Genomic DNA, 44,765 nt, shown 5'->3' with positions numbered 1-44,765 from the left:
GGACAACCTTGCGCACGTGCAGAGCTTCGCGACCGAATGGATGTGGCAATACAATCACGAGCGCCCTAACATGGGCCTTGGCGGCATGACGCCGAAACAGCGGCTCATGGCCGCGGCATAGTCTCTACTTCTGACTCGCGTTAAAAGCGGGGGGATTACCTGATGACTGCGCTCGTCGCATCATGCTTGTTTTGCTCCCCGGCCTACGCCCAGTTTCGCGGATTCGACGACTGGAATCGATCCGGCGACAGGCGAGCCTTGTGCCGCCAATCAATTAAATTGGCAGGTGTAGAAGATGATATGGACCAACGCATCCGCGAAATTGTCATAAACTCGTATGATGCTATTCAACGCAGACCAGGAATGAGAAGTTCGACGGATGCCAATGTCTACAGCGAAGTGCTCGGCGAAACACTTAATGATGCCAAGGATCCCATACTCAGACAGCTGCTGGAGAGCTGCGCAAGGAACTTCACGATCAGCGAGCTGCGCGGCATCAACGATTTCTACATGAGCCCGGCGGGACAAGCATGGCTCCGCAAAGGTCGAGGTTTGATCATGCCCGAGATGGAAAGAGCCATTTCCAACATTCAACCTCGTATCAACGAGACCATTGAACGTCGGTACCGCGAACGCATCATGAACTGACTCGGTCGTTACCAGTATGAAGCGGTGCCGAAGACGAGGAATTGGTCTACAGTCCCCATCAAATCGGTAGACAAATATCGCTATGACGAGATTACTGCAGTTGGATTCAAGGCAATCCAGGCGCATCCAGTCGAGTGGCGTCGACTTGCACGGCTCGACGCTGACGCAGCCACCCCGCACAGTCTCGCGGTACGCCAGCTCGCCCTTCCCGAACATCCTCACCGTCTGCTCGCGTGAGTAAACTGACACGGGTGAGGCCTGCACGGCACGGCTCTGCGTCCACGCTGCGTGCCCACCGAACAGCCGCTCGTCAGAGAACAGCACCTGCTCGGCGTATGCAAGGTACGCGGACAGGTGTTGCGCCTCGGCCCATTCCTTCGCAAAGTGGGTCCTGGAGGTGTCGATGAAGCCCTTCGCAAACGCCGAGCCGCGGGCGTAGTACATTCTCATCTCCTGCGTGATGTGCTGCAACTGACGCTTGAGCGTTGGCAACGTCACGACTCCGCTCCGATGGGCGTACAGCGCCAGCGTCCGGCGAAGCTGATGGCGCGTAAACGGCCACTGCTGCCCGAGTGCGTACTTCGACTCCTCCTCCCACGAGCGGTGCATGTCGATACGCTTCAGTTCAGCGATATCCTCGACCGTGATAGTCGGAAAGACGCGCTTACGAAAGGCTTCGATAGCTTCCTGTATGTTACCTGCCCGATTTGCCACGTATCGATAACGCAGGCCCATCTGGCAGAACAGCAGGTGTGACCCGTCCGTCGACTCAGCGTAGCCTCGCGCGCCGTGCGCACGGTGTGCCTCGCCCGATAGCCGTTGTGCGAGCCTGATGGCGCGGGCAGCGAGCGGACTGGTCACCCAGCATGCGCGCCTGGGTCGACCCCCAGCCAGTTTGGTCGTGATGCCCTCGATGGTGTAGTGCGTCACGCCATCCAGCCGTGTCTCGCTCAGGCAGTCGTATGGGAGGGTCTCTGCTTCCGTCGCGCGCATGCCGGTGAACGTCGGGATGACGAGTGCACTAATCGATGACACGAGCGACGACACGACGCCAGGCGAATCGTCGCACTGGAAGTGCGCAGCAGTCGCTTTCAGCGCTGCAGAGACGCCCGGCCTCTCTCCAGCGTATCTGCGAGCGAGGTGGCTCGAGAGCATGTCGGCGGCGCCCTCTGCGATACTGAGGTCCTGCTCACAGACCGACAGAAAGTGCTGATAGATCCGCGTCGGGATGACCGGGTGTTGTGAATATATAGCGCGTTGCGCGATGCGTTCACGTAGAGGTATGTCCAGTTCAGCGATGTGGGTCAGGACGAATTCCAGATAGGCGCGCGGGTTGATGCCATTGAGTTTGCACGTCCCAATCAAGCTGTACATTGCGGCAGCCCGCTCACCTCCGCTATCGGATCCAGCGAACAAGAAGTTCTTTCTCCCGAGGCTCACGCAGCGCAGGGCATTTTCTGCCAACGCGTTGCTGATCTCGGCTTGCCCGTCGTCGCAGAACAGCGTCAGCGCAGTCCAGTGATTCAGCGAGTACTGGATCGCGCCGGCCAGCTCCGACTTGCGCGACAGCGTCGCGAGCTTGGCCCGGATTCTCGCTTCGAAGGCGTCCAGCAGCGGCTTGCTTTTCTCATGCCGCACGCGCTGCCGTTCATCGGGCGGCTTGCCGCGGATATCGGCTTCGATGCCGTAGAACTCGCCGATCATCTCGAGCAGTTTCTGGGTCTCGTCCGTCGGTGCGCTCGCGTGGATCTCGTAGTATTTTCTCCGCGCGTGGTCCCAACACGCAGCCTCGCGTATCTTGCCAGTTACGTACAGCTCGTCGAAGCCGCCGTAGGCATCGGCCTGCAGGATCCCTTCGAATCCGGCGAGATGAGTCTGAGGATGGATACCTTTGCGATCGGACGAGTACGCGAACCACACCGCGGCCGGCTCCGTCGAGCCCGAACGGCTGTCGTCGCGCACGTACACCCAGAGTCGCCCGGTCTTCGTCTTCTTGTTGCCCGGCGCGAGCACGGGGATCGGCGTGTCGTCCGCGTGCAACTTCGTGCCCGCCATCGTGTACCGGCGCAGCGCGTCGGTCAGCGGGCGGCAGAGCGTCTCGCACTGCCCGACCCAGCGCCCCATGCTGGCGCGGTCAAGCGTCACCCCGTCGCGCGCCGCGATTTCCGATTGTCGGTACAGCGGCGCATGATCCGCGTACTTCGACACCAGAATGTCGGCAAGCAAGCTCGGATGCGCGATACTGCGCTCGATCGGCAGTCCCGGCATCGGCGGTTGCGCGATGTGACCGCAGTCCGGACAGACCGTCTTGTGCCGGATCGTGCGGACCACCTTGAACATCGCCGCAACACGGGCGAGCTGTTCGGACACGTCCTCGCCCAGGCACTGCATTGCACCGGCGCACTTGGGGCAGATCGAATCCGGTTTGAGCACGCGATCTTCTCGCGACAGGTGCGGCGGCAGCGGCTCTCGTGCGGCCGGATCGCTGCCAGTCGTGGATTTTTCTCTTGGGACCCTTGCGTGCTGAACGTCGGCGACACCGCTGCCTGCGGCCAGGTCCTCAAGTCGGAGTTCAAGCTTCTCGATCTCTCGGGCAAGCTGTTCCGACTTGCGGCCGAAGTGCATTCGCTTGAGCTTGTCGATCAGCAGCTTCAACCGTGTGATCTCGAGATCGCTTTCAGCGATGTCGCGGCGCAATTGCTCGATCTCGAGTTCCCGTTCGATGGCCGACGCGCGAGCCTCAGCCAGCATGGCCTTCAGCGCAGCGACATCGTCGGGCAGATCGTCGAGATTCGGCATGTGCCGGAGTTTACGAGCCTCCCGAGCGGTTTACAACACCTACAGCATCGACAGAGGTGCCGTACGGCGGGGCTGTCGCCAATCGATGCCTTCGAGAAGCATCGACAACTGCGCGACCGTGAGCGAGATCTTGCCGCCATCGGCTTGCGGCCAGATGAAGCGGCCGCGCTCCAATCGCTTAGACAGCAGCCAGAGCCCGTCGTCGGTGGCCCAAAGCAGCTTCACGAGATCGCCTCGACGGCCGCGGAAGATGAACACGTGGCCGCCCAACGGATTCTCCTCGAGCGTCGTCTGCACCTTTGCGGCCAGCCCCTGGAAGCCACATCGCATATCGGTCACGCCCGCCGCAAGCCAGATACGAGTACCAGTGGGCAGAGAGATCATGATCGCAGACTCTCCAACACCGTCCGAAGCATCTCGGTGTCGACAACGCCGCCGACCTTGATCACCGCTCGGCCGATTCGAACCTCAATCGTGCCGGCGGGCATAACCGGTTTCACGATCTCGGATTCGACGACGGGCATGGGCCGAGTTTCTGAAGGCGCCTCATCCACAACCGTCACCGGCAAGAGCGCCGCCACAGCAGCCTGCTGTTCCGCGAGATACTGGCGGCGCCACGTGAACACAAGATTCGCGTTCAGGCCGTGCTCACGAGCCAATTTGGCAACCGAAACGCCAGGCTCGCAAGCAGCCTTCGCCAGACGACGCCGGAATTCGGGACTATGGTTTGGGCGTCCTTTACGACTGCCCGGTTTCTCCATCAGCTCTGGCAAAGTGGTGTCCATCACTTCGAAAATGATGGGCACCACTTTGATGCCGATCCCCGCTGCCGTCTACGACGGCTCTCGCGGGCCGCTTACAGTTGGGCCAGCGGTACGCGCACCCCTGTGGCGTCAACGCCCAGACGGTGAAGCTTTACCAGAATCGAGTAAAGAGGCTGCGCCTTCGTCTCCATCCCGGCTTGCGCCGCATAATCCAGAACAACCGCGGCAGTGGACAGGCCCTCATAGAGCGTAAGCTGACGTGCCGAGGTAAAGAGCGTGAACGCCCTCAGGTGCGTTGAAAGGATTTTTAGCGTCCCAGTTGCCGGTGTCGTATCGGTCGCTTCATGCATCAGAAAATACATCGCCTGCTTCCACTGACGTGTAATCGCCTCTGAAAGGGTTCGACTCGCACCGTCAGGCAGGTGCCCCCTGAAATGGATGTGGGTGCGATGCAGTCCGAACGTATATGCCTGGATATCCCAGGCGTCTTGACCGAACAGCAAAACAGCGTTCCCATCTGTATCCCGCGTGACAACCGTATCATCCTCGACACGATACCAGTCGGGCCGCTCAGCGATCGGCGCGATCAGCGTGTTATTCATGCCACTCCCAATTCGTAAAGCTGGTCGAGCCTGGCCGACCAGAAAGCGTCCAGATTCCCTTCGACATCAACGTCATGCTCAATCTGATCGACCAGCGCGGCGTCGCGCCTGCGCAGTTCATCCAGCAGGAAGTCAATGCGCTGCAGTACAGCGCCAAACGCACTGCTGTACTGCTCGATCGAATCGGCGCGTCCGCTCACGAGCCTGACGCAATGACGACAGCTCAGCAGCTCATGGATGTCGGCAGCGTCAGCGTGCACGCGATATTGATCGCAGAAGAGACATCCTTCGGTCGAGCGGCAATCCGGCCTCACGGTAACTGATGCGGCGATCGGCCCAGGTTTGCGGAAATCGATGCAGACGCCCACTGCGCTCCTGATGCTGCCAGTCGGGTCTTCACCGATCTTTAAAACGGTCTTCTCGACCGACGCGAGGAATGCGCCCATCTCAGCCTTGTGCGCGGCGTCCGTGCCGTTCGAGTACGAGCGCAGCGCCGTTTCTACCGAGTGCCCCATCAGTCTGGCTGCGACGCCAGGACCGTGTTTGCTCACCGCCCAATCCTGCTTCGCCACACGCCATTGGCCCGCGGTAATGCGCGGCAGCACGATCCCGAGCGTGTCGAGTCGATCGTAAAGCTGAACCAGAAACTCAGGTGGGAGACACACTAGCTGTCCTCGCTGCGCAGAACGCCCGACTGTCATGAACAGCGCGTCGCAGTCTGCGTCCTGCACCAGATACTCACGCAACGCCAGATAAGCCTTGAGCTTCGGCATGAAGCCCAGCGAGACGGTGAATGTAACGTCCCGCCCGCCTGCCCGGTACTTGACCTCACGAAACGTCTGACGTGCAACCGACGCATCCCGCAGGCTCGAGCTGATCATGGCCAGCAGCTGGGCGAGGTTGACTCCCGTTTCGGCCAGAAACAGCGCGGCAAAGCAAAGGATCGCCATCGAAGCGTGCGAGCGGCGGATCGGTGCCCGCGCGTCCCCGTTTGCCAGCGCGAGTTGTTTAGCCGTTAATCTGACGATGGTCCCCGAGCCGTCACGATAACTGTTAGCCCCTGCCTCGATCATCCGTGAATTGGTTCTGATCGTGATCGGGGTTGCCATTTTTGATGCCACTCCCGACGGTCTCGCATCCGTTCGCCATCAGTTCGAAGGCGACAGCGACATTGAGATCGCCTGGGAATCGGACAACGAAGCGACATTACTTTCCGATCCGGGTGCGGCTGACTCACAGGTACTTGTCGTCAGCACGATCGGATTCAGCAGGCTGCACTCCCAATTCGTCAGCCTAGTCAAGCAACAGTACCCCGAATTGAGCATTCTGGTCGTCAGCGCCACCGCCAGCGAAGAACAGGCGGCCTATGCCTTTTCCGCCGGCGTTTCCGGATTCGTCGGCGGATTCGGCCGCAGATCGGATTTTGTCGAGGCGCTGAGGATTGTCGCCGACGGCGGAAAATACGTCAGCTTGCCCCAGACGACAACGCCGGATCAGCAGGGCGACGCACCGTCTGAAAATTAGGACCTGCGCTTGTCGACCACGTATCTGACTACGTCGTCGAGCGTGCGCAGCCGGCCGTAGTCGGACTCGGGAATATCGACCTTGAGCCTTGTGTGGAGCCCCGCCAGGAAATTGAGCCAATCCATCGAGTCAAGGTCGACATGGCTGCGCAACGGGCGATCGGTGCGCAGCGTCGACGTGTCGACTTCCGGTGCGATCGCCTTGAGCGTCGCCAATACGGCGGCGCGTACGTCGGTATCGTTCATCGGCTCAACTCCTCGGGGTCCTGCAATGCGTCGCTCAGCTCGACGAGGAACAGCGCGCCGCGATGGCCGTCGGATACGCGATGATCAGCGGATAGACTGGCGGTCACGACCGGCATGATCCTGAGTCCGCCGCCTTCGGCCCACGGCCGCTCGACGACCCGCCCGAACCCCACGAGCGCGACCTGCGGCGGATAGATGACACCGAACACTTCCGCAGCGCCCCGCTCGCCGAGATTCGTCACGGTGATCGTCGATTGCGACAACTCGGAGCTCCGCAACGAGCCGGCCCGGCAGCGTTGTGTCATGTCCAGCAGCTCGCGCATCAATTGGATCAGCGGCTTCGAGTGTGCATCGAGCAGTGCAGGTGCAATCAGGCCGCCCTGGCGCAGCGAGATCGCCACGCCGAGGTGCACCTCGCCGGCAGCCTGAAAAACGCCTTGACGGTAAAAGCCGTTGAGTTCGGGGAACCGGCTAAGCGTCACGGCCACGGCCTTGAGCAGCAGCGCTGCCGGAAGCAGCCGGTCTACGACGGAACGTTTCGCGTTCTCCGCGGCAAGCCACGCGAGCGCCTTGCCCAACGGGATCGTTTCGGACACGTAGTAGTGCGGGATCTCGCGCTTCGAGCGCTCCATCGCGGCGGCGATCACGCGCCTCATTTCTTGAAGGCGCTCGCCTGTCGCGGCGGCCGCGGTCGGAGCCGCGACGGCGGCGACGGTCCGCTCGACATCCGCCAGCGTCACCGAGCCGCCGGGACCGGTGCCGGGCGCGGCGTCGAGATCGACGCCATGTCGTTGCGCAAGTTGTCGGGCGGCGGGCGAGATCTTGCGTCGCACGCCGGCGCGGACGGTCGCGGGCAGCCGCACCTGCCGGCGCGCAAGCCTGACGGCTGGCGGCGTTTCGCCGGGCTCGAGCAGCGTCGCGATCGGCGTGCCGACCGGAATCTTCTCGCCCGGCTCGGCGATCAGTTCGTCGACCGTGCCTTCCTGCCAGCTTTCGATATCGACGGCGGCCTTGCTCGTGTCGACGATTGCGATCACCTGGCCTTTTTTCACGACGTCACCGGGCTTCACCTTCCATTCGAGCAGCGTGCCCTCGTCCATGTCGGCGCCCATCGAAGGTAATGTGAATTCGATCATGCTTCCTCCTCCCGGAGCGCGTGAGCATTCACGAAAGCAATTGTTTCACCGCGGCGACAATCTTGTCGACTTGCGGCAAGGCCGCCTCTTCCATGTGCCGGGCATACGGAATCGGTACGTCCTCGGCGCACACGCGCGCGAGCGGCGCATCGAGTTCGTAGAAAGCCTGTTCGACGATGCGCGCGATGATTTCTGCGGCGACGCTCGCGCTGCGCCAGCATTCGTCGACGATTACCGCCCGCCGACACTTGATCACCGAAGCCATGATCGTCGCGTCGTCGAGCGGGCGCAGCACGCGCAGATCGAGCACTTCGGCCGAAATGCCGTCGTTTGCGAGCGCATCGGCCGCCTGGAGCGCTTTCGGCAATGAGCCGCCATACGCAATGATCGCGACGTCCCGACCGTCGCGCCTCACCTTCGCCGACCGGATGTCGACGGCATCGGCATCGGGCAAATCGCCCTCCATGTTGTAGAGGCCGGCATGCTCGAAGATCAGCACGGGGTCCGGATCGGCCAGCGCCGGCGCCAGCATGTGGCGCGCGTCTTCGATGGTCGCGGGCGCGAGGACCTTGATTCCCGGAATGCCGGCATACCAGCCTTCGAAGCTGTGCGAATGCTGCGCCGCAACCTGTCGGCCGGCGCCCGTGGCCATTCGGACGACGAGCGGCACGGAGAATTGCCCGCCGGACATGTGGTGATAAAGCGCGGCGGTGTTGACGATCTGATCGAGCGCCAGCAGGCTGAAGTTGACCGTCATGACCTCGACGATCGGGCGCATGCCGCCCAGTGCCGCGCCGATGCCCGCGCCGGTGAAGGCGAGTTCCGACAGTGGTGTGTCGCGGATGCGTTCGGGACCAAACGCATCCAGCAATCCGGCCGACACGGCATAGGTGCCGCCGTATCGGCCCACGTCCTCGCCCATCAGAAACACGCGCGGGTCGTTCGACAGCGCGTCGCGCAACGCGTCGCGCAGCGCTTCGCGGTAGGTGAGCCGCTTGGTCACGATGGGCCTCCCGTTATCGTGTACACGTCTTTCGCGAGGTCTTCGACGCACTCCCACTCGCCGGCCTCGGCAAACGCGACGGCGCGCGCTACTTCAGCGTTCGCGTCGGCGTCGAGCGCGACGAATTCGTCCTCCGTCAGCTTGCCTTCGGCCTTGAGCCGAGCGGTGAACGTGTGGATCGGCCCGCGCGTCTTCCATTCGTCGACTTCCGCCTTCTGGCGATAGAGTTCGGCGTCGTACATCGAATGCGCGCGGAAGCGGTAAGTGCGAAGTTCCAGGAACATCGGCCCCTCGCCACCTCTCACGTATTCGACGGCGTCCATGGCCGCCTCGTGCGCGGCGACGACGTCCATTCCGTCGGCCGACGACACACGCATGTCGTACGATGCGGCTTTCACGCAGAGGTCCGTCTGGGACTCGCTGCGCTCGACGGCCGTGCCCATCGCGTACAGGTTGTTCTCGCAGCAGAACAATACCGGCAGCTTCCAGAGCGCCGCGAGATTCATCGATTCGTGGAACACGCCCTCGGCGACTGCGCCGTCGCCGAAAAAACACGCGGTGACGCGCTTGCCGGACTGCATCTTCTCGGCGAGTGCGAGCCCGGCCGCGAGCGGCAAGCCGCCGCCCACGATAGCGTTCCCGCCGAATAGTCGGATGCGCCGGTCGAACAGATGCATCGAGCCGCCACGACCGCGTGCGCAACCCTCGCGCTTGCCGTACATTTCCGCCATCAGGACGCCCATGTCCATGCCGCGCACCAGTGCGTGAGCGTGTTCCCGGTAGGTCGCGACGACGTTGTCGTCGGGATCGAGGGCGTGCAACGCGCCAATGCCGGTGGCCTCCTCGCCGATGTACAGATGGAGGAAGCCCCGTATCTTGCCCGCGCCGTACAGCTCGGCGCATTTCTCTTCGAGACGGCGCACGCGCAGCATGTCGCGCAGCAGGACGAGCGCAAGGTCCTTGCCGTAGGGCACGGGGCCCGACGGCGGCGGCGGAGCGGGGTGCTCGACGGTCGTCATGCGCCTGCCTCCAGTGTCGAGATGTCCCCTTCGGCCAGCCCCAGCTCACGGGCTTTCAGCAGGCGGCGCATAATCTTGCCGCTGCGCGTATGCGGTAGTTGCTCGACAAACGCGATTTCCTTCGGAGCGACTGCCGCCCCTAGACGCATTCTGGCGTGAGCGAGCAATTCCATGCGGAGCGCCTCGTCGGGCTGGTGGCCCGCATTCAGCGAGACGAACGCCTTGACCGCCTCGCCGACCACCGGATCGGGCTTACCGATCACCGCGGCTTCGGCGACGGCCGGATGCGCCATCAGCGCGCTTTCCACTTCGAACGGGCCGATCAGATGCCCCGCCGATTTGATCACGTCGTCGGCGCGCCCGACGAACCAGTAGTAACCGTCCGCGTCGCGCTGCGCCAGATCGCCCGTCAGATACCAGCCGCCCGCGAAACACTTCCCGTAGCGCGCGTCTTCATTCAGGTAGCCGCGAAACATTGAGGGCCATCCTTGCCTGAGCGCCAGCTCGCCCTCGACGCCTGGCTCGTCGACGAGCTGCACGCCGCCTGCCGCGTCGCGGCGCAAGATCGCCGCATCGACGCCGGGCAGCGGCCTGCCCATCGAACCGGGCTTGATGTCGAAGGCGGGAGTGTTCGCGATCATGATCCCGCCCGTTTCCGTCTGCCACCAGTTGTCGTGGATCGGCAGCCCCAACACTTCCTTTCCCCACCAGACGGCTTCCGGATTCAACGGCTCGCCGACGCTCGCGATGAAGCGCAGGCATGGGAACGCATGGCGCTTCGCGACTTCGGCGCCGGCTCGCATGAGCATGCGCACGGCAGTCGGCGCGGTGTACCAGACGGACACGCGCTCGTCCTCCAGGATGCCGTACCACCGTTCGGCGTCGAATTCCTCGCGATCGACAACGGACGTCACGCCATGCAGCAGCGGCGCAATGATCCCGTACGAGGTGCCCGTGACCCATCCGGGATCGGCGGTACACCAGTAGGTATCGTCGGCGTGCAGGTCGAGCGCGTATCGGCCGGTGGCCCAATGCGTGATCGCCGCGTCATGCACGTGCACCGCGCCCTTCGGCGTGCCCGTGGTGCCGCTCGTGAAATGCAGCAGTGCCATGTCTTGCGCGGAGGTCGCTTCGTAGCGGCAAGAATCGGATGCGCTCGCCATCAGTGCGGCGAGGTCCTGCGTGCTGGGGATCAGTGTTGCGCCGGACTCTTCGGCGATGAGCAGGACGTGCTTCAGTCCCGGCATGCGATCGCGCCATCGCGCGATCTTACGCTCGAAGAGCGCGTCGGTCGTGACGAGCACCGTTCCCGCGCCCAGGTTGATTCGCGTGGCGATGGGCTCCGGCCCGAACGCGGAGAACAGCGGCGAGACGACCGTACCGTTTTTCAGGCTGCCGAGCACCGCGATGTAGAGCTCGAGGATGCGACCGGCGACGATGAAGAGACGGTCGCCCTTGCCGACTCCCAAGCTGCGCAGCACGTTGCAGAAGCGGTTGCTCAGCGCCGCGAGTTCGCCGTAGCTGACGGCTCGGGGCGCCGCATCGCGTGCGAGAAAGCGCAGCGCGGTCTTGTCTCTGCCGGGGCCAGTGCAATGGCGATCGACGGCCTGCCACGCGATATTCAGGCCGCCGCCCGGCTCGACAGCGAGTTCCCGTGCGGCGGCGGCCCACGAGAATCGGCGTCGTTCGTCGTCGTAGTCGAGCAGATTCGGGGTGACCCGCAGGTCGGCGGGCGTTTTGGCGATTACCGCAGGCGCGTTCATACAAACATGATCCGGTCGACCTCGAGCTTTCACTCTAGATAGCGAATGCCGACGCACAGTTGACATGCGTCAAGGGCGATTCGGCGCGATGTCGAGGGCGTAGCATTGGCGCAGTGCGTCAATGCGTCGGCCCGATCCGCACGAGACGAGCGCGAGCGCAGCAACAGAGCCAAAGGTTTCGCGCCCTTGTTGCCGGATGTGCTCGTATCGCATCGCCGCATCCGCGCGTCGACGGCCGCCACGCGCGAGGGCGAATCTTCGAACGTCGCACCAGGCCCGATTTGTGCGGTGAGCTCTCGCGGCGCACCGATCGAGGTGACACGACCGCGACTCATGATCGCGACGCGGTCGCACAGCCGTTCGGCTTCCTCGAGGTAGTGCGTCGTCAGCAAGATTGCACTGCGGTACTCCGCCTTGAGTCGTTCGACCTGCTCCCAGACAGTTGTTCGCGCGATTGGATCGAGTCCTACGGTTGGCTCGTCCAGAAACAGCACCTTCGGACGATGCAGGGTCGATTGCGCGATCTCGAGGCGCCGAATCATCCCGCCCGAGTAGGTCTTGACGAGCTTGTCGCCGAATTCGGCGAGTTCCATGAAAGCCAGAGCGCTGCGAATTCGGGCGGCGCGTTCCGCGCGCGGAATGTCATACAGCTTCGCAAACACAAGCAGGTTCTCGTAGCCAGTCAGATCGCCGTCCGCTGACAATGCCTGCGGCACGTACCCGATCTCGCGTCGCACCGAGCTCGCCGCCTCGACGATATCAAAACCGGCGACGGTCGCGCGACCAGATGTCGGCGGAAGCAGCGTCGTCAGCATCTTGATCACCGTCGTCTTGCCGGCGCCGTTGCGTCCGAGCAAGCCTAACGCCTCCCCGGGATTCAGGGACAAGGTCATTTCGTCGACAGCGCAGAGCTCGCCGAAACGGCGGGTGAGACGGTCAGTCGCAACGACCGGCTTGAGTGACGCTTTGTTCATGCAAGCACCGATCCTGAAAGGGAGCCGCAGCACGAAAGGAAGACAGTACGACGTTTGATACGAATTTTTGCAGTCGTGGATTCCACGCGCTTGACGCACGTCAATCGAGTCTGCAACGCGCCCGGTGACGCGCAAAAGCTCGAGAAAAGCGACTACCCCGTCCACCGGATCGGACACGCGATCCGCGTCGACCTGTTCACGTGGTACACAAAGCCGCCTCAAACATGGCATGGCGGCGGCGACAAATCTGCAGCAGTCACGGCATAAGCGGAGGGATCTACATGAATCCGACGCAACGCTCCAACAAACTGCCCAGCAGAAGCTGTTTCAAGAACCTTCGCCGACGCGCGCCAGACCAATGTCGACCTCCACGATCGGATCGTCGCGCGGCGCGGCATGATGATGAGTCGTGAGCCGGGCGTGGAATTTTCGCTGCCTAGCGATCCGCTTTTGCCCAACTGGTCATGCGTCCAGGCACGCGAATTCGAATGTCCGATTTCAGGTTTCAGCCGAAGCAGTCGCTTCTTTTCGATCAAACTGCTTGTAGCCCGGTCAGCAAATTCGCGGTAACTGTTCCCCGCTTAGCATGTCCAGATTGCGCGCTCCGCCTATCGTGTGCAGACGCACATCAGGCTGTCGGGCGCGCTCGACACGCCCGATGACGGCGGCGTCGCGACTGAAGCACCTGAGGCACGCCAGCGCTGATTCTGTGTGCGCGGCCGGCACGAGTGCAACGAATCGGCCCTCGTTTGCCACGTACAGAGGATCCAGCCCGAGAATTTCACAGGCTCCCCGTACCGCGTCGCTAATGGGGATCGCGGTCTCGTCGAGTTCGATCAGGAGATTCGCGGCCTCCGCAATCTCGATCAGGGCGGTCGCGAGCCCGCCTCGTGTCAGGTCGCGCATGCAATGAATCTCGATCCCCGCCGCGATCAATGAGCGCACGGAGTCCGCAAGCGGCGCGCAATCGCTCGTGATTGCCGTCTCGAACTCCAGCCCTTCTCGCACTGCGAGGACTGCGATGCCATGCCGTCCTATATCGCCGCACACGATCACCGCGTCCCCAGGCTGGACATGCCGCGGTGCAATCGGGGTGCGGGAACGAATCACACCCACGCCCGATGTGTTGATGTAAAGTCCATCGCCCTTGCCGCGCTCGACGACCTTCGTGTCCCCCGTCACGATTCGCACCCCTGCCCTCGCCGCTGCATTGCGCATCGATTCGACGATTCTGCGCAGCTCGTCCATGCCGAAACCTTCTTCGATGACGAATCCCGCACTCAGATAGCATGGCTCGGCACCGCACATCGCCAGATCATTGACCGTCCCGTTGACAGCCAGTGATCCAATATCGCCGCCGGGGAAGAACAGAGGACGCACGACGTACGAATCAGTCGTGAACGCCAAATGCCCGACGTTGCGCCCGAACTCTAGCGTCGCGCCGTCGTGCGTGAAGTCGAGCGGGCCCGAGGCAAACGCTGGGCGAAACACGTCGTCGATGAGGCGATGCATGAGCCGCCCGCCGCCGCCATGTCCGATCTCGACGATGTCACGGGCACCGACGGGCGCCGGGCAGGCCGGCGAGAAACCGGAGGGCTCGTTCATGTCGATTTCCTCTCGTCACGATGCATATCGCCGATCGTGCCTGCGACAGGCGTCGGCGCTGCGCACCGGTAGCGATAATAGGCGGCACAGACCCCTTCCGACGACACCATGGTTGCGCCAAGCGGATGTTCCGGCGTACAGCGCGTGCCGAACGCGGGACACTCTCCCGGCTTCTTGCGGCCGCGCAGGAGTTCGGCCGAAATGCATTCCCCGTTGCGCTCTGGAAGCGGCGCGCCGTCGCCGAATCGCTCGAGCGCGTCGTAGCGCCGATACGCAGGTGCAAGCCCAAGTCCGCTCGCGGGGATGCTGCCCATGCCGCGCCAGCATTGCGACTGCGGCACGAACACCGTCGAGATGGCGTCGCGGGCCACGCGATTGCCGTCGCGGCGCACCGCGCGGCTGTATTGGTTCTCGACCTCGGCCCTGCCGGCTTCGAGCTGGCGAATGCACAGGTAAAGGCCCTGCAGCAGATCGACGGGCTCGAAGCCGGTTACGACGATCGGGACGTGATGACGTCGCGCAATGGACTCGTATTCCGTATATCCCATGACGGTACAAACATGCCCGGCCGCGAGAAAGCCCTGCACGCCGTTCGCCGGGTCGCCGAGAATCGCTTCGATCGCCGGCGGCACGAGGACGTGCGACGTCAGCAAGAAGAAATTTCCGATGTCTTCTCGCTCGGCCTGCAGCACGGCCATCGCGGTAGCAGGTGCCGTTGTCTCGAATCCGATCGCGAAGAACACCACGTCGCGCTCAGGCTCCCTTCGCGCAACGTTCAGCGCATCCAGCGGCGAATAGACGATCCTGACGTCCGCGCCGAGTGCACGGGCGCTCTGCAGGCTGCCACGCCCGCCCGGCACGCGCACCATGTCGCCGAACGAGCACAACGTGACGCCGGGCCGGCTCGCGATGACGATGGCGGCATCGATGACGCTCGCCGGCGTGACGCAGACGGGGCATCCCGGTCCGTGCAACAGCGATACGCCATCGGGAAGCATGCGGTCGATTCCGTAGCGCACGATCGCGTGTGTCTGGCCGCCGCAGATCTCCATGATGGTCCATGGACGTGTCGCGATTCGCGCGATTGCCGCCGCCCAGCGGCGTGCCGCGGGGGCGCTGCGCCATTCGTCGATGTGCTTCACGGGCGCGGCTCCTCGGAATCGAGGGCGCCGAGCGCGTCAAGCATCCTTGATGCCTCGTTTTCATCGATCACGGCGATCGCGAAACCTGCGTGAACTAGCACATAGTCTCCCGGGCGAGCGTCCGGAACGTAGGCAAGGTTCACCTGCTTGACAATGCCGCCGAACGCAACACGTCCGTGACGCGTCAGCGCATCGGCATTGTCGATGCCGAGAAGTTCTCCCGGAACGGCAAGACACATCAGCATTTCTCCTCGATCATGCGCCGCGCTGCGAACGCCGCCTGTCCAACGGCCAATCCGCCATCATTGGGCGGCACGCGGCGATGACACCTTGCGTCGAATCCGGCGGCCCGAAGCCGCGAAAGGGTGCTGCCCGCGAGCACCGCATTCTGGAAGCACCCGCCGGTCAGCAATACGCAACGAATACCGATCCGGTGCGCGACAGCGACGACAACGCATGCGAGGGCATCGTGGAATGCGCGCGCGAGCGCTTCCGCGGGAACACGTTCCCCGACGGCGTCCGTGAGCGCCGCAAGCATCGGACGCCAGTCCGCGATCCATGCGCCCTCCTCCTCGCGCAGCAAGGGCGCGTCGAGCGGGTGCGTACGCGCCGCGCGTATCGCGGCCCCTTCCAGTGCGATGGCGGCCTCTCCTTCAAAGCTCGAATGCGCGCATAGCCCGATGATGGCTGCGGCGGCATCGAACAGTCGCCCGGCGCTCGATGTCCAGGGCGAATGGATGCCTTGTCCGAGCATGGCCGCGAACAACCGGCGTTCGCGGGCCGCAAAAGCGGCAACCGGGCGAACGTTTGTCATCGACAACGCCGCTCCGCCATATATCGCGTGCAACGCGCCGAGTGCAGACCGGTTCGGCTCCCGTGCGGCAGCGTCACCGCCTGGCAAGCGAAACGGTTGCAAATGTGCCACGCGACGATATCGGCAATGGTCGATCACGAGAAATTCGCCGCCCCAGACGGTCCCGTCGCCGCCGTCTCCACTGCCGTCCCACGCTACGCCGAGCACGGGCTCGTCAAGACCGTTATCGACCATTCCGGCGAGCACGTGCGCAACGTGATGGGGAACGTGCAGCACTCGAGTCGGACCACGCTCGGCGAAGCGCGTACTGTGGTAGTCGGGATGCGTGTCGCAAGCGGCGATCATAGGCGCGACGCCGTACAGCGCCGCCATTGCGTCAAGCGATCGCGCGAAGGCCGCGCGCGCAGCGCTTGCGGCGAGGTCGCCGATGTAAGGGCCGAGCGCGACCTGGCCCGCCGACGAGACAGCGACGGCACTCTTCCCGTGTCCGCCGAGCGCGATGCAAGCGGCGGCGTCGCTTCCTTCCGGATCGCCCGATGCAAGGTCGAGCGGCGCATAGCCTCGTGCATGCCGCAACACAACCGGCTCGCCTGCGATCACGCGGACGACCGAATCGTCCACGGGGTGCGCGATCGGCCGGTCATGCACGAGAAAGCAGTCAGCCAGGCCGCCGAGGCGTTCGAGTGCTTCGTGCTCGCCAGCGACGATCGGTTCGCCGCCGCGGTTGCCGCTCGTCGCAACGATCGGAAAGCCCAGTTCGCCCATCAGAAGATGATGCAAAGGTGTGTAAGGCAGCATGACGCCGAGCCACGCGTTGCCGGGCGCGACGCTTGGCGCGACCAGTCCGGCGTGCGCATGCGAGCGCAGCAGAACGATCGGAGCAGCGGCGCAGGACAGCAACCGTTGCTCCACGGCGTCCATGTCGGCGAGTGCCATGACTGCGTCGCACGACGGCGCCATGATCGCGAACGGCTTCGTCGGCCGGTTTTTGCGCATGCGCAGACGGCGCACCGCCGGTTCGCCGCGCGCGTCGACAAGCAACTGAAAGCCACCGAGGCCTTTCATCGCGACGATTTCACCTTTACGCAGCGCGTTTGCCGCTTCGTGCAGCGCCTGTTGCCCGGTTGCCCTCTGCCGCCCGTCGGCGTCCCACAGCGTCAGCCCGGGACCGCATCGCGGGCACGCATTGGTCTCGGCATGAAAGCGCCGCGAGCGGGGATCGTCGTACTCGGCCCGGCACGCGTCGCACATCGCGTATTGCCGCATCGTGGTGCGTCCCCGATCGTACGGAACCCCTTCGATGATCGAAAAGCGCGGGCCGCAGTGCATGCAGGTCGTGAACGCATAGCGGTAACGACGGTCGTCCGGATTGGCCATCTCGGCAAGACAATCCGCGCAGACGGCAAGGTCAGGCAGGATGACCGGCAGACGTCCGGCCTCTCGCGTACTGGGTGCGATTTCGAAGACGTCTCCGCCTTGCGATGCAATCTCGCGGATCTGCCGGTCGCGAATGTGCATGGGGGCCGCGGCTTCCGAATCGAGTCGCTCGACGAAGCGCGCGAGCGCGGGCCGCGAGCCTTCGACCTCGAGCAACACGCCGTCGCAGGTATTGCGCACGAAGCCCGCGAGCCCTTCGCCTGTTGCGAGCCGATAGACAAACGGCCGGAATCCGACGCCCTGCACCTCACCGGTGGCCATTATGCGCAAACGCCGGGGAACGCCGGCCTCACCGGCCGCGCGCAGGAAGTCCGCCATCATGGCGCGTCTTGTCCGTCAGACGGTACGCGCAGACCGACCCGCTTCAGCATCACGTGCTGAGCATTCGCGTCTCCGACATCATCGGACGATTCGATATGGAGCGCGGCACCCTCGACGGGCGTCCCGCGTACTTCCTCTTCGAAATGCTCGCGGAAATGCTCCTGGGAAAACGGCACCAGTGCGCCTATCCACACATGGACGTCGCTCACGCCGTCCGCGCCCACTTCGTGGGCCGCGTGGGCGATTCTTCGCACGAGATCGCGAACCAATCCTGTTTCATGCATCGCTCGAGCCCTCCTTCATGCGTCGCCTGAGCCTGTCCACCTCTGCGACGACCCGATCAGCCACATCGTCCGCAGCGGCGGCGACTTCAGGCGTGATTGCCGCGCCGTGCACGAACGATGCACCTTCGATCGCATAGATCACGATGTCCCGCGACGCGGTACCCAACGCTTCGGCCAGCGCGATCGCCTCCGCAAGGCCAAGCCCGTGACTGGACGAGAACGACGCGTCCTGCTCGAGCGCCTGCTCTGCCAGATCGATCCGGCTGACCCGGCCTGGCGAGCCCGCCGGCGCGGCAGCGTCGATGCAGACCAATGCGTCGATATCGGCCATGTCGTCGCCGATATCCATCACGTCGCCGCCGCGCGTCAGCAGCGAGACGTCGGCCGGCAAGCGGCCGGCGAGCCGCTTCACGACGAGACAACCGATGCCGTCGTCGCCGCGGTCCGGATTGCCAACCCCGATGACCCGCACGCTGCGGATCGCGGGTCGCCCGACCTGCCGTTCGATCGTGCCCGTCATGTTCGCTTCACCGTGAAGTTGAGGAAATGGGCGGAACACGAGATGCACGGATCGTGATTTCGAATCCCGCGCTCGCACCGATCGCGGATGACGTCGTCGGGCGCGTCGACGAGCGGCGCCGCCAGCGCGGCGAGATCCGCTTCGATGCTAGGCTGGTTTTGCGACGTCGGCGGGACGATGCGTGCTTCGCGAATCGTGCCGTCAGCGTCGAACGCATACCGGTGCCAGCAGATGCCGCGTGGCGCCTCGGTGCACCCGCAACCGACGCCTGCGACCGGCTCGACAGGCAGCGCGGCTTGCTCGGGCGGCTCGTATGCGGCGATCAGCCTGAGCGCCTCCTCGCACGAAAAGACGATTTCGAGCGCCCGCACGACGATGCTGCGGAATGGATTGCGACACACCGGGCCGAGCCCGGCGTCGCGCGCGAGCTCGCGCACCCAATCGGGCAGACGGTTGAAGTTCAGCGCGTAGCGCGCGAGCGGCCCGACCAGATATGCGCCGCGTCGCTTGACGTGCGCGTGCAGTGCCGTCGAATGGGCGACGTGCCGTTCCTCGAATTCGGTTTCGAACGCGCTGGCGTCGATGTCGATGTCGCGGCTCGACATCAGACGGCCTTCATTGAGCGGGTATTCGTCCGGGTGGCGCAGCGCGACAAACTCGTAGTCGCGCTCGAAATCGGGGAACGGGAACGTCGCGACCCACCGAACGAGCTCGACGGCCGTTTCGCGTGCCTCCTCGAGGGTCGCCGCGAGCGGCGCGAGGTCGGAGCGCCCGGGCACCCAGTGAAAACCGCCGACCCTGACGTTGACGGGATGAATCTCGCGGCCGCCCAGCACGCGCAACATTGCATTGCCGGCCTTTTTCAACGCGAGGCCGCGCCGCACCGCGTCGCCGTGTGCGCGGGCCATCGTAATCGCGTCCGGGAAGCCGAGAAAATCCGGCGCGTGCAGCATGACGACATGCAGTGCATGGCTCTCGATCCACTCGCCGCAATAGATCAGCCGTCGCAGCGCGCGCAACTGCCCGCCGACCTCGACGCCGAATGCGCGCTCGATCGCGTGAACGGCGCTCATCTGATACGCAATCGGACAGATTCCGCAAATTCGCGCGACGATATCGGGCACTTCGGCATAGCCGCGCCCTCTGAGCAGCGCCTCGAACAGACGGGGCGGCTCGAAGATTCGCAACCGGGCTGACGTGACGCGATCGCCGCGAATGCGCAGGTCGAGCGCGCCTTCCCCTTCGACGCGCGCGAGATAATCGACGTGTATCGTCCGCGTCTTATTCGGCATGACGCTCGCTCTCGCTCGTGAACGGCTCCACCGCCGCATAGAATGTTCGAAACGCCCGGCGAATGTCGCGCGGCGCAGCGCCGCGCGCCTGCCATTCGTTCGCCAGCGCGGGCGTGTTGGGCGTCTCCATCGGGCCGTAGCAGCCATAGCAGCCCCGCCGGAACGACGGACAAAGCGCGCCGCAGCCGGCGTGCGTGACGGGGCCGAGGCAAGGGGTGCCCTGCACCAGAACGCAGACGGCGCCGCGCGTCTTGCATTCGATGCAGACGCTGTGAGCGGGGATCGCGGGCTTGCGGCCCACGATGAACGCGGCAATCACGTCGAGAAGTTGTCCCTTGTCGATCGGGCAGCCTTGCAGTTCGTAATCAACCGGAACGTGTTCGGAAATCGGCGTGGATGTCGCCAGCGTCTCGATGTATTGCGGCGACGCATAGACCATGGAGACGAACTCGTTCACGTCGGCGAAATTGCGCAAAGCCTGAATCCCGCCCGCCGTGGCGCACGCGCCGATCGTGACGAGATACCTCGATTGCCGACGCACCTGCCGAATGCGTTTCGCGTCGTGCGCGGTCGTGATCGAACCCTCGACGAGCGAAAGGTCATAGGGGCCGCCGGCAACGGTACTCGATGCCTCGAGGAAGCTCGCGATATCGACGGAATCAGCCAGAGCCAGAAGCTCGTCCTCGCAGTCGAGCAGCGACAGCTGACAGCCGTCGCATGACGCGAATTTCCAGACAGCAAGCCGCGGACGACGTCGCTCACGCACGTCAGATCTCCCGAACCGCGAAGATGCGGGCAATCGCGTCGTACCGCATGACCGGGCCATCCTTGCAGACGAACGTCGGGCCGAACTGGCAGTGGCCGCAGTGGCCGACCGCGCACTTCATGTTGCGCTCCATCGACAGGTAGATGCGATCGTCGGACACGCCTCTTTCCTTCAGCGCGGCGACCGCAAAGCGCATCATCACCTCCGGTCCGCAGACCAATGCCGTTGCCTCGCGCGGATCGAACGCCGCGCGCGCGATCAAGGCGGGCACGACGCCGACGTTGCCGCGCCAGCCGGCATCCGCATGATCCACGGTCACGTCGACTTCGATGTCCAGATACCGGCTCCATCGTTCGAGCTCGCGACGATAGAGGATTTCGCGAGGATGGCGGCAACCGAACAGAATCGCGACCCGGCCGAACCGCCTGCGGCTCGCCATGATTTCGTAAATCGCCGGCCGCAGCGGGGCGAGTCCGAGCCCGCCCGCCACGATCACGACGTCCGTGCCGGCTGCGGCGTCGATCGGCCAGCCGACGCCGAACGGCCCGCGCACGCCGAGGGTTGCGCCCGGCGAGAGCCCGGCGAGTGCGCGGCTGACCGCGCCGACCTCGCGGATCGTGTGCATGAACGTTGCATCGTTCGCCGGGTCGCCACTCGTGCTGATCGGCACCTCGCCAATTCCGAACACGTACAGCATGTTGAACTGCCCGGATGCGATCGGCGCCCGCGTGCCCGACAACGGCACGATCTCGAGCGTGGCGGTATCCCGAAGCTCCCGATGCCGCCGCGCGACACGGTAAATACTTGGCACGAGCGGATCGTCGGGCGGCGCGCCGGCTGCATCAGTGCTTTCCATAGACGTCCAGGATCTGCATACGGGTGGCATGTAATCGCTGCGCGAGGATCGGCAAGAAGCGCTTCATCATCTGATAGCCGAAATCGTGATCGCGCTCGCACTTTTCGCGCAGGCATGCGGCGTCGATGCCGATCAACCGGGTCAAGTCCAATGCCCGCGCATCGAACATCCATCGATAGGGAGGAATGAGCCAGGAGGCGCCCACGATCTCGCCTACGCCGATGGTCTCGACTATGACAGGCTTGCGTCCGGGAGAGGAAATCTCCAGTGCAATGCGGCCGTGACGGATCAGGAAGAACTCGTCCGCGGGCTCGCCCTCGCGAAAGACATACTGGCCTGCTTCGAAACGGCGATTGCGCGCGCAGCCCTGAACGATTTCAAGATGCCGCGCGTCGAAGCCGGCAAAGAACGGATGCTCTGCAAGAATGTGCTCAAGCCCTTCCATCCGGCTCCTCCCGCGCGGCCCTGGATGAGCCCCGGATTGCCGCAACCTCTTCCGTGATATCGATACCGACCGGACACCAGGTGATGCAACGTCCGCAACCGACACAACCCGACGTGCCGAACTGGTCGATCCAGCTCGCAAGCTTGTGCGTCAGCCATTGGCGGTAGCGGGCCGCCGCCGTGTGACGCACGCTGCCGCCGTGCAGATGAGAGAAATCCAGCGTGAAGCACGAGTCCCATTTGCGCACGCGCTCGGCCTGCGTTCCCGCGAGATCGCCATGGTCCTCGACGGTCGTGCAGAAGCAGGTCGGGCATACCATCGTGCAATTGCCGCAGCTCAGGCATCGATCCGCGACGTCATCCCAACGCGGATGATTCGGGTTGTCCTGAAGAAGCGACTTGATACCGTCGGTTTGCATCGCGCGTCCCATCTGGCCGGACGCTTGCTCGACCACCGCCCGCGCCGCGTCGAGGTGCGCGGCGGTCGCGGGGCGGTGCGGAATGCCCTCGACAAGCGCTGCCCCCGCGTCGCTGCCGACCTCGACGACAAAGTCCTCGCCGGCGGCGGGCGGCAACTCCGTCAACGCCAGGTCAAAACCGGAATCGACCGCCGGTCCGGTTCCCATGGACGCGCAAAAGCACGTCCCGCCCGCCTGGCTGCAGTTGACCGCGACGATGAACACATCACGCCGGCGCTGAGCGTAGCGCCGATCGATGTAGCGGCCTTCACAAAAAACGCGATCCTGAATGGCGATGGCGTGCAATTCGCACGCTCGTACGCCGATGAACGCGAGCTTGCGCGATTCGTCCGCGCCGGGCACGATGCTGACGCCGATATCGGTATCGACGGCCGCAAACAGGCGCTCGATCGGAGGATGCAGAAAGCGCTTCCACGAATGCGGCCCGACCGCGAATCCGAACAGGGCTTCGTCATCGCGCCGCTCGATGCGATAGTGCCCCGCATCCTGTCGGTCGGTCCAGCCAACGGGAAAATCGTCGACGGAAGCCACGTCGTCATAAATGATCGCCCCGTCACGAACGGTCGGCCCCATTATCCGGTAGCCGGTTCCGGCGAGCACGTCAATCAGCGTCTGAACCCCTGCCCGGTCGACCGCAACCGGATGCACTTGCGTAGACGAATGCGCTTTCATTGTGGCACGCCGAGAATGAAGCGGTGCGGGTAACCGAGTGGCTCGCGGCGGCACCCGGTTCCAGCCATCTGCCGGGAGTGGCCTTCATCCTTGAACTCGCGAGTTCCAACAAGAAGGTGCCGAACACCTTTCTCGTATCAAGGCTAAGTAGAAAGTGCCTGAACTTTTTGACCTGCATCAACCACTCCACGTGGAGCAGGCCAGCCTCGTCGACCATCGCGATTTCCCAACCGAAACCGGGACGGAATCCGGCCGGCCTCACCTCGCCAGACCCCGTCGGGATGGCTGGCACGCATGGTGCGGCCGGTCGCTCCCGGTCGGATGCAGGTCGACTTTCCGACGATGTACGGCCGGGGTACTTCCCTCATTGAGGAAGCCCGCAAGGTTGATCCCGGCATGAAAAACCGACAAACGCGGTTCCCGGCCCCGAGCCTGCATCCGTTCTCAACGCGCCGGACGCCATCGCGCGCTTTTCGTTTCTCTACCGCAACCCTGCGAGATCCGGGCGGCTCTATCGTGTATTCCCGGCATTTGACAAGCAACCGTACTCGTCATGGCGTCGAATCGATATCCCACCGTCCCGGATCGGCGCCGCCGGCCGGGACATCGCGCATGTGGCGGAAAGCGCTGCGCCGCACTGCGGGTTCGAGTTCGCCGGCGCCCGCGTCGCGATCCATGGATACGGCGCAGTAGGCCGCCACGCGGCGCGCTTCCTCGCACGGAGAGGAGCGACCGTCGTCGGCGCGGCCGATTCGGCCGGCACGCTGGCGGACGCCAGCGGCATCGATCTCGCGTGACGCGACACGCCGAAGGCACAGGGAAAGTTGGCGCTCGACCATCCGCGTGGAGAAAAACTCGGGCGCGACGCGATCGTCGATATCGAATGCGAAACCCGGCTCCCCGTCACGTGCCCGGACGTCGTGCATGAGGACAACGTCGCTCGGCTCAAGACTCGCCTCGCGATTCAGGGCGCGCCGCCGCCGACAAGCGCCGCGGCCCGGCCTATTTACCGGTTCGCGCGGGACCGACACGGGCCGCGCCGGCTTCGGGCGCGTGCCCAGCCTGTTCGTCCTCTACGTCTCGTTCCGCGGCAGCCACACGCCGCTTGACCGCGATGAAGCTGTCGGGGCTCACCGAGATCGAGTCGATCCCGCATGCAACGAGAAACGCCGCGAACTCGGGATGATCGCTCGGCGCCTGTCCGCACAGGCCGACTTTGGCGCCCGCCTCGTGTGCCGCCTCGATCACACTGGCGATCATCCATTTCACGGCGTCATCCTGCTCGTCGAAGAGCTCCGCAAGCTCCGCCGAATCGCGATCGACGCCGAGCGTGAGCTGCGTCAGGTCGTTGCTGCCGATCGAAAACCCATCGAAGCGCTTCGCGAATGCCTTCGCGAGAATCACGTTCGACGGGATCTCGCACATCACGTAAACCTCCAGACCTGCGTCGCCGCGTTTCAGTCCGTTCTCGCTCAACGCCTCCAGCACGCGATCGGCCTCCTTAGTGGAGCGGCAAAACGGAATCATCACGATCACGTTCCCGAAACCCATTTCGTTGCGCAGACGCACGATCGCGCGGCATTCGAGCGCGAAACCGTCCCGGTAGCGCGGCGAGTAATAGCGCGACGCGCCCCGGAACCCAAGCATCGGGTTTTCCTCTTGCGGCTCGAACTGGGCGCCGCCGATCAGGTGCGCATACTCACTGGTCTTGAAGTCGCTCATGCGCACGATGACCGGATCGGGATGACACGCCGCCGCGATGCGCGCCAAGCCGCGCGCGAGCCGGTCGACGAAGTACGCGGTCTTGTCTTCGTAGCCTGCCGTCAACGCCGCGATCGCCTGCCTGGCTTCCTCGTCCTTCAGTCCTTCATAGCGCGCGAGCGCCATCGGGTGGACCTTGATGTGGTTGCTGATGACGAATTCCATCCGCGCCAGCCCGATGCCGTCAGCGGGAATTCGCCACCAGCGGAATGCCGCAGCGGGGTTCGCCAGATTCAGCATCACCTGAGTGCGCGTGGCGGGAATGCCGTTGAAATCGATCTCCTCGATTTCGTATTCCGCGATACCTTCGTAGACGAATCCCTCCCCGCCTTCCGCACACGACACCGTCACCTCCTGCTGGTCGTGAAGCACGTGACTCGCGTTTCCTGTGCCCACGATGGCCGGCAACCCGAGCTCGCGGCTCACGATCGCCGCATGCGAAGTACGGCCGCCGTGATCGGTGATGATGGCCGCGGCGCGACGCATGATCGGCACCCAGTCGGGGTCGGTCGTCTGCGTGACGAGAATCGCGCCGTCGACGAAACGCGCGATGTCGCGCGCACTGTCGATCACGCACACGCTGCCGGTCGCGACGGCCTCGCCGACGCTCGTGCCCGACAGCAGCCTGCGGCCGGTCTTGCCGATGCGATAGGTCTTCACGGCGCTCGCCTCACGCCGCGACTGTACCGTCTCGGGGCGCGCCTGCACGACGAACAGCTCGCCGCTCGCGCCGTCCTTTGCCCACTCGATATCCATCGGCTGGCCGTAGTGCGCCTCGATCACGCAGGCCCAGCGCGCGAGCGTCAGAATCTCGGGGTCCGACAGCACGAAGGCGACGCGCTCGGCCTTCGACGTCGGTACGTTACGGGTCGGCGCGTCGCCATCGCGCGCATAGATCATCTTGTACGCCTTCTCGCCGAGGGTCTTGCCGATGATCGGTGTCAACGACGGCTCGCCGAGCAGCGGCTTGAACACCTCGTACTCGTCGGAGTCGACTGTGCCTTGCACGACATTCTCACCAAGGCCCCACGCCGCACTGATCAGCACCACCTTGTCGAAGCCGGTCTCGGTGTCCAGCGAAAACATCACGCCCGCGCCGCCGAGATCGGATCGCACCATGCGCTGCACGCCGATCGACAGCGCGACTTGCAGATGATCGAAGCCCTTCTCCGCCCGATAGCTGATTGCCCGGTCGGTAAAGAGCGACGCGTAGCAACGACGACAGGCATCGAGCAACGCGCGCTCGCCGCGCACGTTGAGATAGGTTTCCTGCTGGCCCGCGAAGCTGGCATCCGCGAGATCCTCGGCCGTGGCGCTCGAGCGTACGGCTACATCCACGTTCTCTTGCGCGGCAAGCCGGCACAGTGCGCCATACGCGCTTCGAATCGCGTCGGCGATGTCCGCCGGCCATTCGCCGCGCAGGATTGCACGACGGATGGACGCGCCCGCTTCCGCCAGAGATACCTTGTGCGCGTCGAATTCGTCGAGTGCACCCCGAATGATCTGCAGCAATCCGTTCGCGTCGATGAAGCGCCGATACGCATCGGCCGTCGTCGCGAATCCGGGTGGCACCCTCACGCCTTGCGCGGACAGGTTGCCGACCATCTCGCCCAAGGACGCGTTCTTGCCGCCGACACGCGGCACGTCCCCACGCCGCAGGTCATCGAACCAGACAATATGCTTGATCTCGTCAGTCATCACGATTCTCCCTGGCGCGTTGACGGAAATGGAAACGGCTACGCGGCGTTAAATGCTGAGATGGACTTGGAATACCCACGGTAGGCCATGCGGTCCCCAGCGGCCGGATCTTTCGGCAGCTTCAGGTACGCGGGCCGAAAACCCAGGCACGCCGTGCGGCGAAGACACCGGCAGGAGAGGTATATCGCCGCCAATCGCCACGAGGAAATCGGGATTGAAGGACGACGGTGCGTAGCTCGCGATTCCACGGAAAAACGCCGCAGCCTCGCCGCTCACCCCAGGCCCGCCAGTGTGCGTCTCGAGCGGGCCTGCCGTGTCGGAGCGGGCCGGCAAGTCACCGGTTCGCTCGCCGCGCGTGATTCGTTCGGCTGGCGTGTAGATCGCGCTGACACCCGGAGATGGCGGCCAATAGGCCGACATGGCGATTGGGCCTTCCGGGCCGAGCACGAACGATGGACACGCCCGACGCGAGAGCGATAGGGGACGCGTGCATTGCGCAAATTCAGGCCGCCAGTTCATGGCCAATCCCCTGTCGAACTGTCTCACGACGAGGGCGTTGCACCGCACGCTGAAGCAGCGCGTTCATCGTGCGGCACGGATAGTCCTCGATGAAGGCAAGCGTGACATCGCCATACTGCGGCGAATTGATGAAGATCAATCATGGGTGGGCGGGAAGAAGCGAACGGGTCGAGGCTTGTTTGCACAATCCGCCCACGCGGCGGCTGTGAGCGTGATGCTGGCCGCATACATGCTGACCGGGAAGTTTCTCGTCGCGACGCGATCCGCAAAAGTCGGATGCGGATCACATGAAAGCACGCCCTCCGCAGCTTCGATCTGACCTAGCGACGTTCGATGGATTCCGGGCGGCCGTACGGCCGCCCAAGCGATGGCCTGGCCTGGCGGCTGCATGCGCATGCGTTGCGGCAAGGGGCGACGATGGCATCCGCGATGCATCAATACCGCAGATACGTTGCACGCTCGCGCGCGAATGCGGCGTTCTGCGTACCCACGGCCTTCTCGATCTCCTCGAGCGGATGCCCGTCGTTCAGCATCTCGGCGATGACGCGCGAACCGACCGACGCGCGAATCGCGTCGATCCGGAAGTGGTCCGGATAGCGTCGATGCAGCGCGAACGCCAGCGCGAGCCCAAGCGCCCCTGGCTGCGAGCGCCCCGGCGTTCGCGCGATCCGAACACCCTCGCACAGCGCGCCGCGATGGGGGACCTCCGTCGGCACGAACCGGGCCGGCGCGAAAGTCGCATTCAAGTGCATCGTGCTGAGGTCATCGGCAAGCGCGCGGCCGTCGATCCAAGGCGCGCCGACCACGCCGAACGGGGTCGCGGTGCCGCGCCCGACGCTGACGTCCGCGCCTTCGACTAGGCCGACGTCCGGATACAGCGACAGCGCGTCAAGATCGCGCAGGTTCGGCGATGGCGGCACCCAACCGAGCCCGGTGTCGTCGAAGCGCATCGCGCGCCGGTAGTTCTGCATAGGCACGACGACGAGTTTCGCGCCGATCCGGCGCCGCTCATTGAACAGTTGCGCCAGTTCGCCGACTGTCATGCCGTGCACCAGCGGCAGCGAATAATAGTTCGTGAAGGTTTCGGCATCGGGGTCCGATACCGGTCCGCCGGCAAGGTCCGCGCCAAGCGGATTCGGTCGGTCAAGCACCACGACCGGGATGTGCGCGGCCGCGGCGGCTTCGAGGGCGTAGCCGAGTGTCGCGATGTAGGTAAAGAATCGCACGCCGGCATCCTGGAGGTCGAAGACGAGCACGTCCACGTCCTTCAACGCCGCCGGCGCAATCCTCCGGCGTTCGCCGTAAAGACTGCGGACCGCCACGTTCGTGCGCGCGTCAACGGTATCGCCGAACGTCGTGTCGACATCGGTATCGATGCCGTGCTCCGGCGCGAAGATCGCCGTGAGCCGTGCCCCGGGCGCCTGCGCAAGCAGGTCGATCGTCCGTCGGCCTTCGCGATCGAAGCCGCTGCGGTTCGTGACGACGCCGATGCGTTTGCCGGCCACGGCCGCGAATCCGGTCGCCGCGAGCACGTCGATGCCGACCAGCACCTTGCCCGTCGACGCCGGCAGGCGCGCCGCCTGCGCGACGGCCGCCGCCATCGCGGGCACGCGCATGGCGATCTGCGCGCCCGATACCGGCGGTGTGCGGCTCGACACGATGCCCAGCACCTGTGCGCGCAACGGCTGCGCATCGCCCGTCGCGTCCGGATACAGGCGGCTCGTCAGCACGATGACGAAGCGGCGGGTGACGAAGTCGATCCACAGACCGGTGCCCGTATAGCCGAGATGAGCGATCGCGCCCGCCGCTGGCAACCGGTAGCGGTTGGCGACGAGCGGCGGCTGCAGCGCCCAGCCCGCGGTGCGCGCGTCGCCTTCGGCATCGAGCGTCGCCGGCGTTTGCAGCACGGAGACGCTGTCGCGCCGTAGGATGCGCCGGCCGTCGAGTGCGCCGTCATGCAGCAGCATGCGCGCGAAGCGCGCGAGATCGTCCGCGGTGGAGAACAGCCCCGCGTTGCCCGACACGCCGCCCATTGCCGCCGCGATCGGGTCGTTCACGCGCGCGTGCGCGCTACCCTCCTGCCGCGCGCTCGTGGGCGCGATGCGCGGGCGTGCAAGGATACCGGGCCTGAACCGCGTATCGTGCATGTCGAGCGGTGCGAAGACGTGGGCCATGCACCATGCGTCCAGCGGCTCGCCGCTTGTGCGCGCGACGATTTCGCCGAGCGCGACGTAATTGATGTCGCTGTAGACCACGCGCGCGCCCGGCGGCGTGATCGGCGACATCGCCTCGACGTCGGCCAGGACCGCCGCGCGGGAGCGCAGCGCCCGCGCCGACGACACGCCGGCCGGCAGGCCCGACGTATGCGCGAGCAGCTGCCGGACCGTGATGCCGTCCTTGCCGTGCGCGGCGAATGCCGGCCAGTAGCGGGCGGCAGGCGCGTCGAGCGCCAGCCTGCCGCGCTCGGCGAGCTGAAGGATCGCCGTCGCGGTGGCGACGGCCTTCGTCAGCGACGCGAGATCGAAGATCGTGTCGGCCGTCATCGCTTCCGGCACGGGCGCTGTCGTACGCATGCCGCTTACGAGCCGATAGCGGACGCCTTCGGCGTCGCCGACGAGGACCACCACGCCGGCGACATGGCGATCCGCGATCTCCGACGCCATCGCGGCGGCGACCGTGACCGCCGCCTGCCGGTCCGCGTCGCGAAGCGCCGCCGCGTGTTCGGCCGCACCGGCATCGGCGGCCGGCGACGCCAGCACCAGCGCCAGCAGCATTCCGGTCAGCGCGGCAGCGCGTCCGGCTCGTAGCGATTGCGCGGATTCCATAGCATCCACCCGTCTGTGCCCGCGGCGTCGGCCGCATCCGCTTGCGCACGGATTTCGTCGGCATCGAACACCCGATGATCGAACGCATAGTCGCGAAACGCCTGCAGCCATGGCCGAAAACGCACGCCATCGGGGCCAGTGCGACGCTTCGCCTCCTCCAGCGACCGAGAAATGATCTCGCCGGGATGGTCGGTGGGCTTTCGGCAGCCCGGCAATCCCCACGTGAACCCGGACGGATACAGCATCGGCGAAATGTAGTCGACGACCTGCCCGAACGTCTCGAGCCGCTGCCCGATCGCGGTGTCGTTGAAATTCCAGCAGACGTAGCCGAAGATGTCCGCCGACACGTAGAGGTTGTAGGGCTGCAGGCGCTCGCGCGCCCCCGCCAGGAAACCCGTGATTGCCGCCACGCGGTTGACTTCGGTGTTGGCCTCGCCGAACCGCAGGCCGTTGGCGTCCGGAAACCGCAGGTAGTCGAACTGGATCTCGTCGAAACCCATTCGGGCGGCCTCTTCCGCGACGTCGTAGATGTGTTCCCATGCGGCGCGCTCGGTCGGATTGATCCAGCGCTGCTGTTCGCGGTCGCGCCAGACCTCGCCGGCGGCATCGTGCACGGCCCATTGGGGATGCGCGCGAGCGAGCGAGTCGTCCTTGAACACGACGATGCGCGCGATCAGGTAGAGGCCGCGCGCATGAAAGGTCTTGAGCAATGCCGGCAGGTCGGCTGCCGGGCGCCGCTCGCCGCCGGGAACCGGGTCGGCCGCGCCGGCGATTTGACGCGCGAGGCTGCGGTAAGGCGTCATCCCGCTGTCGTCCTTCACGTCGATCACGAGCGCGTTGATGGCCGTCTTGCCCCGCAGCGCCAGCGCCGCATCGCGCAGCGCGCGGTCGTTTACGCCGTAAGCAGACAGATAGACGGCCTTCGGGCGCAGCGCCGTCATGCGGACCGTGCGCGCGACGTCGTGTCCGTCCAGCGTGATCTCCGCGCGCGCGTAGCCCGGCGTCCGCACGCTGACGTTCGCCCCGCTGCCGTCCGCCGACACCGTGAACTTGCCGGCGGCGTCGGCGATCCGGCCCTCGCCCGCCGCGTAGCCGATCGCGCCGGCCAGCGGGCGGCCGCTCGCGGCGTCGACGACCGTGATCGTCACCGTCGCCGCATGCGCGGCGAGCCCGGTCAGCCCGGTCAGCCCAGCGAAAAGCAGCACGAGCCACACGATCGCGCGATTAGCCATGCGCGCCTCCGGCGGTGCACAGCAGGCCGTCCATGCAACGCGCGCCCCATGCATCGGTCATCAGGACGCGCGGCAACGCCATCGGCGGGTTGGTCTCGCGCACCGGCCACGCATCGACCATGAACGCGGCGGCGCAGCCTTCGCGAGCGGCAAGCTGCTCCGTTTCCACGTCGTGGATGCCGAACGGCCAGGCCAGCAGCCGGACCGGCTTGCCGGTTTCGGTCTCGAGCCGATCGCGGGAGCAGCTCAATTGCCAGGACACGAAGCGCCGGAAATCGTCCGGCATGCACCGAGCGCGCTCGGTCGCAAGATTCGGATGCCGGTACGTATGGGACTCGATGTCGAATTCGCCCGATCCGGCGAGCTTGCGCAGTCGATCCCACGCCATCGCGCAGCTTGCGTTGGAAATCGCCGTCGGATAGATGAAGTGCGTGACGGACACCGGATGTCGCGCGAGGTTCGGGCGCAGCACGTCATGGACGGAGCGATGGCCGTCGTCGACCGTGATCGCGGCAGCGCGTGCCGGAACCGCGCCAGCTTCGCCCGCATGCCAGCGCACGACGTCGGCGAGCAGCGCGATGCGGTAGCCGGCCGCGTCGATTGCTTGCAGCTGATCGCGGAACGTGCTCGTACGCACCGTCATCGAATCTGCCCGTTCGCTCGCGAACCGGTGATAAACGAGGATCAGCACGCGCCGCGGCAGCGGCGTGACGTCACCGCCGAGCACAGGCGACGGCACAAACGATAGCAGGAACTGGCAGACGATCGACCGGACGGTCACGATGCACCTCACGCAATACTACTTGATCATCCTTGCAGAGTGCGCCGGACGCGCGTTGAGTCAGATCATTCGATCCCGAGGCGCGCGGCGCCGTGGTCACACAACGGCCCCGAAGAGCGCGCCGACCAGGCCCGTGCCCGCCATCGCGAGCACGCCCCACGCGACGACGCGCAGCGCACCGCGCCACGCCGGCGCACCGCCCAGTCTGGCGGACACGGCGCCGACCACCGCGAGCGCGATCAGCGCGACGCCCGCAACGCTCTCGATGACTCGCGGCTGCGGCGCGACAAAGCCGGCGGCGAGCGGGCCGGCCGCGCCCGCCGCAAAGCTCGCGCATGACGTCAGCGCCGCCCTGACGGGGCGCGCGGACAACGCGTCCGAAATGCCGACGTCATCGCGCAGATGCGCGGCGAGCGCATCGTGATCCATCAACTGCCGAGCCACCTGCCGGGCGAGCGCGGGTTCCAGCCCGCGCTGCGCGTAGATACGCGCGAGTTCGGCGAGCTCTTCTTCATAGTCTTCCCGCAGCGCGCGACGTTCGACATCGATGTCGGCACGCTCGATGTCCGCCTGCGCGCTCACCGACACGTATTCGCCGGCACCCATCGACAACGCGCCGGCCACGAGCCCGGCCACGCCTGCGGTGACGATCTCGCGCGGATGCGATCGGGCCGCGGCGACGCCGACCATCAGGCTCGACATCGACAGCAGGCCGTCGTTCGCGCCGAGCACGGCCGCCCTCAACCATCCCGAGCGATGCGTGCGATGCGTATGTGAGGTCATGTCCTTGCCTCACTGCGGTCAGCGGCCGAAGGTCCGCGTGTGGTCGTCGTAGTCGAACAGCCCCGCATAGCGTCCCCAGTCGATCACGACGCGCAGCGCCTGGTCCGCGTTGCGCTGATCGAGATGGTCCTCCAGTTCCAGCTCGAAGCGCTCGCGCGGCGCGCGGCGGCCCTCGCGCTCGTCCAGCACTTCGCCGACATGCGCGGCAAGCGGCACGAACTGGACGAGATGCTCGCGAAACAGACGCCGGCGTTCGTCGTCGCCGCTGCGCGCGAACACGTGGCCCGCTGCAGTCAGCCGGATCGTGCGCTCGCGCCATTCGGCGAATTCCAGGATGTGTAGCGCCGCCGCAAGCGGAAACAGCGCGTCGATCCGCAGCGCGAGCGTCGACGCCAGTTTGCCGAGTTCCGCGTGACCGTCGTGCGGCCCGGCGGCAAGCGCTTCGATGAAGCCCACGAGATGGTGGCTCGACACGTCGGGAAGGTGCATCGCCAGGCCGCCGCGGGTTGCGCCCTGGCCGTCGTGCGCGTCGGCGATGCGCGCGGTCAGCGCCGCGTAGATGTCACCGACGATCGCCTGAAAGGCCGGGTCGCGCCGGTTGCGCGGATGCGGCAGGCCGACCCGCAGCGTCGCCTCGACATGCCCCGGACCGGTGCCCAGCACCTGGATGCGGTCGCACATCAGGACGGCTTCCTCGATGTTGTGCGTGACCATCATCACAGCCTTGATCGGCAGCTGGCGCGCGCCCCACAGATCGAGGAAATCGGTGCGCAGCGTCTCCGCCGTCAGCACGTCGAGCGCCGAAAACGGCTCGTCCATCAGCAGCAGCGTCGGTTCGCTGACGAGCGCGCGCGCGAAGCCGACCCGCTGGCGCATGCCGCCCGACAGCTCGCGCGGAAACGCCGACTCGAAACCGTCGAGGCCGATCAGCTCGATCGCGGCGATCGCGCGCTCACGCGCCGTGTCCGGCGCGACGCTCAACGCATCGAGGCCGAGCTCGACGTTCTCGAGCACGGTGAGCCACGGGTACAGCGCAAACGTCTGGAAGACGACGGCGATGCCGTCCGTCGGGCCGGCGAGCGGCCGGCCCCGATACCGCACCGTACCCGACGTCGGCTTGACGAGGCCTGCGGCGATGCGCAGCAACGTGGACTTGCCTGACCCCGAGCGGCCGAGCAGGCCGAGAATCTCGCCCTCGCGCAGCGTCAGGTCGATGTCCGCAAGCACGCGCAGCGGCTCTCCGGACGGCTTCGCGAAGGATTTGCACACGGCCTCCAGTTCGAGCACGGTCGCGCCCACGTCCACGGCGGGCGCGGCCTCGGTCGATGCTTCATGCCCGGCAAGGTTCGACATGAATGCCTCCGGTAGTCGGTCGTCAATCCAGCCGCGTGCGGCGTTCCGCGAACGCATACATCGGGCGCCACACCAGCCGGTTCATCGCGATCACGAGCATCGACATGACCGCGACGCCGAGCGCGATGCGCGGATAGTCACCGGCATCGGTCATCCGCGCGATGTACGCGCCGAGGCCGCCGGCAGTGAGGCGCGTGCCCCCCCAACTGACCGCCTCCGCGACGATGCTCGCGTTCCATGCGCCGCCGGACGCCGTGATCGCACCCGTCACGAAATACGGAAAGACGCCAGGCAGCATCACCTGACGCCACCATGCGCGCGGCCGGACCCGGAAGCTTTCCGCCGCTTCGCGCATGTCGGCCGGAAACACACTCGCGCCGGCAATCACGTTGAACAGGATGTACCACTGCGTGCCGAGAATCATCAGCGGACACAGCCAAATACGCGGATCGAGCCCGAAGCGCACGATGCAGAACACCGCGACCGGAAACAGCAGGTTAGCCGGGAACGCAGCCAGGAACTGCGTGACGGGCTGCACGCGCTCGGTCAGCGTCGGGCGCAGGCCGACCGCGATGCCGATCGGCACCCAGATCAGCGACGCCAGCACGATCAGCACCGTCACGCGTGCCAGCGTGAGCAATCCTGCGTGCGCGACGACGGCCAGGTCCGTCCATGACAGCGTCGCGCGGCCGAACCGGACGAGCGAGATCGCCGCATAGGCCATTGCCGCGCCGCATAGCGCGAGCCGAAGCAAGTCGCCCGCGCGCCGCGGCATCGCGATGCGGGGCCGCCATGGGAACCCGCCGGGCGTCAGCCGCGCGCGCGCCGCCCGGTGCAGCACGGCGCCGATCGGCGCACGCACGCGCCCGACCCACGGCGAACGCTGGAACAGTTCGAGCACCCAACTACGGGGCGCGACCTGGACGGCCGTGTCGCCGTAGCGGAACCTGTCCGCCCAAGCCACCATTGGCCGGAACAGCAATTGATCGTACAGCACAATCGCGACGCTCATCGCGACGATCGCCCAACCCACCGCGACCAGGTCGCGATGCGCGATCGCTTGCGCGACATAGGAGCCCACCCCCGGTAGGTTCACCTGCAAGCTGCCGACCGCGATCGCTTCAGACGCGACCACGAAGAACCATCCGCCCGACATCGACATCATCGTGTTCCAGATGAGCCCGGGCATCGCGAACGGCACCTCGAGTCGCCAAAAGCGCTGCCATGCGGACAGCCGGAAGCTGCGGCTCGCCTCGTCCAGGTCAAGCGGGACCGTGCGCAGCGCCTGGTAGAAGCTGAACGCCATGTTCCACGCCTGGCTCGTGAAAATCGCGAAGATCGCCGCGCATTCCGCGCCGAGCATGTTGCCCGGAAACAGCGACAGGAAGAACACGACGGTAAACGACAGGTAGCCGAGGATCGGCACCGATTGCAGCACGTCGAGCAACGGGATCAGCACCATTTCCGCACGGCGGCTCTTGGCTGCGGCCGTCGCGTAGGTGAACGTGAACGCGAACGACGCGACGAGCGCCGCGAACATCCGCGCCACGGTGCGCAGCGTATAGCCGGGCAGCGCTGCGGGCGACAGCGAGATCGCAGGCTGGTGCTCGATCGTCAGCGGGCCGGTCATCTGGCGCGCGGCCGCGCCGAGCAGCATCAGGAAGCCGAACACGAGCAGCGTCGCGACGACATCCCGCCAGCCTGGCGCCGACAGCGTCCATCGCCCGCCCCGCAACACTTCCGCATGATGCTCCACGCCGCGTCTCCTGCCGGTTACGGCGATTCATCTTCGCGGAGCGCCGGGCCGTGGCGCTTGACGTGCGTCAAGCACGCCGTCGGTCTCGTGCGTCGGTATCGTTTTCGCCGACTGCTAGCCGGACCGAGCCGCCATGCTGCGTGCCCCTTCCGCGCGGAATTGATGTCCGTCAACGCATCGTCGCGGCCACGGTCCTAGATTCGCAATGGGAACCGCCCGCGCACGGCTCCGCGCACGCCGGAACGACAGGTGCATGCGCGCCAGCGGGCGTCCGCCAGCCCGGTCGCGGGCGTATCGCAATCGCCGCTTGCCCCGACGCATAGGCGAGCACACGACGTGACAGCCGGAATCGCCCTAACGGCACCCGCCCATTTGTGCTCAAGACCTATCTGCCCAACTACCTGGCGCTCTGCGAGACGCGGCAATTAGCGTCCGGAAGCGCCCTGGCATAGGAGCCGGTTGATTTGCCGACCCTGGCCGGCATTCCTTGCCGCAGCCGTCTGCCGGTCAAGGTACCCCGCCCAACCGATCGCGGCGATCCATGTCCATATCTGCGAGGACTTGCTGGTACCGGTTTCTTCGTCGTACGCGGCTCTCGCGGGCGCAACGGTGCGAGTTAACCTCTCCCCGCATCGAATGCGATCCGTCGCAGAGGCGGCGTACCGGCGCGGGCGCGTCGGCAACCAGCCCGCCCGTTGCCCGGCCGAGTACGCATACAGTCGCGCGGTCGAATCGACGACCGGTCACCCCGGTACGGTCATGCCGACTTGCTTGAGAAAGGCGTGTTGCTTGCGGACACGTCCGCCCTATCTCACTTTCGTGAAAGCCGCGCCACTCGGCTGCCGCATCACTCGGCTTTCATCGAATAATCGCCGCGAATCGGGCGTGGAGATCGAGGATGGCCGGGCGCCGACTCGTCGCGCGACGCTTCAATCTGATGCGCCGTCGACAGGATCAGCATGAATTTCCGCGCAACTGCAATGTTGCGCGATATCGGTCGCCCGATGCACTTTGCGCCCGTTGATTCAGGTCAACTCACATGAGCAGCCGTTCGATCAAATATCAGCATCCGTGGTCGGTCGTCTTCCCGTCCGCACTTCGACGCAGCCGAAATCCCGACCCCGTTGTTTCCCGCATCTTCGAATGGGAGGCGTATCGTGCTTGCCAAATCACTGGTTTTTCATCAGGCTGCGCGTCAGCGGCTGCTAAAGGGCGTTAACGCCATGGCCGAAGCAGTCAGGGTTACGCTCGGACCGGGCGGGCGCAATGTGATCGTCGAGCTGCCCGGCACAGCGCCGCCGCTCGTCGCCAATTCAGGTGCCGTCGTCGCGACTTCCATTGATTTGCCCGATCCGTTCGAAGCAATGGGCGCGCGCTTGCTGCGCGAAGTCGCGACACGCACAAGCGAAGTGGCGGGAGACGGAACGACCACAGCTACGACGCTCGCCCAGGCGATCGTGGTCGAGGGCATCAAATGCGTGACGGCCGGGCACGATCCCATGGCGCTCAAGCGTGCGATCGAGGCGGCCGGGAAAAATGTGATCGCCGAATTGCACCGCATCGCCCGTCCGTGCGCGAGCGCCGACGAAATGCGCCAGATAGCGACGATATCCGCGAGTGGTGACATCACGATCGGTGCCATCGTCGCGCAAGCCGTGGAGCGCGTTGGGAAGGAGGGCGCGATCAGCATAGAAGACGGCACGACGCTCGATGACGAACTCGAAACCGTGGATGGCTCGCTAGTCGAACGCGGCTATCTGTCGCCGCTGTTCGTCGAACCGGACAGCCACCACGTCGTGCTCGAAGAACCACGCATTCTACTTTGCGACATGAACGTCAGCGGGATCGGGCAGTTGTTGCCGCTGCTCGACGCCCTCAGTAGCACCGGCAAGCCGCTACTCGTCGTCGCGAACGAAGTGGAAGGCGAAGCGCTGGCCACCCTCGTCGTCAATCATCTCCGCGGCACTCTGAAATCCTGCGCGATTCGCTCCCCCGGATTCGGCGAGGCGCGCACCGAGCAGTTAGCCGATCTCGCGGCGCTCACGGGCGCGACAGTCATTTCCCCTCAGACAGGACGCACGCTCGAGCGCACGACGCTCGACGAGCTCGGTGCCGCACGCCGTGTCGAAATCTCCCGTGATACGACGACGATCATCGCCGGACGGGGTGAGCGCAAGCACATCGACGATAGAATTCGCGTGCTGCGTACTCGGCTCGATGCGATGCCGCCGGGCTACGAACGCGACGCGGTGGCCCGCCGCCTGACTAAGCTCGCGGGCGGCGTCGCGGTGATTCGGGTTGGAGCTGCGACGGAAACCGCGCTGCGTGAACGCAAGAATCGCTTCGAGGACGCGCTGCATGCGACACGCGCCGCGATGGAGGAAGGCATCGTGCCGGGCGGCGGCGTCGCATTGCTACGCGCACGCCGCACGCTCGAGCAAGGCGGTGCTGGCTTCACGGACGCGCAGCGCACGGGCGCTCGCATCGTCCACGATGCCCTTGCTTCGCCGCTGCGCCAAATCGCCGAGAACGCCGGCGCCGATGCGCAGGCTGTCGTGCATACGGTAGACGCAGCGTCCGGGGCGTTCGGCTATGACGCCGCCAATGCCGTATATGGCGACATGATTGCGGCCGGCATCGTCGATCCTGTCAAAGTTGCGCGCTCGGCGCTGCAGAATGCGATCTCCATCGCCTCGTTGCTGCTGACGACCGACTGCATGATCGCGCGCCGCTGGCCCTTCGCTCAGGCAATGGGTGCGGCAAGCACGGGACTGTTGGACGGTTGAGACCATCTCGCAGTGACGCTCGACGCCATGCGGCCCACTCGCGGAAAAGATTGGCGACAAACAGCGATTGTCGGAACTCCACACCAATGCAGTCGCGAACCGCGTTGCGATCAGCTCCGACTGTACGCACAGCTGCGCCACGAATGTAGTCGCAGATTTTGCACGAATCGGACAATTACCCCATCCCAGCCGACACGTTCCATCACACGCGCCCCGATGTTGAAATCGACGAGATGAGCGCGGCTCCGCACGATGTTTTGTGCCCGTCGCATGCAACGGCGCGACCATCGATGCGAACGCTCTCGTCCCCTTCGATGATCACGCAATGATCGTGACCTTCCATCGGGCAGATACAGCGGTCGCCGACGCAGGCCACCGCCCGCCCCATCACTGTCGAGCCTTCGCGGCCCGTTTCGACGCGACCGCCGTGCGAGGTCGAATCACCGATGCGAATCACGCCGCGCATACCGGCTCCTTATCGGAAAGGATTCACGTCCGGTTGCTTCTGCGTCGGCGGGCTCACCATCACGATCGTCGCCGTACCGTTCGGCCGCCGATTGATCGTGGCGCTGGCTCCGCCTTCGTTGTAACCGGCGATCAGGCCGAGTCCGATCTGCACCAACGGCGAGCTAATGCCCGTGTTCCCGATCCGGCGGCCGATGTCGTAGCCTTCCTTCACGTCATCGAGACTCGGCGCGGACGGCCCGCTTTGCGCGAGCGCCTGGTTGATCGGCGCGACCCACGCGCGATCGCCCGTCGTATCATAGAAGATCCGCTTCGGCGTTTCGCCGGTGGGCAGCGTATCGACGGCTTGCTGCCACCCCGCCTTGAGCGCTTGCGCCTGCTGCGCGGTCTTCAGCGGCTTGCCGTGCGCATCGGCGAGCTTCACGTCGATGGGCCGATGCAGGTAGCCGAGCAGCGGCGCGTTGTCGAATTGCTTCACCTGCCAAGTCGTCCAGCGCACCGGGATGTACGGCGTCGGATTGAACTCGCCCGGGCCTTTGTTGCTGATCGTTTTCCAGAAATCGGGGAGTTGTGTCTGCCACCATTGCGCCGACATGAAGCCGAGAAAAGCGCGCGGATGGATGCCCGCCGCCTTCTGCTGCTCTTGATAGTACGCTTCAAAGCTGCCCGGCCCTTCTCCGTTGTTCCTCTCCCAGAAGAAATTCCACAGCTTGGTAATATCGTATTCGGTCGTGTTCTTGTCGACGTTTTCCGTCTGCTCGACGGCGTAGGGACGAATCAGTTGGTCGACGCGATCCGAGCGGGACACGAGCATCGCGACCATGCTGTCCGGCATCGTAGGAAGGTTGGACTGCTTGAACGTGTCCACGTAGCCGGGTGTCTGATTGAGTTTGCGGGTCGCCGCTCCATCAAACGTGACGATAACCGCCTCGGGCACGTCCGGATGTGCGTCGAAGAATGCGAACAGCTTCTCGATGATGGTTGCACCGTCGTCCGTGTTCGCGTCTTCTTGCCACAGCAAGAGCGTGACGCCTAGGCTTGCCTCCTGTCGAATACCAGAAAGCTCATTAGCTGGCCGACTAACGTGCGGTGCTTTCGGCGGCTCCCAAATGAACACCGGGACCGGCCAATAGTCAACGGAATGATGGGCCGCCAGTTGGAAGCTCAGGCCTGTCCCGACGCCTAGATCAGTCATACGCTCATCTTCATTGGCAGGATAGTCGGCGGAATTTTGCGACATGTATGTGGAGTGATTGTCTGCCTTGGCTTCAATAGCCTTCCAAATCTCTTCATTTGTCTCATTTCCCGTGACGAGCCCCAGGCCACGCACTTCCAACACGAATTTTCCGCCTGACTGAGCGAGCAGTTCCGGGGCACCGTTGTTCCCAGGTAGGACCATAGCCGACATTGTCGGCGCAGTCGATGCCGTGCTTGTGACCGCCGATGCGGGTTCAGCGGAGCCAATATGCAGCCAGACGTAGCTCACGGCGAAGATCGCCGCAACGACACCGAGTGCAACCAATACACCGTTTCGAATGCTACCCACCATGCCTGGCATCTCCTGTCCCGTTGCTTGCCAATAGTGATAATGCCGCGTCATCACGATGATTGTCCAACCCAGCGCGATCAAGATAAACCCAAGTATGTACGGCCAGATACGAGGTTTCATAACACCTCTTCGTCAATCTCACGTTTTCTTCTCAAATTTCACTTCGCTAGCGACCAGCGGCGGTAGAGTGAGCAACACAAACTTCTCAGACGGGAATAAGCCCTTCTGATAGTACTTTGCGCAGGCGTCAATAAAGTCCCGCGTATGACCGTCTAGCCGTGAAAAGCATTTGCAATCTGTGATCTGCTTCTGTGCGCTCGACGTCATCTTCCAATCCGCCATTAAAAGCAACAACTGCCGCCAGTCCGGATCATCCAACGTCACTGCCTGGCCGATCGCGACATCCATCGCCGTGACCCAGCGATGGTTCTCGGAGCTGAGCAGAACCCCCGAATGATAGTTGTTCGCTTCCAATTGATCGGCATCCGTGCCCATCCGCTTGCGGACTTCGTCCGGCGTTTCCTCGCGTTGGATCACGTACGTCTGATACCGTCCGCCCGTGGCGGCCGCCGAGAGAATCGAGCCGAGCGACTGACTCGGCACGATGCGCCAGTTATGCGACTGCTCGTCGATCGGACGGCCTCGATTGAACGTCTGCCTGTGCGGCTCGATGCTGGCGCCCGGGTCATCCGTCGTCGCGACGTCCTTCCATTGGAACTTCGCGTACTGGTTGCCGAGCGCGACGTTTTTCGTCACGTCATCCGGGCGCATCAGCCCGGCGACATCGGCGTGCCCGGGTCGCTGCCCGCCTTTCTTGACCTCGCCACCGTACAGGTCAGGCTCGTACGGCGGGTTTAGTTGCTCGCCGTTGATGAAGCGAATGTCGTTGCGCTTGAACGACGCCTGTAGCGCCATGTTCTTGCTGGACTCGACCACTGAGCCCAACATCGTGCCGTCCGTGTCGGGCCCCGGGGTCAATCGCTGAACCTGGTCCCGGACCGGTACGCGCGCGGGGGGCGTACCGACAGCGACCTTCGACCGCTTCCCTCTGCCGTCCTGGTCGCGTTCCAGTCGCGTCCACATGCGCTGGAAAAAGCGTTTCGGCGCGAGCGTCGTCATTGCCGGCATCGTTTTGCCCTGCTTGGCTGCCGCGCCATCGGCCGGAACGTCGTCGGGCACGCCGAACGTCCCGATCCCGCGTACCTTATCGAGGCCGACCACGGTGTCTTCGGGGCAGAAGTAAAGATAGACCTTGCCCCGGTTATCGCGCTCGTCGAACGTGATCCAGTTCTTGCCACGCTTGTCCAGGCGCTTTCCCTGCGTCTGGCTCCAGTTCCGTCCAGCTCGTCCGCCCGAGCAAACCGAATCGATCATCAGGTCAGCCAAGTCCGGAAGCGTATGCGGCTCGCTCGTCACCGCGTTGACGATGTCGACCAGCGTCTTGAGTTTCGCGTGCCCGGTTTGCTGGCTGCCGTCCTTCGTGAACTGCAGGCTGTACGGCGTGTCGACCATGACGATGCAGTCGACGCAGCGTTGTCCTTGCTGCTTGAGCATCGCCTGCGCGAGCAGCGTGATGATCGTGCCTTGGCTGTGCCCCATCACCGTGATCGTTTCGTGCTTCGGATCGATTCCGTGCTCCAGCGCGAGCGCGGAGGGCTGGATGGCGCGCATTGTCTTGATGAGGTTCGCCAGGCGAGCCGCGGCAAGCACGAAGTAACGGCGGTCAGGCGAGTTGCCGGCGAATATCGTGTTGCCGGCAAGCGCATTTTGCATCACCACGCGCTCGAGCTTGTCCGGTTCGAAGCCGCGGCTGTACATCTGAGGGATGTTGTTGGTCGCGTTGGCGAAGAACCCGCCCCCCTTGCCGAAATGGGCATCGAGCCGGTTCGCGTGGATGTCCTGATACTGGCCGCGCGTCAGCAGATTGCCGTCGCTGTCCGCCACGCGGCTCTTGACCTCGCCCGGCCTGTTCACCTTCGCGATCTCGTTGTCCGCCGCCCGATAGCCCCAGTAAAACGGGAGAAACATGCTGTGGGTGCCGCTAGTTTCTGAGCGTTCGTAAAGGTACATGTCCGGATCACGCAGTATTTTTGCGTACTTTAGCTTTTCCCCTTTCTGTTGCGCCGCCGACGCACTCGCATACCGCTGACCGTATTCACCCGGCCGCAGATCGCTTCGCGACAGGCGCTCATTGAGCCCTTGGCAGAGCCCGCGCTCAACGGTCGCATAGGCCGCACCCGGATCGTTGACGCCATGAATGAAGATCACCACGCCCGGAAGATCGGCCGGAACCTGAACGGGCCGATCGCCCGGCCGATTCGCCATCGTAACGCCCGCCCCGTGGGCGGCGGTGAAACACTGATCGTTGATACCGTTCATCGTTCGCTCGGGTTCAAAGCTTCGGCTTCAGATAGTCGATCTTCGCGATACGCATCGCGTCGTCCTTGACCAGATCCGTCAGGCCGCTCGCATCGGTCTTGCCCTCGATGACGCGCCCGTCGTCCAGCGTGATCCGGAATGGCTTGTTCGCCGCCGCCGGCAAATCGCCGTCCTCGCCCGGGTAGTGCAGCTTGAAACGCTGATCCGTCGGCTGATTGCTGAACGCGGTCTTCGTCGCCTGCGCCGTCGACGGCCCGCCCCACTGGTGCGACGCCGATAGCAGCTTGATGTCGCCGTTCGTGCCGAGCGTGATGCCGCCGCCGATCTCGATGTAGCTGCCGTCCTCGGCAACGAGCCGAATCTTCGGCGCGCTCACGAACACCTCGTTCTCGTTCGTCGTGATCTTGACGCCCTTCTGCGCGTTCGCCGTCAACGTGTCGGATTGCGCCTGCAGCAGCACTGGTCCTTCGCCGGCCACCGCCTGCACGCCCGTGCCGCGAGCGAACAGCTGCATCCCCTGTCCCGCCGTCGCGTTGAACCGCTGACCGCTCATCAACTGCAGGTGCTGCTGCGCGACTTGATCGATGTTCTCGCCGGCATACGTCACGTGCGTCTTCGGGGTGACATTTACCGACCCAGCCTGTGCGCCGAACGCCATCAGCGCCTGTTCGCCGGTAGCGGCCGCCGTGCCGGCGTCGGCCGTTCCCGCGCCCGTGCCCGGCGCCCAGCTCTTGAAGGCCGCGGCCACCGCATGCTGGCCGGCCGTATCCGCGGCCTGCCCGCCGTGCTGCCCCGCGTAGTCGCCCAACGCCTTGAACAGCTCCGAGCATTCGCCGAGCAACCGAATCAGTTCGTCGCGGTCCAGTTGCCCGCCGCTCGCCTGCGTGCGCGCGTAGGTCGTCAACAGAATGCCTTGCGCCGCCCGCAGCGCCGCCGCCGCGTCAGTACGCAGCTCCGCGCCCTCGCCACGGTCGTTCCCGTGGCCGTTCTCGCGCGGTTGGGTCAGGTACCCGAGATTGAGCTGCGAATGCGCATGTTCGCTCGCCAGCTGCGCGCTGATCTGATTCGGCGTGTCGTCGAGGCGCAGCTGGTTGTACCGCTGCCCCTTGATTTCCCTCGTCTTGATGCCGGACAGGTAACGGTTGCCCGGCAGCCGGCCCGTGTGGCTGAACGTCGCTGGCGGATGCGCGCCGTTGCTCAGCACCCCGATGATCACTAACCGGTCCGGATCGCCGCCGACACAACCGAGAAGGACTTCCATGCCGACGCGCGGCAGAAACGATGCCCCAAAATTCGCTCCCGCGAGACTCGTCGCGACGCGAATCGGCGCGCTATCGCCCGCATTGTCGTTGGTGCCCGCACCCTGCGCGTGCGCGTGGTCCGCCGGATCGAGGCCGTGAATCCGCACGCGCACGCGGCCGTCCTCGTCGCAGAACACTTCTTCGTCCTCCGTGCCGACGATCGTGCCCGTCAGCAGATGCACTGGCGGCAAGTCCGTTCGCGGATCGTACGCGGGCGCAAGCGGCACGCCGCGGCGCACGCAACTGAACGTGTTCTCGTAACGCGTATCGGCATCCTCCGCGAGCGCGGCCGGTAACGCAGGAGCTGCCTGCGCGAGATTGCGGCTCGCCGCGAATAGCGCCTGCACGCGTTCGTTGAGTCCTTTCGGCAGGTTGTTCCAGACGGCGTGGTCGATCGACGTGATCACGAACTGGCGCTTGTCGGCGAGTTGCTTGTCCCATTCCGGTGCGCCCGTCAGCGTGATCCAC

General features: G+C 64.9%; 38 protein-coding genes and 1 pseudogene. 6 read left to right on the top strand and 33 right to left on the bottom strand.

Features of this window, described 5'->3' with window-relative positions; all coding sequences use genetic code 11:
• Nucleotides 1–16 precede the first annotated feature (16 nt).
• Both WS91_RS34370 and WS91_RS38250 read left to right on the top strand, forming a co-directional pair.
• Nucleotides 17–121, top strand: coding sequence for a hypothetical protein (locus WS91_RS34370; protein ID WP_442854981.1), 105 nt, complete (start codon nt 17–19; stop codon nt 119–121).
• 41 nt (nt 122–162) lie between these two features.
• Nucleotides 163–648, top strand: coding sequence for a DUF2059 domain-containing protein (locus WS91_RS38250; RefSeq protein ID WP_082758312.1), 486 nt, complete (start codon nt 163–165; stop codon nt 646–648).
• A 1,281-nt stretch (nt 649–1,929) separates the two neighbouring features.
• Here the strand turns inward: WS91_RS38250 and tnpC are convergent.
• From tnpC to WS91_RS23865, 5 genes and pseudogenes are all read right to left on the bottom strand, one after another.
• A pseudogene (tnpC, locus tag WS91_RS23885) lies at nt 1,930–3,447 on the bottom strand (IS66 family transposase); the annotation flags it as partial.
• A gap of 39 nt (nt 3,448–3,486) precedes the next feature.
• The gene (gene tnpB / locus WS91_RS23880; RefSeq protein WP_059671169.1) at nt 3,487–3,831 is read right to left on the bottom strand and encodes an IS66 family insertion sequence element accessory protein TnpB; all 345 of its coding nucleotides are present in this window, start codon (nt 3,829–3,831) and stop codon (nt 3,487–3,489) included.
• On the bottom strand, nt 3,828–4,232 hold the full coding sequence (gene tnpA / locus WS91_RS23875) for an IS66-like element accessory protein TnpA (RefSeq protein ID WP_197422272.1): 405 nt from the start codon (nt 4,230–4,232) through the stop codon (nt 3,828–3,830). The genes tnpB and tnpA overlap by 4 nt, the downstream gene beginning before the upstream one ends.
• 71 nt (nt 4,233–4,303) lie before the next feature.
• Nucleotides 4,304–4,813 carry a hypothetical protein gene (locus WS91_RS23870; protein ID WP_059671168.1) on the bottom strand — a complete coding sequence of 170 codons (510 nt, stop codon included), beginning with the start codon at nt 4,811–4,813 and terminating at the stop codon, nt 4,304–4,306.
• Nucleotides 4,810–5,922, bottom strand: coding sequence for a hypothetical protein (locus tag WS91_RS23865; RefSeq protein ID WP_231752080.1), 1,113 nt, complete (start codon nt 5,920–5,922; stop codon nt 4,810–4,812). The genes WS91_RS23870 and WS91_RS23865 overlap by 4 nt, the downstream gene beginning before the upstream one ends.
• Here WS91_RS23865 and WS91_RS23860 point away from each other — a divergent pair.
• Complete coding sequence (locus tag WS91_RS23860) at nt 5,894–6,337, top strand: DNA-binding response regulator (protein ID WP_226377350.1); 444 nt, start codon at nt 5,894–5,896, stop codon at nt 6,335–6,337. The two genes, WS91_RS23865 and WS91_RS23860, sit on opposite strands and share 29 nt — an antisense overlap.
• Here WS91_RS23860 and WS91_RS23855 read toward each other — a convergent pair.
• The 17 genes from WS91_RS23855 to WS91_RS23775 form a co-directional block, all read right to left on the bottom strand.
• Nucleotides 6,334–6,582 (bottom strand): acyl carrier protein, encoded by a 249-nt coding sequence (locus tag WS91_RS23855; protein WP_059583979.1) that lies wholly within the window; start codon nt 6,580–6,582, stop codon nt 6,334–6,336. The genes WS91_RS23860 and WS91_RS23855 overlap by 4 nt on opposite strands.
• On the bottom strand, nt 6,579–7,718 hold the full coding sequence (locus WS91_RS23850; protein WP_059583977.1) for a dihydrolipoamide acetyltransferase family protein: 1,140 nt from the start codon (nt 7,716–7,718) through the stop codon (nt 6,579–6,581). Before WS91_RS23850 ends, WS91_RS23855 begins: the two co-directional genes overlap by 4 nt.
• A gap of 28 nt (nt 7,719–7,746) precedes the next feature.
• Nucleotides 7,747–8,721 (bottom strand): alpha-ketoacid dehydrogenase subunit beta, encoded by a 975-nt coding sequence (locus tag WS91_RS23845; RefSeq protein WP_059583974.1) that lies wholly within the window; start codon nt 8,719–8,721, stop codon nt 7,747–7,749.
• The gene (pdhA, locus tag WS91_RS23840) at nt 8,718–9,740 is read right to left on the bottom strand and encodes a pyruvate dehydrogenase (acetyl-transferring) E1 component subunit alpha (protein ID WP_059583971.1); all 1,023 of its coding nucleotides are present in this window, start codon (nt 9,738–9,740) and stop codon (nt 8,718–8,720) included. Before pdhA ends, WS91_RS23845 begins: the two co-directional genes overlap by 4 nt.
• Nucleotides 9,737–11,503 carry an acetate--CoA ligase gene (gene acsA, locus WS91_RS23835; protein ID WP_059583969.1) on the bottom strand — a complete coding sequence of 589 codons (1,767 nt, stop codon included), beginning with the start codon at nt 11,501–11,503 and terminating at the stop codon, nt 9,737–9,739. Before acsA ends, pdhA begins: the two co-directional genes overlap by 4 nt.
• Nucleotides 11,504–11,532: 29 nt before the next feature.
• Nucleotides 11,533–12,654, bottom strand: a complete 1,122-nt coding sequence (locus WS91_RS23830; RefSeq protein WP_231752077.1) for an ATP-binding cassette domain-containing protein — start codon at nt 12,652–12,654, stop codon at nt 11,533–11,535.
• A 375-nt stretch (nt 12,655–13,029) separates the two neighbouring features.
• Entirely contained in the window at nt 13,030–14,082 is a 1,053-nt protein-coding gene (hypE, locus tag WS91_RS23825; RefSeq protein ID WP_059583956.1) for a hydrogenase expression/formation protein HypE, read from the bottom strand.
• On the bottom strand, nt 14,079–15,224 hold the full coding sequence (hypD, locus tag WS91_RS23820) for a hydrogenase formation protein HypD (RefSeq protein WP_059583954.1): 1,146 nt from the start codon (nt 15,222–15,224) through the stop codon (nt 14,079–14,081). Before hypD ends, hypE begins: the two co-directional genes overlap by 4 nt.
• Complete coding sequence (locus WS91_RS23815) at nt 15,221–15,469, bottom strand: HypC/HybG/HupF family hydrogenase formation chaperone (protein WP_231752076.1); 249 nt, start codon at nt 15,467–15,469, stop codon at nt 15,221–15,223. Before WS91_RS23815 ends, hypD begins: the two co-directional genes overlap by 4 nt.
• Entirely contained in the window at nt 15,463–17,796 is a 2,334-nt protein-coding gene (gene hypF, locus WS91_RS23810) for a carbamoyltransferase HypF (RefSeq protein WP_197422271.1), read from the bottom strand. Before hypF ends, WS91_RS23815 begins: the two co-directional genes overlap by 7 nt.
• Entirely contained in the window at nt 17,793–18,080 is a 288-nt protein-coding gene (locus WS91_RS23805; RefSeq protein ID WP_059671165.1) for a hydrogenase/urease maturation nickel metallochaperone HypA, read from the bottom strand. The genes hypF and WS91_RS23805 overlap by 4 nt, the downstream gene beginning before the upstream one ends.
• Entirely contained in the window at nt 18,073–18,600 is a 528-nt protein-coding gene (locus tag WS91_RS23800) for a hydrogenase maturation protease (protein ID WP_059583948.1), read from the bottom strand. The genes WS91_RS23805 and WS91_RS23800 overlap by 8 nt, the downstream gene beginning before the upstream one ends.
• Nucleotides 18,597–19,892 carry a Ni/Fe hydrogenase subunit alpha gene (locus tag WS91_RS23795; protein WP_059671164.1) on the bottom strand — a complete coding sequence of 432 codons (1,296 nt, stop codon included), beginning with the start codon at nt 19,890–19,892 and terminating at the stop codon, nt 18,597–18,599. The genes WS91_RS23800 and WS91_RS23795 overlap by 4 nt, the downstream gene beginning before the upstream one ends.
• The gene (locus WS91_RS23790) at nt 19,882–20,658 is read right to left on the bottom strand and encodes an oxidoreductase (protein WP_059671163.1); all 777 of its coding nucleotides are present in this window, start codon (nt 20,656–20,658) and stop codon (nt 19,882–19,884) included. The genes WS91_RS23795 and WS91_RS23790 overlap by 11 nt, the downstream gene beginning before the upstream one ends.
• A 1-nt stretch (nt 20,659) precedes the next feature.
• Nucleotides 20,660–21,514, bottom strand: a complete 855-nt coding sequence (locus WS91_RS23785) for an FAD/NAD(P)-binding protein (RefSeq protein WP_059583940.1) — start codon at nt 21,512–21,514, stop codon at nt 20,660–20,662.
• Complete coding sequence (locus WS91_RS23780; RefSeq protein WP_059583937.1) at nt 21,501–21,959, bottom strand: cyclic nucleotide-binding domain-containing protein; 459 nt, start codon at nt 21,957–21,959, stop codon at nt 21,501–21,503. The genes WS91_RS23785 and WS91_RS23780 overlap by 14 nt, the downstream gene beginning before the upstream one ends.
• Nucleotides 21,946–23,109 carry a 4Fe-4S dicluster domain-containing protein gene (locus tag WS91_RS23775; RefSeq protein WP_059583934.1) on the bottom strand — a complete coding sequence of 388 codons (1,164 nt, stop codon included), beginning with the start codon at nt 23,107–23,109 and terminating at the stop codon, nt 21,946–21,948. The genes WS91_RS23780 and WS91_RS23775 overlap by 14 nt, the downstream gene beginning before the upstream one ends.
• A 614-nt stretch (nt 23,110–23,723) precedes the next feature.
• On the opposite strand from WS91_RS23775, the gene WS91_RS38245 reads away from it, so the two are divergent.
• Nucleotides 23,724–23,906, top strand: coding sequence for a hypothetical protein (locus tag WS91_RS38245; RefSeq protein WP_059608716.1), 183 nt, complete (start codon nt 23,724–23,726; stop codon nt 23,904–23,906).
• A 205-nt stretch (nt 23,907–24,111) separates the two neighbouring features.
• On the opposite strand, the gene ppsA is transcribed toward WS91_RS38245, so the two are convergent.
• Nucleotides 24,112–26,568, bottom strand: a complete 2,457-nt coding sequence (gene ppsA / locus WS91_RS23765) for a phosphoenolpyruvate synthase (protein WP_059583928.1) — start codon at nt 26,566–26,568, stop codon at nt 24,112–24,114.
• 517 nt (nt 26,569–27,085) lie between these two features.
• Between ppsA and WS91_RS36230 the strand changes: the two genes are divergently transcribed.
• Complete coding sequence (locus tag WS91_RS36230) at nt 27,086–27,406, top strand: hypothetical protein (protein WP_156432452.1); 321 nt, start codon at nt 27,086–27,088, stop codon at nt 27,404–27,406.
• A 115-nt stretch (nt 27,407–27,521) separates the two neighbouring features.
• On the opposite strand, the gene WS91_RS23760 is transcribed toward WS91_RS36230, so the two are convergent.
• The 6 genes from WS91_RS23760 to WS91_RS23735 form a co-directional block, all read right to left on the bottom strand.
• Nucleotides 27,522–29,912 carry an exo-beta-N-acetylmuramidase NamZ domain-containing protein gene (locus WS91_RS23760; protein WP_059583925.1) on the bottom strand — a complete coding sequence of 797 codons (2,391 nt, stop codon included), beginning with the start codon at nt 29,910–29,912 and terminating at the stop codon, nt 27,522–27,524.
• Complete coding sequence (locus WS91_RS23755; RefSeq protein WP_059671162.1) at nt 29,867–31,144, bottom strand: putative glycoside hydrolase; 1,278 nt, start codon at nt 31,142–31,144, stop codon at nt 29,867–29,869. Before WS91_RS23755 ends, WS91_RS23760 begins: the two co-directional genes overlap by 46 nt.
• Nucleotides 31,137–31,925: a polysaccharide deacetylase family protein gene (locus WS91_RS23750; protein WP_059671161.1), complete on the bottom strand. Its 789-nt coding sequence runs from the start codon at nt 31,923–31,925 to the stop codon at nt 31,137–31,139. The genes WS91_RS23755 and WS91_RS23750 overlap by 8 nt, the downstream gene beginning before the upstream one ends.
• A 96-nt stretch (nt 31,926–32,021) precedes the next feature.
• Nucleotides 32,022–32,708 carry a VIT1/CCC1 transporter family protein gene (locus WS91_RS23745; RefSeq protein ID WP_059583918.1) on the bottom strand — a complete coding sequence of 229 codons (687 nt, stop codon included), beginning with the start codon at nt 32,706–32,708 and terminating at the stop codon, nt 32,022–32,024.
• A gap of 18 nt (nt 32,709–32,726) precedes the next feature.
• A complete protein-coding gene (locus tag WS91_RS23740; protein ID WP_059671170.1) occupies nt 32,727–34,061 on the bottom strand; it encodes an ABC transporter ATP-binding protein in 1,335 nt (444 codons plus the stop codon).
• Between the two features lie 22 nt (nt 34,062–34,083).
• Nucleotides 34,084–35,817: an ABC transporter permease gene (locus WS91_RS23735; protein WP_059671160.1), complete on the bottom strand. Its 1,734-nt coding sequence runs from the start codon at nt 35,815–35,817 to the stop codon at nt 34,084–34,086.
• Nucleotides 35,818–36,974: 1,157 nt separating this feature from the next.
• On the opposite strand from WS91_RS23735, the gene groL reads away from it, so the two are divergent.
• Complete coding sequence (gene groL, locus WS91_RS23730) at nt 36,975–38,603, top strand: chaperonin GroEL (protein WP_059583912.1); 1,629 nt, start codon at nt 36,975–36,977, stop codon at nt 38,601–38,603.
• Nucleotides 38,604–38,805: 202 nt separating this feature from the next.
• On the opposite strand, the gene WS91_RS23725 is transcribed toward groL, so the two are convergent.
• From WS91_RS23725 to WS91_RS23710, 4 genes are all read right to left on the bottom strand, one after another.
• Nucleotides 38,806–39,069 carry a PAAR domain-containing protein gene (locus WS91_RS23725; protein WP_059671159.1) on the bottom strand — a complete coding sequence of 88 codons (264 nt, stop codon included), beginning with the start codon at nt 39,067–39,069 and terminating at the stop codon, nt 38,806–38,808.
• A 9-nt stretch (nt 39,070–39,078) separates the two neighbouring features.
• Nucleotides 39,079–40,737 (bottom strand): type VI lipase adapter Tla3 domain-containing protein, encoded by a 1,659-nt coding sequence (locus tag WS91_RS23720; protein WP_059583907.1) that lies wholly within the window; start codon nt 40,735–40,737, stop codon nt 39,079–39,081.
• A gap of 18 nt (nt 40,738–40,755) precedes the next feature.
• Nucleotides 40,756–42,996: a DUF3274 domain-containing protein gene (locus tag WS91_RS23715; protein WP_059583905.1), complete on the bottom strand. Its 2,241-nt coding sequence runs from the start codon at nt 42,994–42,996 to the stop codon at nt 40,756–40,758.
• 13 nt (nt 42,997–43,009) lie between these two features.
• Nucleotides 43,010–44,765, bottom strand: a 1,756-nt coding sequence (locus WS91_RS23710) for a DUF2345 domain-containing protein (protein ID WP_156432451.1), incomplete at its 5' end; no start/stop codon positions are given.

Origin of the sequence: Burkholderia sp. MSMB1498, assembly GCF_001526245.1 — a bacterium.
Taxonomy (GTDB): domain Bacteria; phylum Pseudomonadota; class Gammaproteobacteria; order Burkholderiales; family Burkholderiaceae; genus Burkholderia; species Burkholderia savannae.
Note: the sequence above shows the minus strand (reverse complement) of the source record. Positions and strands in the feature narration are given on the sequence as shown.

What these genes read in the sequence shown, in the direction of transcription:
- WS91_RS38250 (WP_082758312.1), top strand. Translation starts at nt 163, where the DNA reads ATGACTGCGCTCGTCGCATCATGCTTGTTTTGCTCCCCGGCCTACGCC.
- tnpB (WP_059671169.1), bottom strand. Translation starts at nt 3,831, where the DNA reads ATGATCTCTCTGCCCACTGGTACTCGTATCTGGCTTGCGGCGGGCGTG.
- tnpA (WP_197422272.1), bottom strand. Translation starts at nt 4,232, where the DNA reads ATGGACACCACTTTGCCAGAGCTGATGGAGAAACCGGGCAGTCGTAAA.
- WS91_RS23870 (WP_059671168.1), bottom strand. Translation starts at nt 4,813, where the DNA reads ATGAATAACACGCTGATCGCGCCGATCGCTGAGCGGCCCGACTGGTAT.
- WS91_RS23865 (WP_231752080.1), bottom strand. Translation starts at nt 5,922, where the DNA reads ATGGCAACCCCGATCACGATCAGAACCAATTCACGGATGATCGAGGCA.
- WS91_RS23855 (WP_059583979.1), bottom strand. Translation starts at nt 6,582, where the DNA reads ATGAACGATACCGACGTACGCGCCGCCGTATTGGCGACGCTCAAGGCG.
- WS91_RS23850 (WP_059583977.1), bottom strand. Translation starts at nt 7,718, where the DNA reads ATGATCGAATTCACATTACCTTCGATGGGCGCCGACATGGACGAGGGC.
- pdhA (WP_059583971.1), bottom strand. Translation starts at nt 9,740, where the DNA reads ATGACGACCGTCGAGCACCCCGCTCCGCCGCCGCCGTCGGGCCCCGTG.
- acsA (WP_059583969.1), bottom strand. Translation starts at nt 11,503, where the DNA reads ATGAACGCGCCTGCGGTAATCGCCAAAACGCCCGCCGACCTGCGGGTC.
- hypE (WP_059583956.1), bottom strand. Translation starts at nt 14,082, where the DNA reads ATGAACGAGCCCTCCGGTTTCTCGCCGGCCTGCCCGGCGCCCGTCGGT.
- WS91_RS23815 (WP_231752076.1), bottom strand. Translation starts at nt 15,469, where the DNA reads ATGCTGATGTGTCTTGCCGTTCCGGGAGAACTTCTCGGCATCGACAAT.
- hypF (WP_197422271.1), bottom strand. Translation starts at nt 17,796, where the DNA reads ATGATGGCGGACTTCCTGCGCGCGGCCGGTGAGGCCGGCGTTCCCCGG.
- WS91_RS23805 (WP_059671165.1), bottom strand. Translation starts at nt 18,080, where the DNA reads ATGCATGAAACAGGATTGGTTCGCGATCTCGTGCGAAGAATCGCCCAC.
- WS91_RS23800 (WP_059583948.1), bottom strand. Translation starts at nt 18,600, where the DNA reads ATGACGGGCACGATCGAACGGCAGGTCGGGCGACCCGCGATCCGCAGC.
- WS91_RS23795 (WP_059671164.1), bottom strand. Translation starts at nt 19,892, where the DNA reads ATGCCGAATAAGACGCGGACGATACACGTCGATTATCTCGCGCGCGTC.
- WS91_RS23785 (WP_059583940.1), bottom strand. Translation starts at nt 21,514, where the DNA reads ATGGAAAGCACTGATGCAGCCGGCGCGCCGCCCGACGATCCGCTCGTG.
- WS91_RS23780 (WP_059583937.1), bottom strand. Translation starts at nt 21,959, where the DNA reads ATGGAAGGGCTTGAGCACATTCTTGCAGAGCATCCGTTCTTTGCCGGC.
- WS91_RS23775 (WP_059583934.1), bottom strand. Translation starts at nt 23,109, where the DNA reads ATGAAAGCGCATTCGTCTACGCAAGTGCATCCGGTTGCGGTCGACCGG.
- ppsA (WP_059583928.1), bottom strand. Translation starts at nt 26,568, where the DNA reads ATGACTGACGAGATCAAGCATATTGTCTGGTTCGATGACCTGCGGCGT.
- WS91_RS36230 (WP_156432452.1), top strand. Translation starts at nt 27,086, where the DNA reads ATGGCCAATCCCCTGTCGAACTGTCTCACGACGAGGGCGTTGCACCGC.
- WS91_RS23760 (WP_059583925.1), bottom strand. Translation starts at nt 29,912, where the DNA reads ATGGAATCCGCGCAATCGCTACGAGCCGGACGCGCTGCCGCGCTGACC.
- WS91_RS23755 (WP_059671162.1), bottom strand. Translation starts at nt 31,144, where the DNA reads ATGGCTAATCGCGCGATCGTGTGGCTCGTGCTGCTTTTCGCTGGGCTG.
- WS91_RS23745 (WP_059583918.1), bottom strand. Translation starts at nt 32,708, where the DNA reads ATGACCTCACATACGCATCGCACGCATCGCTCGGGATGGTTGAGGGCG.
- WS91_RS23740 (WP_059671170.1), bottom strand. Translation starts at nt 34,061, where the DNA reads ATGTCGAACCTTGCCGGGCATGAAGCATCGACCGAGGCCGCGCCCGCC.
- WS91_RS23725 (WP_059671159.1), bottom strand. Translation starts at nt 39,069, where the DNA reads ATGCGCGGCGTGATTCGCATCGGTGATTCGACCTCGCACGGCGGTCGC.
- WS91_RS23720 (WP_059583907.1), bottom strand. Translation starts at nt 40,737, where the DNA reads ATGAAACCTCGTATCTGGCCGTACATACTTGGGTTTATCTTGATCGCG.
- WS91_RS23715 (WP_059583905.1), bottom strand. Translation starts at nt 42,996, where the DNA reads ATGAACGGTATCAACGATCAGTGTTTCACCGCCGCCCACGGGGCGGGC.